Below are 56,000 nucleotides of genomic sequence, written 5' to 3'. Positions count from 1 at the left end.
TTGGGATGGAAACGCTCAGGCGACTCCGCCCCGATGGCCAGCAGGCCCAGCCCCGCAATCGGTACCAGCGCGGCCGAGCCGATGGCGTCATGGGCGTCCGGGAACAGGGTTTCGAGCTTGGCGCGGGTGAGGCGCCCGAACTCGATGCGCTCACTTTCCAGCAGCTGCTCGAACCACCCGGGTACGCCGCGCTCGTGCAAGGCGACCGCCTGGCACTCGGCGAGGTCCGGCTGTGGCGCAAGCAGGTGCAGGCGCACGCTGCGGGCGTCGAAATCATCAGCCAGTCGCCGCGTCAGGCGCTCGACGAACTCGCCGCTGGAGGCCGCTGTCATCACCTCCAGCGTCAGCTGGTGCAGTCGCTGCATGAGCCGCTCGTTCTCGCCAGCGATGTCGGCCAGGGTTTCGAGCTGAGCTTGCAGCTGGTGATTCTCCCGCCGCAGCCGTGCAACCTGTACCTCGATCAGGGAGCTGGCGCCGGTTTCATGCGGCAGCTCGAGTGTGTCGAGCAGCTCCGGATGGCGCGTGAAAAAGTCGGCATGAGCCGCCAGCCACTCGGCGACGCGGTGTTCGTTCAATTGGCCGGGATCGGACATGGGATGACTCCTGCAAACACTTCACGGGCGGGTCCGGCGGTGGTTACCGCCTGCCCCTCTCCGCTCCAATCTATCACAAGCGATCCGCCCGGCTGCAGGATTTCGACCGGGCTGTCGACCTGGCGCAGGCGCAGCAGAATGGCGGCCGCGGCGCCGGCGCCGCTGCCGCAGGCCAGGGTCGGCCCGGCGCCGCGCTCGAACACCTGCAGATGGACGCGCCGCCGCGACTCGACGACCGCCAGGCCGACGTTGGCGCCGTCGGCGAGCGCCGGGTCCTGGCCCAGAGCCCGACCGATGTGCTCGACGCGTTCGGCCGACGGCCGCTCGGGTTCGATGACCAGCAGATGCGGGTTGCCCATCGAGGCGCCGTGCACCGCCAGCGTTTCCGGGCCCACTGAAAAAGTGCGGGGAAAGCCGGCGCTGCCTGACAGCCCCACGGCTGCGGGTGAAAAATCCGGCACCGACAGCGTAGCGGCGATGTCATCGTCGCTGCGGTAGGCGATCGTGACCGTGCCGGCAGGCGTGCTCACCTCGACCTTGCCGGTCGTGCCGTCGGCCTGGTGGAGCCACAGCCCCAGCGCCCGCATGCCGTTGCCGCACTGCTCGGCGGTGCTGCCATCGGCGTTGCGGATCTCCACGCGGCAGTGATGCTCGGGATGTTCGGCGGCGTGCAGAACGAGCAGCTGATCGAATCCCACGCCGCGATGGCGGTCGGCCCACTGCCGCACCAGTTCATCGGGCACCGACAGCGACCGGCGCCGGGCGTCTATCAGCATGAAATCGTTGCCCAGCGCCTCGAGCTTGTGAAAGGCGAGCGCGTCTTTCGAGTCGGCGTTCATCGGCTCAGCCACCCGCGCCGGCAGGCTTCTTCTCGCCGTTGCGTGCGTCATCGTCTTGCGTGGTCGCGGGAGCCGTCGCAGCGTCCGCTGGGTCATCGGGCAGATAGAGATCGTCCTTGAGGCCGCAACCGCTGATCGACAGCGCGACCGTGCCCAACAGGACAACGACAAGGGCGGTTAAACTGGCACGCATGAATGACTCCAGTGACTTGCAACTTGAACGCCTGGTCCTCGAGACCGGCGAGGATCCGGAGCATGCCGTTATCTGGCTGCACGGCCTGGGTGCTGATGGGCATGACTTCGAGCCGATTGTACCGCAGCTCAACTGCGCTGCCCGCCGCCCGGTGCGCTTCATTTTCCCGCACGCCCCGCAAAGACCGGTGACCATCAATGGTGGCATGGCCATGCGCGCCTGGTACGACATTCTGGGCGTGGATATCGATCGCAACCAGGACATGGACGGCATTCGTGCGTCGCTGCGCCAGGTGGATGCCCTGGTCGACGAACAGGTTGCAGCGGGCATTCCATCCGGCAACCTGGTTCTGGCGGGGTTTTCCCAGGGCGGCGCGATTGCGTTGCGCTGCGGGCTGGCCCGGAACGAGCCTCTGGCCGGCGTGGTGGGGTTGTCGACCTACCTGCTCGGCGCCGAGCAGCTGACCGAATGGATGAGCGCGCAGGCACCATCGATGCCGGTTTTCATGGGGCACGGCAGCCAGGACCCGATTGTCCCCGTCGAGCTGGGCCAGGCCGGCGCCCGGCGGCTGGCCGCGGCCGGTCTCGAGGTCGCCTGGCAGACCTGGCCGATGCCGCATGCCGTGTGCGCCGAAGAGGTGCAAGCCATCGACCAGTGGCTGAGTGAGCGCCTGCAATGAGCGCGATGCGCGCCCTTGTCGTCGACGATGAACAGCCGGCGGCTGACCGCCTGGCGCGCCTGCTCGAAGCGCAGGCCGACGTTGCCGTCTGTGCGACCACCAATCGCGCCGACCAGGTGCTGGACCGATGCCACGAGCTGCTGCCCGACGTTGTGTTCCTGGACGTTGAAATGCCGGGCCTGAACGGTATCGAGGTGGCGCGCAGGCTGGGGCGGCTGGAGTCGCCGCCGGCCATCGTGTTCGTGACCGCCTTCGAGCAGTACGCCGTCGACGCCTTCGAGCTGGCGGCCGTCGACTATCTGGTCAAGCCGATTCGCCCTGAACGCCTGGCGCGTGCACTCGACCGGGCGCGCCACCGGCCGGTTGATCCGGCCGCCGTTGTGCGCACGCGGCTGGGAGACCGAGTGCTGACGATTCCCGTGGTCGACATCCGTGCCCTGGTGGCCGAAGACAAGTACACTGTCGTCCACTTCGACACGGGCGAGGCTCTGGTGGAAGACTCCCTGGTCAGCCTGGAGCGGCGTTACGCCCGCCAGTTCGTACGCATTCATCGCAAGGCCCTGGTAGCGCGTCGCTACCTGCGCGGTCTGTTTCGCGACGAGCAGGGGCAAGAACGCGTTGAACTCGACGGCAGCGACTGCTGCCCCCCCGTAAGCCGCCGCAATCTGGCCCAGGTTCGCCAGATTCTCGACGGCCGTGACATCACTGAGGCGTGAACGACATGACAACTCTTAAAATCGCGACTCGCAAGTCCAAGCTGGCGCTCTGGCAGAGCGAACACGTGGCCCAGCAGCTGCGCGCACGTTATCCCGAGATGGACGTCAGCCTGGTGCCGCTGAGCACGCGCGGCGATGAGATACTGGACCGCTCGCTGGCCGAGATCGGCGGCAAGGGGCTGTTTCTCAAGGAGCTGGAGCGCGCCATTCTCGACGGCGAGGCCGATATCGCCGTGCACTCGCTCAAGGACGTGCCGGCGGTACCGCCGCGGGAATTCGAGCTGGCTGCCTTTCTGCCTCGTGAGGACTGGCGCGATTGGTGGATTACCCGCACCGCGGCCCGGCCCGAAGATCTGCCCGCCGGGTCGAAGGTCGGCACGGCCAGCCTGCGCCGACAAAGCCAGCTGCTGGCCCGCTGGCCGCACCTTGAAGTGGTGACGGTGCGTGGCAATGTGCAAACCCGCCTGGCCCGGCTCGACTCGGGTGACGTCGATGCCCTGATTCTCGCCGCGGCCGGGCTGCGGCGCCTCGAAATCGGCCGCGAGCACACGCTGCCCCTGGAGCCGCCGTCGTTTCTGCCTTCAGCCGGGCAGGGCGTGATCGTGGTGCAGTGCCGCGCGGGCGAAAGCGACACCCTGGAAAAGCTCAGTGCGCTCAACTGCGACGACACCTACGACAGAATGCGCGCCGAGCGCGCGGTTGTGGCCGAGCTCGGCGGCGACTGCCGCATGCCGCTGGCGGCCTTCGCTCGCCTGGAGCAGGACCGCATCCGGCTGGATGCACGTCTGGCCAGCCCGGATGGCAGTGAGGTGCTCGATGCCCGGGTCGAAGGTGCTCGTTCCGAAGGTGAAAGTCTCGGCCAGGAAGCCGCCCGATCGCTGCTGGCACAGGGCGGGGAGAGAATCCTGTCACAGATTTGAAAGTCGGTCCGTTATTATCTGACTTTGGCTGGACATTGCCCGATAACTGTGTCAGAGTGTCTCAAAAGGTGGTCACAGGGGCTGATTACGATTTGCTTTCCGGGCGTCACCCACGGTGCAGTTTGCTGAGGTGCGTCCCCCTACTGCCAACGCCAACACGCAAGCCCCCAGCACTTTGGTGAGCTGTGCCAGACGCCCGGAATCCTCTTAAAGAAAAGCCTGCCCGATCGGCAGGCTTTTCTTGTATTCGGCGGCTGAAAAGAGAGAGCCTCGATGTCTGAAAAAACCCTTGTTCTGATCACACGCACGCAGCCGGCGGTCCAGAAGCTCATCGAGCGCGTAACCGAAATGGGCCATGAACCGCTGGAGTGCGCGCCATTTCAACTGCAGCCTCCTGAAAACCCTGAAGAAGTCGCCGATCAGCTGGCGACGGCGCTACCGGCCGATCGCGTCATCCTGACCAGTCATGAAGCCGTTCGTCAGGCGGTGGCGCTGGCGGGCACGGCGCTACTCAACCGCGCTTTGATCATCGTGCCGGGCCAGGGCACCGCGTCGGTTGCGCATGAGCTCGGACTCGACAACGTCGTCTATCCGGAGCACTACGGCACCAGTGAGGCGATGTTGGCCATGCCCGAGCTGCAGGACGTCGACGGGCTCGATATCCTGATCCTGGCCGCCGCGGGCGGGCGCAGCCTGATGGGCGAAGTGCTCGAGCGGCGGGGCGCCCTGATGGAGCGTATCCATGTCTATCGCCGCGTGGCCTGTGAGCTGCCCGAGGGCGCAGCCCGGCGGATCACGGCGGCGCGTTCGCTGGTGACTCTGGGCGCGAGTCTCGAAGCGGTCAGGGGGCTGTTCGAGAATCTGCCTGAGGCCGCTGCCGAGCGTGTTCGCGAGGCGCCCCTGATCGTCCCGTCGCGGCGCGTGGCCGATTACGCCGAGCGCCAGGGTGCCCGAAAGTGCCTGGATGCAAGCGGTGCTTCCGACGACATCATGCTCGAGGTCATGTCCAGGCAACTTCGCTAGTCTCACACCGGATGGCGTTTTTGCGTTAATCTCGACGTTTATCCGCACGCGGCCTGCAGCGCCACCAGCGAGCCAATGAGCGACGACGACCACCGTTCCGAAAAAGAAGAAACCGGCGACAACCAAGCCGGGCGGAAACCCGCTGACGGCGGGTCTGCCGACCAGACACCACGGCGCCACGAGCCGACGGACACCACATCGTCGGACGTGCAGCCCGACCCCGACGCCGCCAAGCAGCGGGAGCAGCGCGCCGGGCCGCGTCGCGGCGGTGGCGCGCTGGCTGCGCTTGCGCTGATCGTAGCGCTGGGAGCGGCCGGGCTGGCAGGCTGGCAATGGTGGCTGGCCGAGAACGACCAGGCCGAAGCCGAGCCGGCGCTGGCCGCGGCTGTGGAAGAGCAGGGCGGGTCGCTGGAGTCACTGCAGGCGCGTACCGACGAGCTCTCGCAGCGACTGCAGGAAGCGCAGTCCCGTCTCGAGGAACTGAGTGAAGCGGTCGCCTCCAGCAGTGAGGAGCCCGAGGCGCTGCGCCGCCAGATCCAGGCCGCTGCCAGCGACCGCGAACAGATTCAGCAACGCCTGTCGACGCTGTCCGAGCAGGTCGATTCGGCACTCTCCGATTTCGAGGCCCGCCTGGAAGAGAGCGGCAACCTGCGCACCGATCGTATCGAGGAGCTGATGGATCAGGCGGGCCGCAAGGCCGCGCTGATGGAAGTGGCCGTGCTGCTGCGACAAGGACGTGCCCGCATCGAATTGGCTGATGATCGCGACGGCGCGCTGGCCGCCTGGCGCAGCGCCAGGGCGCGGCTTGGCAAGATCGACTCCGGCTCGTTCGAGCGGCTTCGCCAACGGCTTGCCCAGGAGCTGGAATCGCTCGAGTCGATGCAGGTAACCGACTGGCCGACGCTGATTGGCCGGCTGGCTGCCATCGAACAAGAGCTGGCCGGCTGGCCGCTGCGCAATGCCGGCGGCGACGGCGTGCAGGATCAGACCGCTGCCGGCGGCGAGCAGGGCGATGCGGGCTGGTGGTCGGGTCTGCGCGAAACCATGAGCGGCCTGGTGCGAGTTACGCCGCGGGAGTCAGCGCCGCTGACGCCGGCGGCTGCGGCAAGCGTTCGCACCCGACTTGCGCTGCATCTGGCAGCGGCCCAGATGGCCGCCGCCCGCCGCAGCGGCGAGGAGCTGCAGCTCCACCTGAAAACGGCTGAAGAGCTTGTGCGTGAACATTTCGACGTGACCAGTCGAGAGGTCGCCAGAGGGCTCGAGGCACTCTCCGAGGTGGCTTCGGCGCCGCAGGCGCCCGCGCTGCCTGAGCTGGGCGGCGCATTGGCGGAAGCCGAACGCCGAATCGCGGACTCGTGAAGCGCCTGCTCATCATCATTGCCGTGGCGTTTGCGCTGGTTGCCACGGCCCTGCTGGCGCCCTTTCTGGTCGAGGACCCGGGGCACGTGCAGCTCGATTTCGGGCGCTGGCGCGTGGAAACCTCCCTGCTGGTTCTGGTCGGGGCGGTACTCGCGTTCTGGATTCTGCTGTCGCTGCTGGTGGGCCTGTTGAGGCTGCCGGCCCGGACCATTCGCCGTGCCCGCGAAAGACGCTCCCGCCGCCAGCTGGAAACCGGCTTCCTGGCGCTGACCGAAGGCGACTGGCAGGGCGCCGAGCGCGCGCTGAAAAAATCCCTGAGTCATCGTGACTCGACCGCCGGTTATCTTGCCGCGGCGCGAGCCGCCCAGGGCCGCGGTGACCACACTGGACGCGATCGCTGGCTCGAGCATGCCGACGGGCGATTCGGGCGGCGGCACTTCGTCACCAATCTGGCCCGCGCGCGGCTGCTGGCTGCCGAAGGCCAGGCCGAGGAAGCCACGGCGGTTCTGGAAAAGCTGCATCTGAAAAAACCGCGTCACTCCGGGGTGTTGCGCCTGCTGCTCGAAAAATACCAGGAGCTGGGTCGCTGGCGTGATCTGCGGCTGCTGGCGCCGGCGTTGCGCCGGGCCGGCGTGGTCGATCGTGAACGCGCGCACGAGCTTGTTGTTCTGTCCGCCGAGCGCGAGCTGGGCGGCAGCCTGGACATTGATCATCTCGAATCGAGCTGGAAGGAGCTGCCGCGCAAGCTGCGTCAGCAGCGCACACTGGTCGCCGCCTACGCCCGTCGGGCCTCCGAGCTGGGACGGACGGCACGCGCATCGGGCCTGCTCGAGCGTCACCTGGCCGCCGAGCCGGACGACGAATTGCTGGCACTCTACGCCGTTGCAGATGAGGGCGAGCGCACGCACCGCATTCGACAATGCCAGAAGTGGCTGGCTTCGCATCCGGAGCACATTGGTCTCCAGGAAACCCTGGGTCTGCTCTACCTGGAAGATCGGCAGTATGAGCGTGCCGGCGAATGCCTGGAGACGGTGGTGAGAGAGCGTCCCAACAGCCGCGCCTATGCCGCCCTTGGCCGCGTGCTTGACCGCGCCGGCAAGCTCGAGGCTGCGGCCCAGTGCTATCGCAACGCACTGCGGCTTCGCAACGGCCGCGGCGCCGAGCCCCTGCCTGCGCCGTCAAAACCCGTCTGAGCGGGTCGAGACCCGCACCGCAAGCCGAACCGCAAGCGACGGCATAGATCAACGCATGTCGGCGCATCGCGCGCCGGGCAACGCATCAGCTCGGGTCAGGCGTCGGCAACGAGCCAGTGCATCGAGAACAGCTCATCCGGGTCAAGCCAGGCCTGTTCGGAGCGCAGTCCCGCTGCGGCCGCCAGCTGCCGGAAGGAAGCGAGCGAGTATTTGTGGCTGCTCTCGGTGTGAATGGACTCGCCGCTGGCAAATTCGAAGCTGTGCTGGCCAATCGCGATGCGGGTCGGCCGTTGCGCGGTCAGGTGCATCTCGATGCGTTTGTGCTCGTCGCTCCAGCGTGCCTGGTGGGCAAAGGCGCTCTTTTCCAGGCGGGCGCCGAGTTCGCGCTGCAGGCGTTCGAGCAGGTTGCGATTGAACTCCGCGGTCATGCCTTCGGCGTCGTCGTAGGCGGCCAGCAGGACCTCGATGGGCTTGATCAGGTCGACACCGATCAGGACAGCGCCCCGGGGCCCCGCCATGTCGCGCAGCCGCGCAAGAAAATCGACGGCCGGCTCGCGCTCGAAATTGCCGATGGTCGAGCCGGGGAAGTAGATGATGCGGCGCTTTGCCGCCGGCTCCAGAGCAAGCGTGGCCGGCGCGATCGTTTGGGTGTAGTCGGCCGCCAGCGGATGCATGGGGATATGTGGAAAGGCTCGTTCGAGCTCGCTTGTAGCCGCAGACAGGGCGGCAGCCGAGATGTCGATCGGCGTATAGGCGCGGGGGTGTTCCAGCGCCTCGAGCAGCAGCCGCGTCTTGACGCCGGCGCCGGAGCCAAGCTCGATCACATGGGCATCCGCTCCGATGCGCGCGGAGATATCGCTGATATGGGCTCGATGCAGGGCGAGATCGGCGCGGGTGACGTAGTATTCCCGCGTTTGGCAGATGCGTTCGAACAGCTCCGAACCCCTGGCATCGTAGAAGTACTTGCAGGGAATCGACGGCGGTCGCCGGGAAAGCCCCGCGATCACGTCTGCGCGGAAGCGTTCGGTTTCGACCCCGGCGGTCATCAGTTGCGCGCCAGCCTGATGCCGCTGAACTGCCAGCGATCGCCCGGATAGAAAAAATTGCGATAGCCGGCGCGGATGTGTCCCGCCGGTGTGGCGCAGCTGCCGCCGCGCAGCACCATCTGGTTGAGCATGAACTTGCCGTTGTATTCACCCACCGCGCCCGGCAGCGTTCTGAAGCCGGGGTAGGGAGCATAGCTCGAGGCGGTCCACTCCCAGACGTTGCCGAACAGGCCGGCCGGGGTGTCGGCGGACTGCTCGTCGGCCGTTGCGGCCGGGTGAAATCGGCCGTCCTCGGCGAACGGCCCGTCAGGCCCGCCGGCGGTGCTGGCGGCGAGTTCCCACTCGGCTTCGGTCGGCAGCCGGGCGCCAGCCCACTGGGCATAGGCGAAGGCTTCGTAGAAGCTCACGTGAGCCAGCGTTTCCTCCGGGTCAAGCTCGCGCAGCCCGCCCAGCGTATACAGCCACCAGCGGCCATCCTGATCCTGCTGCCAGTACAAGGGCGCGCGAATGCCGGTTTCCTGGAGCCAGGTCCAGCCATCGGAAAGCCAGAGGTCGGGGTCGTCGTAGCCGCCAGCCTGCATGAAGGCGAGGTACTCGCCGCAGGTCACCGGTCGCGAGGCCAGCTGAAAGGCTGCGATCACTTCGCGGTGGCGCGGCAGTTCGTTGTCAAAGCAGAAGCGGCCGTCGTCGTGGCTGCCGATTTCCGCGATCCTTTCTGCAAACGCCAGCCAGCGCAGCGGCGCAGCCGAGTGCGTACTGGTGGACGGACGCTCGACCCAGGCCGGATGCAGGGGGTTGTGGGCAAAAGCGTTTTTCAGGTCAGTGACGATCAATTCCTGATGTTGCTGCTCATGATTGAGCCCGAGCCGGACAAGGGCGGCGAGCTCGTTCCACCGGTTTTGCGGGCTGTGCTGGATCAGCTGACAGACGGCCTGGTCTACCGCGCGCCGATACGCGCCCACTTGTGCGACGTCGGGGCGCGTGATCAGGCCGCGCTTCGGTCGCGGGTACTGCTGGCCGATGCCGTTGTAGTAGGAATTGAACAGGTAGTTGAACTGCGGATGAAATTCCCGCCAGTGGTCGTCGAAAGGCTTGAGCAAGAAGGTTTCGAAAAACCAGCTGGTGTGTGCCCGGTGCCACTTGACCGGGCTGGTCGTGGGCATTGGCTGCAGAGTCTGGTCTTCCGCCGAGAGATTTTCGGCCAGCGATTCGGTAGCTGCGCGCACGCGCACAAAGTCCTGCACGAGCGTCGAGCGGCTGACAGACTCGAGCGCAACCCGGTTGCAGACCGGGGGGCGGTCGCTCTCGGTTCCATCGCCCCTGTGTTTGCGGTCGGCGTCGGCAGCCATCAGTCGATATCGTATTTCTTGATCTTGTAGCGCAGGGAGCGAAAGGAGATGCCGAGCTGACGGGCGGCTTCGGTCTTGTTGTATCGGGCGTCCACCAGGGCTTTTTCCAGAATTCGCCTTTCGATGTCTTCCATGTAGTCGTCGAGGCTGCGATCTTCGGGCGGGCTGACGTCAGCACCGCTGTCGTCGAGCATCGGCTGCTCGATGTTGAGATCCTCGACCGTGATTTCGTCATCTTCGCACATCGTGACCGCACGCTGGAGGATGTTGACCAGCTCGCGCACGTTGCCCGCAAACCTGTGGCTCTGGAGGCTGTCCATGGCGGCGGTGCCGAGCTTGCGCGGCGGCTCGCCCCACTGTTCGCCGATCACCCCCAGGAAATGCTCGGCCAGAAGCCGGATATCGCCGCGGCGATCGCGCAGGCTGGGCATGGGCAGGTCGATGACGTTGAGGCGATAGTAGAGGTCGTTGCGGAATTCACCCGACTCCACCAGCGGTCTGAGCGCCTTGTGCGTCGCCGAAAGGATGCGCACGTCGATCTTGAGTTCCTCGCGCCCGCCGATCGGGCGCACGCTTTTCTCCTGGATGGCGCGCAGCAGCTTGACCTGCATGCTGAGCGGCAGGTCAGCCACCTCGTCGAGGAAAAGCGTGCCGCCGTTGGCCGCCTGGAACAGCCCTTCCTTGTCTGCGTCGGCGCCGGTGAAGCTGCCCTTGATGTGGCCGAAGAATTCGCTTTCCATCAGCTCGGAGGGGATGGCTCCGCAGTTGACCGCTACAAACGGGCTTTCGGCGCGCGGGCCGAGGTCGTGAATCAGCTGGGCGGCAAGTTCCTTGCCGGTGCCCGACTCGCCGCTGATGAGAACCGGAGCCTGGCTGCGCGCCAGCTTGGTGATCGTCTGGCGAACCCGATCCATCGCCTGGGAGGTACCGATCAGGCGCTGATGCAACAGGCTTTCGCCCTTGGGCGTGCCCGCAGCCGAGTCGTCCGGCTCGGGCTCCTGCCTGCGTGGCGGTGGTTCCGGGGCGCCGGCGATTTCGGCGTCGTCCTCGCGCATCTTGATGGCGGTTCGCACCATGTTGCGCAGTACTTCCAGGTCAACCGGCTTGGATACGAAGTCGAAGGCCCCGTACTTGAGCGCGGTCACCGCGTCGTCGACCTTGCCGTAGGCGGTGATCATGGCCACCGGCATGTCGGGGTGGTCGCGCGAGATTTCCTTGATCAGGCTCAGCCCGTTGCCGTCGGGCAGGCGCATGTCGGTCAGGCAGAAGGCGTACTCGGTGCCGTTGGCCAGCAGGCGCCGGGCCGTCGACAGGTCTTCGGCGGTGTCGACGTCAAGCCCCATGCGGCTGAGGGTGATATCGAGCAGCTCCCTCAGATCGGGTTCGTCATCCACCACCAATGCGCGCATTTCGCTCATCAGCATCCTCTATTCGGAGATTACGGTCAGTTTCTGCCCACTACGCGCCGGGCGCGGGACTTGCGTTTGGCCTTTTCGTCTTCCTTCTTGCGCATTTCGTCTGTTTCCGGGCGCCGCAGCAGAATGCGGAAACAGGCGCCGCTGTTGGGTACCTGGACGTACTCCAGCGGTGCCTGGTTGGCGTCGCACAGCTGCCGGGCCAGGTAGAGCCCGAGGCCGGATCCCTGTTTATGGGTGGTAAAGAAGGGCTCGAAGACCTGCGAACGCTTTTCCAGCGGTATGCCCGGACCATTGTCGATGATATCGAGCGCAATTTCACGGTGGCCGCGGATCGGGCTGACCCGCAGGGTGATGACCGGCTCCCGGTCCTCCGTGCCGGCGTGCCTGAGCGCGTTTTCCATCAGGTTCCAGACAGCCTGGCTGAGCTGGCTGGTGTCGATCAATACCATGATCGAGGCCGAGGGCAGCTCGACCTTCACTCGGCTGGAATCGAGCTTGTGGTACTGACGGAAATCTCCGGCCAGTTTTCGCAGCCAGCTGATCAGATTGACCGAGTCGATGCGTGCCCGCTCCCGGCGTGAAAGCTTGAGCACGTTTTCGACGATGTCGTTCATGCGGGTGGCGTGGTTGAGAACCATGTCCACCAGCTTGCGGTCGGCCTTGTCGAGCTGCTCGGATTCGCCCAGCAGCTGCCCGGCGTGGCTGAGCGCGCCCAGCGGGTTGCGGATTTCGTGGGCAATACTGGCCGACAGCCGCGCCAGCGAGGCCTGCGCCAGGTCGCGCGCGCGCCGCGTGACCACTGAGGTGTCTTCCAGAAAGATCAGGGTGGCCGCGGAATCGTTGATGCCGGGCATGGTCAGCATGGTCGGTACCACAGCCGACTGGGTGGACTGCAGCAGCAGGCCTTCATCCTCGGTTTTTCCGGTCTTGCGCCAGCGCTCGAGCCGGTCGGCCAGCGGCGGCGCGATGGTCTGCAGGTTGCGCTCGCTCACCGGCGGGTTGCCCAGCAGATACCAGGCGGCTTCGTTCATCTGCCGGATCCGGTCCTGCGCGTCGACCACCAGTACGCCTGAGCGCAGCTTGTGAATGATCAGCTCGTTGATATGCCCCAGATTGGCCAGGTCCAGCCCGCGCCGCTCGGCCAGCAGCTTGTATTCACGCCCCCAGCGCCCGAGCAGGGAGGCGCCAACGGCAATGCCGAAAGCGCCGACGCCGTACAGCCCCGGCTGAAACAGTACGCGGGGTTCCAGCGCGCCATGCCGGCTCAGCCAGGCGTCGGCCAGCAGGCCCAGCGCCACCAGGGAGGCAAACAGCAGCGTGGTTCTGAGGTCCAGGATCAGCCCGGCAATGCCGATATTGAACAGCAGCAGGATGACCAGCGCGCTTTCGATGCCGCCGAAGGCGTGCAGGATCAGGCTGACCAGGATCAGGTCGCTGGCCAGGGAAAACGACGCCAGTTCCGAGACATCGATGGATTTGCGCAGGTGCAGGACAAAGAAGCTGACGGCGCTGGCGGCATAGGTAATGGCTGCCGCCTGGGCCAGGAAGATGCGATAGCCCTCGATCTCGGCCGAGAGCACGCTGAAGACGGCCAGCAGGGCCGCGACCGAGGCCAGCAGCCGGAATGAATTGAGATAATGGAGTGCGCGACCGACGACTTCTTCGTCTGCGACCAGCGTTCCGAAAGTTTTCACCTGAAACGCCCTCTGCTCGAAGTGGTTGGGGTCTTGAGTGCCGCCGTCGTGGACATGTATCTGGTGTGCGCCTGCCGCGGGAACCTCTGTCGGGGAGTATACTATCGCATTCCGGCGGCGGCCTGCCTCCGGTATCGACACGGGGAAAACGCCCCGGAAGCCGGATTGATAATCGGCCCGCCATGTTTCACACTATGCGGCTTTGGTCAAAGTCGGCCTTCTTACACATTCATTACACCAGACAGGTTTTCCAAGCATGAATTTTCACGAGTATCAGGCCAAGGAGCTGTTCGAGCAGTACGGAATCCCCGTGCCGGGCGGCCATCCGGCAACAACTGCCGATGAGGCCGTCGCGGCGGCGGAAAAGCTCGGCGGCAGCGAGTGGGTCGTCAAGGCCCAGGTCCACGCCGGCGGGCGTGGCAAGGCCGGCGGGGTCAAGCTGGTCTCGAGTCTCGAGGAGGTGCGCGAGGCGGCCGACAAGATGCTCGGCATGAGCATCGAGACCTACCAGACGGGTGGTCGCGCGTTGCCGGTCAACTCGGTGCTGGTTGCCGAAGCCACGGATATCAAACAGGAACTCTACCTGGGTGCCCTGGTGGACCGCAGCAGGAAATCGGTGGTGTTCATGGGCTCGGCCGCTGGCGGGGTCGATATCGAACAGGTTGCCGCCGACACGCCCGAAAAGATCATCACCGCGCCGGTGGACACCGCTGCGGGCTTCATGCCCTATCAGGCACGCCATATCGGCTATCGCATGGGGCTCAACGCCAAGCAGATCAAGCAGCTGGTCAAGATCATGGGCAGCCTCTATCGACTGTTCATGGAAAAGGACATCGATCTCATCGAGATCAACCCGCTGATCATCGACGGCAACGGCGATCTGGGCGCGCTCGACGCCAAGCTGACCGCCGACGACAACGCGCTGTTTCGCCACCCCGATATCGCCGAGATGCGCGATGAGTCGCAGGAAGATCCGACCGAGCTGGCCGCCAGCAAGCACGATCTGAACTACGTCACCCTCGACGGCAACATCGCTTGCATGGTCAACGGGGCCGGTCTGGCCATGGCGACCATGGACGTGATCAAACTGGCGGGCGGTGAGCCGGCCAACTTTCTCGACGTCGGTGGCGGCACCAACGCCGAGCGCGTCAAGGAGGCGTTCAAGCTGATTCTCTCCGACGACGAGGTCAAGGCCATTCTGGTCAATATCTTCGGTGGCATCGTGCGCTGCGACGCCATTGCCGAAGGCATCATCAATGCGGTCAAGGATGTCGAGATGAAGGTTCCGCTGGTCGTCCGGCTGGAAGGAACCAACGTGGACAAGGGCAAGGAAATGCTTGCCAACAGCGGCTTCGACATCATCGCTGCCGACGATCTCAATGACGGTGCGCGCAAGGCCGTGGAAGCGGCAGGCGCCTGAAGGAATTTGTAAATGAGTGTACTGATTGACAAGAAAACCAAAGTGATATGCCAGGGCTTTACCGGAAGTCAGGGCACGTTCCACTCCGAACAGGCCATTGAGTACGGCACCCGCATGGTTGGCGGCGTGACCCCGGGCAAGGGCGGTCAGGAGCATCTGGGCCTGCCGGTGTTCAATACCGTTGACGAAGCGGTGGAAGAAACCGGCGCGGAGGCATCGATGATTTTCGTGCCGCCGCCGTTTGCCGCCGATGCCATCCTCGAGGCGGCCGACGCCGGGGTGCGCGTGATCGTGTGCATTACCGAAGGTATCCCGGTGCTTGACATGATGCGTGTCAAGGCCGCGCTCGGCAACTACGATGACGTCACTCTGATCGGCCCGAACTGCCCGGGAATCATTACCCCCGACGAGTGCAAGATCGGCATCATGCCGGGTCCCATCCACAAGAAAGGCAAGATCGGCGTGGTCTCGCGCTCGGGTACGCTGACCTACGAGGCGGTCTATCAGACCACCAAGGTTGGCCTGGGACAGTCGACCTGCATTGGTATCGGTGGTGACCCGATCCAGGGCATGAGCTTTGTCGACTGCCTGTCGCTGTTCGAGCAGGATCCCGAAACCGAAGGCATCATCATGGTCGGCGAGATCGGTGGGTCGGCTGAAGAGGAAGCCGCGGAATACATTGCCGAGCACGTCAGCAAGCCGGTGGCCGCCTACATTGCCGGCGTGACCGCGCCGCCGGGCAAGCGCATGGGCCATGCCGGCGCCATCATCGCCGGTGGTCAGGGTACGGCTGAAGCCAAGTACGAGGCCCTGGAGCAGGCCGGCGTGACCACGGTGCGCTCGCCGACCGAGCTGGGCGACGCGATTGCCGGTCGTCTGAAGTAGCATCCCCGGCCCGGGTCAGCGGGCAAGGGGCCAAGACACGGGACCACCGAATCAACCGAAGACACCGAAACAGCACGACGTTCGGTGTCTTCGGTGAATTCGGTGGTTCCTGCATTTCAGGAGCTGGGTCGAGATGCTTCGAATCGCTTTGGCGCAGGACGATTTCCAGGTCGGCCATATCGCCGGCAACCGGGCACGCATGCTCGAATACCTTGTGCATGCACGCGATGAGCTCGGTGCGCAACTGCTCGTCTTTCCCGAACTGGCGCTGACGGGCTATCCACCCGAGGATCTGCTGCTGCGCCCGGCGTTCATGGACTCAGCCGCTGCTGCCCTGCGCGAGCTGGCAGCGCAAGTGCACGGCATCGACGTGGTCGTTGGTCACCCCCGTGTCGACGGCGACCAGCGCTTCAACTCCGTCTCCTGGCTGCGTGATGGCGAGATCATCGCCACCTACGACAAGTGGGAGCTGCCGAATCAGGGCGTGTTCGACGAGCGTCGCTGGTTCCGAGCGGGCCATGCGCCGCTGGTCGTCGATGTGGCCGGAGTCCCGGTGGGCGTGGTCATCTGCGAGGATCTCTGGAGCAGCGCCGCGGTTGAAGCTTCCAAACAGGCCGGAGCCCGGCTCGTCGTTTCGGTCAATGCCTCTCCTTTCCACGAGGGCAGGCAGCGCGAGCGCGCCGAGCTGCTTGCAGTGCGCCAGCGCGAGACCGGTCTGCCGCTGGTTTATCTCAACTGCATCGGCGGGCAGGACGAGCTGGTGTTTGACGGTCACTCGCTGGCAATTGACGGCCACGGCAAGCTATCCGATCCGGCCCCGTTGTGCGAAGAGGCTTTGCTGTGCCTGGACTTCGATCCCGACAGTCAGCGCTTTGACTATCGCCACTGGCCCGTCGGTGTCACCGAGAGACTGCCGCTTTTGTGGGAGGTGCTCAAGCGCGGGCTGAGGGACTATGCCCACAAGAACGGCTTTCAGTCGGTGGTGCTCGGTCTGTCGGGAGGAATCGATTCGGCGCTGGCCATGGCGCTGGCCGTTGACGCCCTGGGAGCCGAACACGTGCTGCCGGTCATGATGCCTTCGCGCCACACCGCCGAACTGTCGCTGATCCTGGCCAGTGAGCAGGTCTCGATGATGGGAACGCGTTTCGAGAATATTTCCATCGAGCCGATCTATCAGGCCCAGCTGAAGCAATTGACCGAAGTTTTCGCCGGCACGCGCGAGAACTTCACCGAAGAGAATCTGCAGGCCCGTGCGCGTGGCAACGTGGTCATGGCGCTGTCCAACAAGTTTGGCTACCTGCCGCTGGCAACCGGCAACAAGAGCGAGCTGGCGGTCGGGTATTCAACCATCTACGGCGACATGTCCGGCGGTTACAGCCCGCTGAAGGACGTTCTCAAGACCCTGGTCTATGATTTGGCGCGCTGGCGCAACGGTCTTTCGCCGGCGATTCCCGAAGGCGTGATCGAGCGCCCACCTTCAGCTGAGCTGGCGCCCGGCCAGCTTGACCAGGACAAGCTGCCGCCCTACGCGGTACTTGACGACATCATTGTCCGCTACGTGGAGCTCGACCAGTCCGTTGCCGAGATCGCTGCGGCCAACCCTGATGTCGGTGAAGCCGCAGTCAGGCGGATTGCCCGCATGGTGCTCGGAGCGGAGTTCAAGCGCCGGCAGGGCGCGCCGGGGCCGCGCATCACCTGCAAGGCGTTCGGGCGTGATCGGCGCTACCCGATAACCTCGGGATGGCGCGACAGCGGCTGAACGCGCACCTGCCACATGCGCGCCCGCTCAGAGCTTGACTGCGACTGCCGCGAGCGCGGTCGTGGCCTTGCCTCGGGCGTCGGCGATGCTCTCGCCGAGGGCCAGGGTCACGCCCATGCGCCGGCGGCCGCTCACTTCCGGCTTGCCGAACAAGCGCAGGGCGGTGTCGGGTTCGCTCAGCGCCGGGTTTAGGTTTTCGAAGACCACCTGCCTTGATTCGCCCTCGACCAGCAGGGCGGCCGAAGCGGCGGGGCCGCGCTGTACCACTCGTGGAATCGGCAGCCCGAGGATGGCGCGGGCGTGCAGCGCAAACTCGGAAAGGTCCTGCGAAATCAGGGTGACCAGACCGGTATCGTGCGGTCGCGGCGAGACTTCGCTGAACCAGACCTGGTCTCCCTTGATGAAGAATTCGACGCCGAACACGCCGTAGCCACCCAGTGCCTCGGTGACGACCCCGGCCATGTATTCGGCCCTTGACCGCGCCGTTGTGCTCATGGGCTGCGGCTGCCAGGATTCGCGGTAATCGCCGTCTTCCTGGGTGTGCCCGATGGGCTCGCAGAACAGCGTGCCTCCCGCGTGACGAACCGTCAGCAGGGTGATTTCGTAATCGAAATCGACGAGTCCCTCGACGATGACCTTGCCCGCACCGCTGCGCCGCCCCGTCCGGGCGTACTGCCAGGCGCGCTCGATATCGGCCTCGTCGCTGATCAGGCTTTGCCCCTTGCCCGAGGAGGACATGACGGGCTTGACCAGACAGGGCAGGCCGATCTCGGCCACGGCCTGCTCGAAGCCCGCGCGTGTTTCGGCAAATCGGTAGCTGGAAACCGGCAGTTCCAGCTGCTCGGCAGCGAGGCGGCGAATGCCCTCGCGGTCCATGGTCAGATGCGCACCGCGTGCGGTGGGGATGACGTTGTATCCCTGCTCTTCGAGCAGCAGCAGGGCATCGGTTGCGATGGCCTCGATCTCGGGCACGATATGGTGCGGCTGGTCCTGTTCGACGATGTCGAGCACGGCCTGGCGGTCAAGCATGTCGATGACATGGTGCTTGTGGGCGACGGCCATGGCGGGGGCGTTCTGATAGCGGTCCACCGCAATCACTTCGCAGCCGAGGCGCTGCAGCTCGATGGCGACTTCCTTGCCCAGCTCGCCGCTGCCAAGCAGCATCACGCGCGTGGCACCGGGCGAATGTGGCGTGCCGATGCGGGTCATTGCTTTCCCGGAAAGGTATAGCCCCGGCCAAGATCCTGCAGGGCGCGCCGGAAAGCTCCCGGCGGGTCGGCGATTTCAAGGCCAACGCCGTAGAGATCGGGGTTGGCCTCCTGGCGACACCAGCGGGTTTCAGCGTCGAACTCGACCGCGCGGTTGCCGCTTTCCACCGGTTCGGGCAGCTGCAGTCGCAGCGCAAATTGGCGACCGCGCTCCACTGGCTGGCTGGTGATCATCATCAGCCCCTTGTCGGACAGGTCGACCGCGTGCCCCAGCAGCTTGCCGGTATGTCGGTCAAAGATCTCCAGATAGAAGATCGAGTCGTGGCGATCGTATTTGCGTTGTTCGGACATGTCGGACTCCGGATCAATGCCCACCGAGCTTGCGGTCGAAGAAATCGGTGATGGTTCGGTACACGTGCAGGCGCGGGCCTTCGCCGGCAATGGCGTGCTTCTCGCCCGGATAGGTCATCAGCTCGAAGGGAAAGGCGCGTGCCTGCAGCTGGTGCATCAACCGGGTCGAGTGGGTGAACAGGACGTTGTCGTCGGCCATGCCGTGGACCAGCAGAAGCGAATCGACGATGGCGTCGGAGTAGGTCAGCACATCGCCGCGCTCATAAGCCTGCGATTGCTCCTGCGGCCGGCCCATGTAGCGTTCGGTGTAGTGGGTGTCGTAGAGCGACCAGTCGGTGACCGGAGCCACCGCCGCGCCGGCGGCGAACTCACCGGGGTACTGTGCCAGGGCCATCAGGCTCATGTAGCCGCCGTAGCTCCAGCCGAAAATGCCGATGCGATCGGGGTCGACGAAGTTCTGTGAACGCAGCCAGTCGATGCCCACCATCTGATCCGGCATCTCCACCTGGCCGAGCTTGAGGTGGGCGGCTTCCTGGAAGGCCTTGCCCTGTCGCTCCACACCGCGGTTGTCGAGCGAGAAGACGACATACCCACGCCGCGCCATGTACTGGTCGATGAGCAGTCGCCGCGACCAGCTGTCGGTGACCATGCGGTGCGTCGGTCCGCCGTAGACGTGAACGAATACCGGATAGCGCTTGTCGGCATCGAAGTCGGCCGGCCGGATCAGGCGGTAATGGAGTTCATGACCCTGTGGCGCAATGATGGTGCCGAACTCGGTCGGTCGGTGGCCGCGGAGATAGGGTGCGTAGGGATGCTGGTCGTCGAGCCGGTTTTCGACCAGCCAGGCCAGGCGCGCCCCGTCGACATCATGCAGCGACAGTTGCGGCGGCTGGCGGCTGCTGGAATAGGTGTCGACGTAGACTCGCGCCGCCGCATCCATGCTCACCTCATGCCAGCCTGAGCGCCGCGAGATTCGGTTGACCACCTCCGGCGATCGCGTGATCAGCGACTGACGATACAGCTGCTTTTCGCTTGGCGAGACTTGTGCGGCGGTGAAGTAGATCATGCCCAGTTCCTCATCGACGCCGGTCAATGCATCGACCTGCCACTGGCCGGCGGTCAGCCGCCGAATGATCTCGCCGTCGAGATCGTAGAGGTAGAGGTGCCGGAACCCATCGCGCTCGGATGACCAGATGAATGCTGGCATTTGCCTGAGAAAGTGCAGATCGTCATGCAGGTTGACCCAGGTGTCGCTGGTTTCGCTCAGCAGGGTGCGGGCCCTGCCGCTGTCGCTGTCGGCCAGCAGCAGCTCGAGACGCTGCTGATCGCGGCTTTGGCGCTGAAAGCTCAGCCGCTGTGAGTCGGGCAGCCACTGCACCCGCGGAATGTAGATGTCGTGTTCGTCGCCCAGGTTCATCCAGCGCGTTTCGCCGGTGGCAATGTCGATCACGCCCAGTCGATAGTGGACGTTGTCGGTGCCGGCACGGGGATAGCGTTGCTCGACCATCTCGATGCGCTCGGCCTCGACCTCGTAGCGGCGAGTGACCGCAACCGGCGCCTCGTCGATCTGCAGAAACGCCAGTTTCCGGCCGTCGGGTGACCACCAGAAACCCGTCGAACGGCCCATTTCTTCCTGGGCGATGAATTCGGCCACGCCGTTGGCAACGGTATCGCTGGCGCTGTCGGTCAGCGCCCGGTCCTGGCCGGATTCGAGCTCGACCAGCCACAGGTCACGCTCGCGCACAAAAGCCACGTGCCGGCCGTCGGGAGCGATCTGCGGGTCGGTATCGAAGGCCGTGGTGTCGGTGAGCTGCCTTACCTCGGCGTTGTCGGCGTGCATGTCGAGTACAAACAGGTCGCCGCCGATGGGAAACAGCAGGAAGCGTCCGTCGGCCGACCAGCGATAGTCGACGATGCCGCGCAGATCGGCGATGCGTTCGCGCTCGCGGCGAGCCTCTTCGGCGGCGGACAGCGCGCGCTGTTCGGGCATCACCGCATCGGCGCTGACCAGCACGCGCATGCTGCGCTCTTCGATGTGGAACTCCCACAAGTCCAGCAGCTGACGATCGTCCTCGCGGCCTCGCAGAAACGTGACTCGGTCGCCCGCCGGCGAGAGTTCGGCGCGACGCAGCGTGGGTCCGGCCAGATTCGGGCTGGCGAAAATGCGTTCGAGGTCAAGCGTCTCGCCCCGGGCCGAAGCCAGCGGCGTGGCAGACAGCAGCAGGAAGAGCAGTGCGGGCAGGGCGCGGTTGAGCATGGTCGGGTCGGGGGCTGCGTTAAAATTCCCTATTGTCGGGCGCTGCCGGCCGGAAGGCAAATCGTCGGCGGCTGGAAAATAGGCCTTGCCGATCCCATTTCACAGTGCCGAAGGTTTAACATGCACACGGCTTGAATGATCAAAGTGGTTCAATCATGAGTTCAGTCATGCACAGCAACTATCCCGAGTCTCCCGCGCAGCTGCCCTACGACGACGCCGTTCGTGCGCGAACCGACGGCCTCCATGAGCGCATCAGCGATGTCGTGCCCGAGGCGGAATGGCCACTGCACGCTCCGCTGATTGACGCCATCAACCGCCTGAAGGCCGAGCGCAATGCCGTGATCCTGGCGCACAATTACATGACGCCGGAGATTTTCAACTGCGTGGGCGACATCACCGGTGATTCGCTCAGGCTGGCGCAGGTAGCTGCCGAGGCCGAGCAGGACATCATCGTTCAGGCCGGGGTGCACTTCATGGCCGAAACGGCAAAGATCCTGTCGCCCGAAAAGACCGTGCTGATTCCCGACCTGGAAGCCGGCTGCTCGCTGGCATCGTCGATCACGGGTGAAGACGTCAGGCGTATCCGGGCGGCTTATCCGGACTATCCGATCGTGACCTACGTGAACACGTCCGCCGAGGTCAAGGCCGAGTCCGATATCTGCTGCACCTCATCCAACGCCGTGGCGGTGGTCGAGGCGGCTGCGGCGCAGTGGGGCAGCGATACAGTCATCATGATTCCCGACGAGTACCTGGCGAAAAACGTGGCCAGCCAGACCGAAGTGCGCATTCTCACCTGGCGTGGGGACTGCGAAGTGCACGAGAAATTCACCCGCAGTGAAATCGAGAACCTGCGTAACGAGCATCCGGACGCAATGATCATCACCCATCCGGAATGCCCGCCGGACGTGCTTCGGGCCGCCGACTTCGCCGGCTCCACCGGCGCCATGGCCAATTTCGTTGCCGAGCATCGACCGAAGAAGGCGATTCTGATTACCGAGTGCTCGATGAGCGACAACGTGGCCGTGGCCAACCCCGGCACACAGTTCATTCGCCCGTGCAATCTCTGCCCCTACATGAAGCGCATCACGCTGGAAAACATCTATCGCTCGCTGCGCGACATGCGCTTCGAGATCCATGTCTCTGCTGACGTTGCCGAGCGCGCGCGGGCCAGCCTCCAGGCCATGCTCGATCTGCCCGGCAGCGGCAAGCCGCCGGCGTTCGATACCGCCGGACCCGAGCGCGGCGCTGACTACGTCAGCGTGTGATGCCTTGGGCTCGTCGCCGATCATCGTGGTCGGCTCCGGCATTGCCGGCCTGTGGACAGCGCTGAATGCCGCTCCGCGGCCGGTGATGGTCGTCACGGCCGGCGCCCTGGGCCGTCAATCCTCGAGTGAGTGGGCCCAGGGCGGGATTGCCGCCGCCCTTGATGGCGACGACACGCCCGACCAGCATGCCGCCGATACGGTTGCAGCGGGTGCCGGGCTGGTTGATCCGGGCGTGGCCGCTGCGCTGACTTGCCGCGTTGTCGAACAGATCGAGGCGCTCTTGCGCCTGGGCGTGCCGTTCGAACAGCAGAGCAATGGTCGCTGGGCGCTGTCGCGCGAGGCCGCGCACTCGCGCGCCCGGGTCGCGCGAATAGGCGGGGATCGCGCTGGCGCGACCATTGTGGGGGTCCTCGTTGCCGCCGCAAGGCGAGCCGCGCACATCACGCTCTGTGAACACGCTTCGGTGATCGGGCTGCTCGCCGGCCAGAACGGCGAGTGTGGCGGTGTGGTTGTTGCCACCGGCAGTGGTCGGCTGCAGGCGCTGGCCGGCCATGCCACGGTGCTTGCTACCGGCGGGGTCGGAGGACTTTATGCATTGACCACCAACCCGCTGGGCAGCCAGGGCCAGGCGCTGGCCTGGGCCGCGCGACTGGGAGCGACCGTCCGCGACGCCGAATTCGTCCAGTTTCATCCCACCGCGATTGATATCGGCCATGATCCGGCGCCGCTGGCGACCGAGGCGTTACGCGGTGAAGGCGCTGTCCTGGTTGACCGCTTCGGCGAACGCTTCATGCCGGCGCTGCATCCTCGGGCCGAACTGGCCCCGCGTGATGTCGTGGCGCGTGCGGTTCATCGCCAGGTGCAGTCGGGCGCGGGCGCTTTTCTGGACGCGCGCCAGGCGATTGGCGACGACTTTCCCCAGCGTTTCCAGCGGGTCTTTCGCGCCTGTCGTTGCGCCGGGATCGATCCTCGCCGTGAGCCGATTCCGGTGGCGCCCGCAGCGCATTATCATATGGGCGGCATTGCCGCCGGGCTGGACGGCTGTACTGATGTTGCTGGCCTGTATGCCGTCGGTGAGGCTGCCTGTACCGGTGCGCACGGCGCCAATCGCCTGGCCTCCAACTCTCTGGCCGAAGCGCTGGTCATGGGGGCACTGGCGGGTAAGGGGCTGGCTGCTGCGGGTCCGGCGGCGTCATCGTCCGCCGTGCCCGGTTACGCACCGGTGTTGCCGTCGCAGTCGCTGGAGCGACTGCGGCGAGGCATGGCCGCGCATGCCGGCGTGGAACGCAGCGGCGCCGGGCTGAACCAGCTGCTTGCGCTCATCGACGAACTCGAGCATGCGCGGGGCTCTGCCGATGCGCTGGTGACCAGCCGGCTGATCGTCAGCGCCGCCTTGAGCCGATGTCAAAGCCGCGGCGCGCATTTTCGCAGTGACAGCCCCGAGCAGACTGCGGCGGGTGAATCGAGTCGCCGGGCACTCGCATCGACCCCGCCGGTGGACCGCCCCCATTTTCCCGGTTGACCGTCCTCATTTCCAAGGAATCGAAACGCATGACTGACCGACGCCCGCGAAACCCGTACACCGACATCGTTGCGACCGCCCTGGCCGAAGATCTGGGGGGCCGCGGGGATGTCACGACCCTGGCTACGGTGCCGGCCGATGCGGTGGGACGTTTCCGCCTTGCCGCGCGCCAGGCCGGCGTTCTTGCCGGCACCGCCGCGGCTGCAGAAACCTTTGCCCGCGTCGACCCCGGCATTGAGCTGAACTGGCGCCAGGCGGATGGCGATGCGCTTGCCCCGGGAAGTGTGGTCGCCGACCTGCACGGCCCGGCCGGGGCCATTCTGACCGCCGAGCGTACGGCGCTGAATTTTCTCGGTCGGCTCAGCGGCATCGCCACGCTGACGCGAAAATTCGTTGATGCGGTTTCCGGGACGCGGGCGGGCATTGCCCACACGCGCAAGACCACCCCGGGCCTGCGCGCGCTGGAACTGGAGGCGGTCATCGCCGGTGGCGGCGTGCGTCATCGCTTCGGGCTCGATGACGCCATTCTCATCAAGGACAATCACGTGGCCGTCGCCGGCGGCGTTGATACCGCGGTAGCGCGCGCCCGCGCCTGGGCCGGCCACATGCTGCGCGTGGCCGTCGAGATCGACGCACTCGATCAACTCGACGACGCACTCGCGGCCGGTGCCGACAGCATTCTGCTGGACAACTTCAGCAACGCCGACCTGAAGCGGGCAGTGGCGCGCTGCCAGGGGCAGGGCGTGACGCTGGAGGCGTCAGGCAATGTGCGCATCGATACCGTCGCTGCAATCGCGCAAACCGGCGTGGATGTCATCTCCATCGGCGCGTTGACGCACTCTGCGCCCTGCCTGGATCTGGGGCTGGACGATCACGGTTCCTGAGTGCTCAGTGCTCCGCAGAGAAAGATGCCCGAGAGCGACTGCGCGGCCGGGCATCAGGTCCAGCGGTCGGAGCGGGCGCTCTGCCAGGCCTCACTGAACGCGCCGTGGCCGTTGCTGCTGTCGAGTAGCTGCCCGGGCTCGAGAAAGGTATAGAGGTCGGCGAAGCTGACTGCCCGAAGGTCGCGTTCGCGGCGATAGATGTGGTGGGGCTTGACTTCGTCGGGGTGTTTGAGCCCCATGGCCGAGAGCATCTTGACCAGCGCCTCGATGGTGCGCTGATGATAGCGCTTGACCCGCGGCAGCTTGTCTTCGACCACCAGTCCGCGCTTGAGCGCCGGATCCTGGGTGGTGATTCCGGTCGGGCAGGTATTGCTGTTGCATCGCAGCGACTGGATGCAACCCAGGGCAAACATCATTGCCCGCGCGCTGTTGCAGCCGTCGGCGCCCAGCGCCAGCGAGCGGATCAGGTGAAAGGCGCTGAGAATCTTGCCGCTGCTGATGACACGGATATCCTCGCGCAGGCCGGTGCCGGTGAGGATGTCGTGCACCAGCACGATGGCGTCGCGCTTGGGCATGCCCAGTGAATTGGAAAACTCCAGCGGCGCGGCGCCGGTGCCGCCCTCGCCACCATCGACGGTGATGAAGTCGGGTCGGATGCCGGTGTCGAGCATGGCTCGGCAGATGGCAAGAAAGTCGTTGATGCGGCCCATGCAGAACTTCATGCCTACGGGCTTGCCGTCGGCCAGCTCGCGCATTCGGCCAATGAACTCCATCAGCTCGGCCGGCGTGGAAAAAGCGCTGTGCGCCGGCGGCGAGATACAGGGCTCTCCCATCGGCACGCCGCGGGCTTCGGCGATTTCGCGGCTCACCTTGGGGGCCGGCAGAATCCCGCCCGCGCCGGGTTTGGCGCCCTGCGAGAGCTTGAGCTCGATCATGCGGATGCTTTCTCCGGCCGCGACCTGCTCGAACCGCTCCGGGTCGAACCGACCCTCTGGAGTGCGGCAGCCGAAGTAGCCGCTGCCGATCTGCCAGATCAGATCGCCACCATGCTCCAGATGGTAGCGCGAGACCCCGCCTTCGCCGGTGTTGTGAGCAAAGCCGCCGGCTTTCGCGCCGCCGTTGAGTGCCAGTATCGCGTTGGAGGACAGCGCGCCGAAGCTCATCGCCGAGATGTTGAGCAGTGAAGATGAATAGGGCTGGCGGCAGTCCTTGCCGCCGATGTCAATGCGCGGCTCGTGTTCGAGCGGCGGCACCGGCACCGTGCAGTGCGCCGCCCACTCGTAGCCGGGGCTGTAGACATCGCGATGGGTGCCGAACGGCCGGGTTTCGAGATCGCCCTTGGCGCGCTGGTAGATGAGCGAGCGGTACTCGCGCTCGACCGGGTAGGCGTCCAGGTTGCTCTCGACCAGGTACTGCTGGATTTCGGGCCGGATATGCTCGATCAGGTAACGAAAGTGGCCAATGATGGGGAAGTTGCGCAGCACCGTGTGCTCGGTCTGCATGGCGTCGTGAATGCCCAGCGCCAACAGCGGTGCAATCACGAGCAGGGTCCACCAGACGGGTGGCCACATCAGCCCGAGCAAACCGATGAATGCCGCTGCAATGAGCAGGATGACGAAGGTGTATTGTCGTGCCATGCGGCAAGTCTAGCGTACCCAGCCGTGGATTCCGTGACTTTCAACGAGTCGGGAAAACGCCTGGCTGCGGGGCGATGCTCGCCGGGAATGCTGATGGCTTCGCCAGCGGCGGGAGCGCGCGCGGCAGCCTTCGGGTTTCAGCCGAGTGACGGCGCATGACGATACCGGATCAGCGGCTTCTTGCCCGGCTGTAGCGTCACCACCCGATTGCGGCCCATGTCCTTGGCTTCGTAGACGGCCTGATCGGCGGTACGGATGACGTCTTCGAGGCTGGCGTTGTCGCCGGGCTCGGCCGCGGTCACGCCCAGGCTTGCGGTGATGCTCAGGCCAGCGGGCTGCAGCGATTCCAGCGCGCTTCGCAGCTGCTCGGCCCGGCGTGTTGCGACCTCCAGCGGGCAGCCGGGCAGCACCAGCAGCAGCTCTTCGCCGCCAAAGCGCACGGCAAAGTCTTCGTTGCGACACGAGCGGGTCAACAGATCGCCCACCTGGCTGAGTACCTCGTCTCCCATCAAGTGGCCGTGCTGGTCATTGACCCGCTTGAAATGATCGATATCGATGAGGATCAGACTCAGCCCGGCCTTGTCCTGGCCCTCACGCCGGTCCAGTTGCCGGGTGAAGTCGCTCAGGGCATTGCGGTTGTGCAGGCCGGTCAGCGGGTCGGTCATGGCCATGTCATAGAGCTGCAGGCCCTGCTGCTGTACCTGCTCGAACAGCTGCTTGTTGACGATCAGGTTGCTGATCCGCGCGCGCGCCTCTTCCATGATGACCGGCTTGTTGATGAAGTCGTTGACGCCCAGCCGGAACAGCTCGACTCGCCGCACCGGATCTTCCAGGCCCGACATCGCCAGGATAGGCAGACGGGTCTTGTCGGGGTAGTGCTCTCTGAGCCGGCTGACCAGCGCGACGCCGCTCATGTCGCCCTCGACCAGGATGTCGCTGATGACCATGTCGTGGCGATCCGCATCAAAAGCCTCCCAGGCGCTGGCCGCGCTGCGAAAGTGGTCGACTTTCAGGTTCATCTTGCCGAGCAGATGAATCATGATGCGGCTGACTGTGGGGCTGTCCTCGACATACAGCACCCGGCCCGACGTGGGATCGGCCAAAGACTGGCCGCCGCGGCTGAAACGGCGGGCCCGGTTGAAAAGCTGCTGAATATCGGTCTTGGCGTGAATATCGGTGACGCCGGCTTCGAAAGCGCGTCGCCGCGCCTCCTTGTCTTCGATCGAGGTGAGGAGGATCACCGGCAGATCGCGTCCGTTGGGAAGTTTGCGCGCCTGGCGGGTGAATTCGATGCCGTCGGTATCGGGCAGGGAGAGGGAAACGCAGACCATGTCCACACGCCGGGCCCGGATTCGCTCGAGGCCGGCTTCGCCGTCTTCGCAGAGCAGGGCCTCGTGCCCGGCGCGCTGCATCAGACGCTGCCAGATGGCACGAAACACCTTGGAATGATCGACGACCAGTATTTTCAACGCCTGTCCTTGGCCGAAGCAGCACAACTTCGTCGGCTGTCAAACATAGCACAGCCGGCGGCGCTGCGATTTGCCGGGCAGCCAGGAGATTTTGCATTCAGCCGCGCCGGACACGGCAGCAGCCGGGCCGCGGAACGCCGCTGCGACAATCTTGCGGCAGGCCTTGCTTGTCAAGGATTGTCTTTTCCCGACAGGCGGCAGATGCAGTATGCTTTGCCGTCTTTGTAAACAGTTCGGAGCACAAATGCCCAGAGTCAGTGAAATCAAGCGTGGCCAGGTTGTTGAATACGAAGACGCGGTTTACACAGTGCTCAGCATCGATCGCTCGGCGCCCACGGCGCGCGGTGGCGGAACGCTGTATCGGTTCAAGCTGCAAGCCATTCCCGGTGGCGGGCGCAAGGACGTCACCCTCAAGGGTGATGACGTACTCAAGGAAGCCGATCTGGTGCGTCGCCAGAGTGAGTTCTCTTATCGCGATGGCGATCAGTTCGTGTTCATGGACAGCGAGGATTTCAGCCAGTATCTGATTTCACAAGAGGCGGTGGGGGATGCCCTCGACTTCATTACTGACGGCCTTCAGGGGATTTTTGTGCTGCTCATCGACGACGCGCCGGTCGCCATTCAACTGCCGCAGTCAGTGGTGCTGGAGGTGACCGACACCGCGCCGGTGATGAAAGGGGCTACCGCGGCCAAGTCGAACAAGCCGGCGACGCTGGAGACTGGCCTGGAGCTGCAGGTTCCCGACTACATCACGCCCGGTGAAAAGGTGCGCGTCAACACCGAAACCCGCGAGTTCATGAGCCGGGTCTGAATCATGGGTGACAACGACCTGCAGTCCAGACTCGATGCGCTGCGAGGCGAGCTCGATGGTGTTGACGAAAAGTTGATCGAGCTGGCCTCACGGCGCCAGCAGCTGGTTGCCGACATCGGCCGGCTCAAGAAAAGTCACGGGCGGCAGCTGCGCGATTTCCAGCGTGAGCGTCAGGTGCTCGATGGCGTGCGCCAGGCGGCTCAGGCCCGGGGCCTGGATCCGGCGCTGGCCGAAGACCTCTTCCAGCGCCTGATCGAAGCCTCTTTGACTCGCCAGGAGCAGGACCGGCTGCGCCTGGCGCAGCACGGGCGCGGCCGGCGCGCGCTGCTGATCGGCGGCGCCGGGCGCATGGGGCGCTGGCTGGCGGATTTTCTCGACGGCCAGGGGTTTGACGTGCTCGTCGCCGATCCGGCGGCCGAGCCCGGCGATCGCGCGCACTTTGCGGACTGGCGTGATGCGCCAGCCGATGTGGCGATCATCGTCATTGCTGCACCGCTGCGGGCCTCGGCCCGGATTCTCGAAGAGCTGGGGCAACGTGAAACCGATGCCCTGGTGTTCGATATTGGCTCCCTCAAGTCGCCGCTGATCCCGGCGCTCAGAGCCACTGCCGAAGCCGGGCTCAGGATCTGCTCGGTCCATCCCATGTTCGGGCCCGACACCCATCTGCTGTCGGAAAAGCATGTGCTGCTCATGGACGTGGGCAACCGTGAGGCCGTTGATGCCGCCGCCGCGCTGTTTGCCGACACGCTCGCAGAGGTGGTCGAGATCGATGTCGACGAACACGATCGGCTGATGGCGCCGGTGCTGGGCTTGTCGCACGCGCTGAGCGTCGTGTTCTTCACGGCCCTGGCCGATAGCGGCCTGCCGGCTGAACGTCTGGCCGGCCTGTCGAGCACCACTTTCGACCGTCAGCTGGCCATCGCGCGTGATGTCGTGGGCGAGAACCCCGACCTCTATTTCGAGATCCAGGCGCTCAATCGCTACGGTGATCAGGTGCGCGGGCAGCTCAAGCAGGCTGTCGAGCGGTTTGTCGAAGCGGTGGCAGACGAGGACGCCGACGCATTCCGCGACCTCATGACGCGCGGCCGGGATTATCTTTCCGATCTGTAAAGGACCGCTGCCAGAGCTGTGTGCCAGCGACATCAGCCGGCGCGAAGCCGGATCGCGTTCAGCCGTACTCGTGCCGGCTCAAGCGGTGAAGTGCTCGTCGAGGTAGCGATTGATCTGTTTCTCGACGGCCGGCTGCAGGTAGGCGAACAGGAAGGCAAGCCGGGCGCGTACGTGGATGCACCGGTCGTCGACGTCGATTCGACCGTTGACCCCGGGGCGATCGAACACGATGGTGTCGCCGTCCCAGCCGTAGTTGACGCTGAACCTTGCAGCAAGCTCGCGGGCCAGCTCATCGGCAGTGTGTTGCGCATCTTCCAGGCTCATGGAGTGCGGCTTGCGAATGTCGATACTCATGGTTGTTGGTTGTGCGCAGCAACCCAGCGGGCGAATTCTTCGGCCGGCAACGCCTTGCTGTAGAGAAACCCCTGGACGAGATCGCAACCGGCCCGGGAAAGATAGTCGCGCTGGTTTGCGGTTTCGACACCCTCGGCGACCGTGCTCAGCCCGAGGCTGTGGGCGAGGTGGATGATGGCCATGACAATGGCTTCGCTTTCGCTGTGTTGCTCCAGATCATGGATGAAGGAACGGTCGATCTTGAACTGATCGATCGGAAAACGTCGCAGGCAGGCAAGTGAAGAATAGCCGGTGCCGAAGTCGTCGATGGAAATGCCCAGGCCAAGCGCCTTGAGCCGGCCGAGGATGCCCGCCGCTTCGGCGACGTTGTCCATCACCACCGACTCGGTGATTTCCAGACGCATCCAGGTGGCCGGCACGCTGGCGCGCTCCAGCGCCGAGACGATGTGCTCGCCCAGGCGCGGGTCACGAAACTGTCGCGCTGACAGGTTGACGGCAATGTGCAACTTGGCGCCGTTGGCATGCCACTTGCCGACCTGCCTTGCCGCCTGCTCGAGCACCCATTGGCCCAGCGGAATGATCAGGCCGTTATCTTCGGCTATCGGAATGAACTCGTCGGGCGCAACCCAGCGCTCGCCATCGTACCAGCGCAGCAGCGCTTCAGCACCGATGACCCGGCCGCTTGCAAGGGCAATCACGGGCTGATAGTGGAGCTGTATCTCGAGCCCGTCGACGGCGCGTCTGAGCCTGGATTCCAGGTCGACTCGCTGCAGCGCCAGGGCATTCATGTCATTGGTATAGAAGCGAAACTGATTGGTGCCGAATTGCTTGGCTCGGTACATTGCGATGTCGGCGTTGCGCAGCAGGGTGTTGTAGTCCTCGCCGTTGCCGGGGGAGATGCTGATGCCAACGCTGGCCGTGATGTTCATCTCGCGGCCGTCCACCCGGAACGGCGGCTCGAATGCCGTAAGCACCGCAGTCGCGTGGCCCGGCAGCTCGTCCGGGTTGTCGATATCGGTCAGCAGGATGACGAATTCATCGCTGGTCAGCCGGGCCACGGTGTTGCGGGACTCGACCTGCTGTCGCAAACGCCGCGAGACCTCGCGCAGCACGGAGTCGCCGGCAGAACGGCCCAGGCTGTCATTGATGCGTTTGAACTGGTCGAGATCGACGAACAGCAGCGCAATATGGTGGTGGTTGTGCCGGGCCGAAGCCAGTGCCCGTTCGACCCGATCCTGCAGCAGATTGCGGCTGGCCAGGCCGGTGAGCGCGTCCTGGCTGTACTGGCGCTCGAGCTGTTCCTGATACTGCTTGCGCTCGGTAACGTCGTTGATGATGCCGACAAAGTGGCTGACCCTGCCCTTGCTGTCGAAGACCGGAGCCACCGTGAGCTCATTCCAGAAGGGCGTGCCGTCCTTGCGGTAGTTGCGCAGCAGCGCTTTGCCCTCCTGGTGGCGACGAATCGCCTGGCGGAGTTCGAACAGCTCACGCTGGTTCGTGTCTTCACCCTTGAGGAAGTTGGGGTCGCGGCCCATCACCTCCTCGCGCGTGTAGCCGGTGATCTGCTCGAAGGCGCTGTTGACATACACCAGCGGCGTGCCCGAGTGGCCCGCCGAGGTGATCATCACGCCGTTGGGAGAGGCCTCGATGGCCCGTCGACTGAGGCGATTGAATTCTTCGGCCGATTTCAGGTTGGCTTCGGCTGCCTGCCTGAGCGACTCGCGATGGTAGCTTTCGAGCGCGTACGACAGGTCGGCGGCGACCTCTTCCACCAGGCGGCTCATGGCCGAGTCGAAGAAGTCCGTATCCGAGGAGAACAGGCTGATGGCGCCGACGATTTCGCCGTTCGCGCGCAGCGGGCAGGCAGCCGCCGAACGCAGGCCCAGCTCACCGAACAGTTCGTGGTTGTCAGCCAGCCGGGCCTCGGCTGCAAGGTCGTTGCTGAGGAAGTTGCGGCCTTCGCCGATGGCAATTTCGACGGGCTTGTCGAGCGGCTGTTCGATCACGATCGACGTCACGTCCTTGAACAAATCCGGATGGTCGCCATCATGGGCGGCCACCCGGACCGTCTTGCCGTCGTCGCCCAGCAGACCGATCCAGGCCAGCGAAAGACCGCCGCGCTCGACGACAATGCGGCAAGCTCCTTCGAGCAAAGCCTGGCGGGAATGACCTTGCACGATCAGCTTGTTGATTGCGCTCAGCGCCGAGTACAGGCGGTTGAGCCGCTTAACCTGCGACTTCGCCGACTGCAGCTCGGTCACCCGCTGCGCCAGCTCGGCGCTGCGCGCTTCCAGCTTGCGCACCAGCGCCTGGTTGTAACGACGCTCGGCCTCCACGCCTCCGGTTTCCGGTCGACGCGGCATCTCTGATCGGTTGCTGGCACCGTCGAGCACCGTCTGGAGTCGTTTGATGAACACCTGCGGTTCGGTCGGCTTGATCAGGAAGGCATCGGCGCCAAGGTCGCGTGCCAGGCGCTCGTCTTCGGTCTGTGTATAGGTTGCCGTATAGACCAGGAAGGGAACGTCGGCCAGGCGTCGATCGGCTTTCCACTCGCGCAGCAGCGTGTAGCCGTCCATGATGGGCATGAGCAGATCACTGATGACCACATCGGGTCGGCGGCGCCGCGCCTGTTCGAGCGCCATGGCGCCGTTTTCAGCCTCGCTGACCTCAAAGCCGTTGGCGCTCAGCAGCGAGCGCAGCAGGTAACGGTTCTGTTCGTGGTCGTCGACAATCAGCGCGTGGCTCATCCGCTTTTCTCCGCGTACCGTTCCACCTGCTCGACAAAAGTGTCCGGGTCGATCGGTTTCTCCACATAGCCCGTGCAGCCGGCGGCCAGGCAGTCCTCACGATCGCCGGGCATGGCATAGGAGGTGACGGCAATGATCGGCGTGGCTTGCAGATCGCCGCAGGCTCTGAGCCGGCGAGCCACTTCGTAGCCGTCCATTCCGGGCAGCTGGATATCGAGCAGGATCAGATCCGGGTTTTCTTCAGCGGCAAGCTGCAGGCCGGATGGGCCGTCGTGGGCCGGAATCACCTGCCACTGCCGGGCCCTGAGCAGATAGCTCACCAGGTAGGCATTCTGTTCATTGTCCTCGATCAGCAGGACCTTGCCTTTCACGTCGTCGCTCCGTGGGCGGCCTGCGGGAGCGGAAGCCGCAGCGTGATGCTTGTGCCAACGCCCCAGCGGCTCGAGACTTCGATAGTGCCGTTCATCATTTCCGTCAGCCGACTGCAGATGGCCAGGCCCAGACCGGTGCCTTCGTGTCTGCGAGACAGCGTGGAGTCGATCTGTCGGAAGGGCTTGAACAGATTCTGCATGTCTTCTTCCCGAATGCCACTGCCGGAATCACGAATGGTGATCACCAGTGGGTTGTGCGCCGGTTGGGCCTGTGTGTCGACTGCAGTTTTCACCTCGACGTCCACCGATCCCGAGTCGGTGAACTTGATCGCGTTTTCGACCAGATTGATCAGGATCTGCTCGAAGCGCCGCTCATCGCCGACGCGAACGCCGGGGTCATCCAGGTGCTCAACGCTCAGTGCGATGCCCTTGCGCTCGGCCAGCGGGCGCAAGGGGTTGATCACCCTGTCAATCGACAGGGATACGGCGAATGCCTTTTCGGAGAGCGTCATTTCGTCAGCCTCGATGCGCGAGATATCGAGAATGTCGTTGATCAGCATCAGCAGGTGCTGTGAGCTGTCGCGCACCATGGTCAGCTGCCGGGCCTGCTCAGCGTTCAGGGGGCCGGCCAGCTGCTGCAGCAGAATGCCGGTAAATCCGATGATGGAATTCAGCGGGGTGCGCAGCTCGTGGCTCATGGTGGCCAGAAACGCGGTCTTGACGCGATCGGCCGCCTGGGCGCGATCGCGGGCAATGCCCAGTTCGTTCTCGACGCGCTTCTGTTCCTTGATGTCGACCAATAGACCGACGATGCCCAGATATTGCCCGCTTGGCCCCTGGATGGGTGCTGCCGAATACAGCATCGGGCCCTGACTGCCGTCGGCGAAGGTCAGTGCGATCTCCTGCTTCACCGAACCACCCTGTTCCAGCAGCCGGCGCTGCTCTTCCTCGAAGGCCTCACGCTGACTGTGCGGCAGGTAATCCAGTTCGGAGATGCACTTGCCGCTGATGTCGCTGCGCTTGAGTCCGAAGGCGCTTTCATAGGCTTTGTTGCAGCCGGTAAAGCGCAGCTGCGTGTCCTTGTAGTAGATCAGACTCGGGATATGATCGATCAGCGACTGGAAGAAAGCGGAGGTCTCGCGCAGCTCCCGGGTACGTGCATCCACCCGGCGCTCAAGCTCTAGGGTGTGCCGTCGCGACTGCGCTTGGATCTCGCGGTTGCGTGCCCGCAGACGGCTGCTCATGATCAGCACGGTGGCCAGTCCGGCAATCAGCAGCAGCGCTACTGCCACGGCAACCCAGGGCAGCCAGGACAGTACCTGATGGCCGGATACCTGCTCCAGCGGCGTCGGCCAGGCGGGCCAGGCCGCAGTGGCTGCCAACAGCAGCACACCAGGAGCGCTGAAGACTCTCCTGCAATGTTGCCGGGCTGCGGTCTGTCCGGCCTGGAGCCGGCCGCGTGTAGAAGCCACCTGTTCTGCCACTGAGGCCCTCCCGCACCAGAGTGTAAGCTGGTGACCAGCATACGGAAAACCGCCAGAGTTTGCCATTGAGGCGCCAGGCCAGCGTTGTGTTATCCGTCAGAGCACGCTGCGCGGCGGCAGCAGCACGCTGGCAAGGATCATGCCCGTGGTCAGCGCGATTGCGGTGACGCCGGCGAGAACGCCGGTTTCCAGCCCGGCGACCACGTCGTCTTGCAGCAGCGTGGCCAGGCTCCTCAGGCCGATGCTTCCGGGCACCAGCAGAATCAGGCCCGGAATATGAAGAATCGAGGAGGGGCGCCCCGAGAACTGTACGTAGAGATTGCCGGCCAGACCAACGGCAATGCCACCGAAAAAAGCGCCGATGATGGGGGCTTCCAGCCAGCCGCCAAGGCTGGCGCCGATCCAGGCGATGAACGACACCAGAAGAATCCAGATCCAGTCGCGCGTGTGAGCCTGGATCAGCATCATCAGCCCGCCAGCCGCGCAGACCAGGCCGGGCAGCGGCATCCAGGCAGGCCGGAACGATGATTCCGTCAGCGGAACGGCTCCGACAATGGCCTGCCCGGCCATGCCGCCCAGCACCAGACCGAAGGCCAGCAGGGCGAAGATGGTGACCGCAAACGACAGCCGCGACGATCCCGAAACCAGGTGGCCGGTGGAAAGCTCACGCGCCGCGGTGGTCAGATCCATGCCGGGCAGCAGGGGAATGATGGCCGCGAGGACGGCGGGCATCAGCGCCGTGCTGCCGTCGAACCCGCACCACAGGGAGCCGAGAAAGGCAATCAGCGCCGAGACCATGGGCATGATCAGGCGTGCGCGCTCGACATGCTGACGCATCCACCAGATGCTCAGGCCGGCCACCGCGCCCAGGGGTGCTGCCAGCAGCGTTTCGCGCCAGCCGCCGCCAAGGATTGGAGTCACGCCGCCGCCGATGAGCACGAAGGCCAGCACTTCCAGCCAGGCACCATAGAGCGGCGGCGCGCTGTCTATGGCGTGAACACGCTCATCGGCCTGCTGCGGGGTGGTGCGGCCGCTGTCGAGGTCGTCCATGACCTCGGCCAGATCGGCCAGCTTGGAGAGGTTGGCCGATCCCGGCTCGCAGCGCGCCAGAAAGGTTTCCTGCCGGTCGCCGTCCTTCAGGGAAATGATCAACGCCGTGGGCGTGGAGAAGAACTCGGCCTGCAGGCCAAGACGCTCGGCCATGATCTTCATGGCCGACTCCAGCCGATGAGCCGGCGAGCCCACGTTCAGCAGGGCGCGCCCGAGGTTGAGCACCAGCCGAACGTGGCGACTGGACAGGTCGGAAGGCTCCGTGCCGGTGGGGTCTTCAAGCGCTTTGTTCACCGATGTCTCCGAGGAATCTCAGCGAGTTCCCCGGAAGTGTCGCACAATTCAGCGCCGGTGCCGCGCAAGCTGCGTTACATGTGGCGTGCCCGGCTGAGTGCGTACCGGCGCAGAGCTGTCGCCGGTGTGGCCGTGGATCACTGGCGAAGCAACGATTCGGCGCGAGGATTGTTGACCCGGCACGAATGCGATCTGCATTCGTGCCGGGTCGGCAGGGGTGGGTTAGCGGCGGGTCTCGCTGACGCGCTCGCCTTCGATGACGGTGCCGATTGCATGGGTGGTGAATTCGAACGGATCGCCGTCGAACAGGGCAACGTCGCCGTCCTTGCCCACTTCCAGCGAACCGACGCGGTCGGCCAGGTTGAGAATGCGTGCCGGCGCCATGGTGACCATCTCCAGCGCCTGCTCAAAGGTAGCGCCGTGGGGCAGGGTCATGGCGGCTTCCAGCAGCACCACGCGGGTCTTGGGTACATAACCCTCGAAACCCGACTGCATGGCAACCTCGATGCCCGCGTCCATCAGCTGTGCGGCGGTGGTGAAAGCCATGTTGCGGGTGTCGCCGCCGGCCTGGGCTCGCGCCATGGTGGGGTGAATGATCACCGGCACGTCGGCGGCCTTGATCTCGTCGATCAGCAGATGCGCGTCGCTGGCGCCGGACAGGATCAGCCGGAAGCCGAATTCGTCGGCCAGCCGGAGGGCATTCATGATGTCGCTGTGGCGATGGGCCTGGATGATCAGCGGCACCTCGCCGGAGAGGACATCGACCACGGCATCCAGACCCAGGTCACGCGCCGGGGCCTTGTCGTTGTCGGCTGATTCGCGCTTGTCGCGGTAGTCCTGCGCGGCATAGAACTGTTCGCGCAGCATGGCCACCGCCTTGGAGCGGTTGCCCGGCGAAGAGCGCTCGTGGCGTGTCGCACCTGCGCCCAGCGTTGCTGCCAGGGCCGAGTACGGTCGCACGACGGCGTCATCAATGGTGCGGCCGGCGCTTTTGGCAATCAGCATCTGCCCGGAGACCACCTCACCCGGGCCGTGGCCGGTGTGCAGGGTGGTCACGCCGTGCTCGCGCTGCCATTCAACCAGCTTTTCCAGCGGGTTGTAGGCGTCGATGGCGCGCAGCTCCGGCTGGATGGCCGCCGAGCGTTCGAGCTGGTCCTGGTCGTCGGGCTGATTGAGATAGCCTGACAGGCCCACGGTGGCGCGCGCGTCGATCAGGCCGGGCGTGGCCACGGCCGATTCCAGCACCATGAGCCCGTCGGGGATTGCCGTCGAGCCGGCGGGGCCAACGGCGCTGATCTTGCCGTCGGTGATGACGACGACGCCGTTTTCGATCATCTTGCCCGGCGCGGTGTAGAGCTTGTCGGCGCGCACGGCAATGTCCTGCGCCAGAACGGGCAGGCTGACGAGCGCCAGCAGTGCCAGTATGGCCGTGTTGCGAATCATCTGGTTCATTCCGTGCCTCCGTGACCGTGAATGTGGCCCTTGCCGTCGTCGTCCGACAGCGCGTTGACGCCGCCTTCGGCAACCAGGCGGTCGTCAGGGTCGTTCAGGTTGAAGCGGCGCTTGCCCTCCACCCAGGTTTCGAGCACGCGGGTATAGACACTGAACGGGTCGCCGGAAAGGATCACGAAGTCGGCATCCTTGCCGGGCGTGAGCGAACCTGCGCGGTCGGCGATGTCGAGCATTTCCGCGCCGTTGATCGTGAGTGCTTCCAGTGCGGTCTCGCGTGACAGGCCGGCGCGGATGCCCATGGCGGCCATGCGCAGGAAATAGCGCGAGTCGGTCACCCAGTCGTCGGTGTGCACGGCGATCTTGGCGCCGGCCTTCTCCATGGCCGGGGCCGAGCGGGTCAGCATGTTCTTTGCCTCGAGCTTGCCGCCGGGGCTGTCGATCAGAATCAGCGACGCCGGAACGCCGGCAGCAGCGATCTCATCGGCCACGCGCCACGCCTCGGAGGTGTGGTGCAGCACCATGCGGAAGCCGAATTCCTCTTTCAGGCGGATCGCGGTCATCAGGTCGTCGTGACGATGGCTGTGAAAGTGCACCATGCGCTTGCCGCTGAGAATCTCGCTGAGGGCATCGAGCCCCAGATCACGCGCCGGCGCTTCGCCCGCCTTGGCGTTCTTTCTCTTGTCGGCGTATTCCTGTGCCTCGATGTAGGCTGCGCGCACCAGCGCTGCAGACTTGGCGCGCGTGCCCGGGAAGGGCGGCTTGCGCATCGGGTTGGTGCCGTTGGCCATTTTCATGCCGCCGGCAATGCCGCCGTCGTCGAAGCGGTAAGCCAGGTCGGTGATGGTGCGACCGTCGCGCAGCTTGAGGTAGACCGTCTGCCCGCTGATCAGGTAGCCCGAGCCGGGCATGATATTGACGCTGGTGATGCCGCCCGACAGTGCCCGCTTGAGGCCTGAGCTGAGAACGTTGACCGAATCCATTGCCCGGGTCTCGGGCTGAATCGGGCCGGAGCTGTCGGCGCCGGAAACCTCGCCGATGTGGCTGTGGGTGTCGACAATGCCGGGCATGATGACCGTGCCCGAGTCGAGTTCGGTGACTTCGGCGCCGGCAGGAATGTCGACTTGGTCGCGACTGCCGACGGCCTTGATCTTGCCGTCGACCACGATCAACGCGCCGTTTTCTACCGGATCACCGTCGACGGGAATGACCCTGGCCCCCACGAAGGCGTGGGTATCCGCCAGCGCAGCGGGTGAGATTGCGACCAGCAGCAGGCTTGCTGCCAGCCAGTGTGAAAGCTGTCTCAAGAGGCTCTCCTTGGGATTGACTGACAAGCTCAACAACATGTCAGGAGCAAAGGCGCAATGCAACCGGAAATGTTGCAGCGTGTGATCGGCATGGACTGAAACGACGGCAAATTGTGAGCTGGTTGCCGGCCTGGTTGACGTTCATCCACGGGCGCCGGGTCTGCCCAGCCCGACCGCAGTGCGATCGGGCCGGGCAGGCTGGCCCTGGCGGCCCTGTCAGGCGGCTTGCTGACGCATCTGCCGGGAGGCGGCCACCATGTTTTCCAGCGAGGCCCGGGTTTCTTCCCAGTCGCGGGTCTTGAGGCCGCAGTCGGGGTTGACCCACAGCCGATCGGGGTCGATCCGGCGGGCCGCCTTGTCCAGCAGCTCGGTGATCTCGGCTGCTGAAGGGACGCGCGGCGAGTGAATATCCCAGACGCCGGGGCCGATTTCATTGGGGTAGCGAAAATCGACAAAGCTGTCGAGCAGCTCCATGCGCGAGCGCGAGCTTTCTATGGAGATGACATCTGCATCCAGCGCGGCGATGGAGTCCATGATGTCGTTGAACTCGGAGTAGCACATGTGGGTATGGATCTGAGTGGCATCATCGACCACCGTTGACGCCAGGCGAAAGCAGTCGATGGCCCAGGACAGGTAGTCGGGCCAGTCGCGGCGGCGCAGTGGCAGCCCCTCGCGCAGGGCCGGCTCGTCGATCTGAATCACGCCGATGCCGGCGGCCTCCAGGTCCTTGACCTCATCGCGAATCGCCAGCGCGACCTGGCGGCAGGTTTCGCTGCGCGGCTGATCGTCGCGCACGAACGACCATTCCACGATGGTGACCGGGCCGGTCAGCATGCCCTTGACCGGGCGATCGGTCAGGCTTTGCGCATGGGTCGACCATTCGACCGTCATCGGCTCGGGTCGCTGTACGTCACCGAAGATGATCGGCGGCTTCACGTAGCGCGAGCCGTACGACTGCACCCATGCGTGCCTGGAAAAGGCGAAGCCATCGAGTTTTTCGCCAAAGTACTCGACCATGTCGTTGCGCTCGAATTCTCCGTGCACCAGCACGTCCAGCCCCAGTTCTTCTTGTGTGCGGATGGTTTTCTCGATTTCCTTGCGCAGGGCCTGGCGGTAGGAGTCGGCGTCGAGATCGCCGCGCCGATGCGCTGCCCGCAGCTTGCGGATCTCGGCGGTCTGGGGAAACGACCCGATGGAAGTCGTGGGGTATTTCGGCAGGTCGAGCCGTTGCCGCTGAATGGCCTGCCGTGTCGCATAGGGGTTGTTGCGCCGCAGGTCGTCATCGCTGATGGCCGAAACTCGGGAACGCACGGCCTGGTTGGTGGTCGCGCTTGACTTGCGGCGCGAGGCAATCGCCCGACGACTGGCCTCGAAACGCTCGCTGACTTGCTCACCTTGCCCGGCCAGCGCCTTGCTCAAGGCGTCGAGCTCATCCAGTTTCTGCCTGGAGAAGGCCAGCCACGATTTCAGTTCCCCGTCCAGCCCGGTTTCCAGCTCGAGGTCGATGGGACAGTGCAGCAGCGAGCACGACGGCGCAACCTGCAGGGAGCGGCTGCCCAGCACCTGCTGCGCCTGTTCGAGCATCTTCAGGCGCTGGTCGAGATCGGCGCGCCAGACGTTGCGGCCGTCAATCACGCCCAGCGAAACCAGCCAGTCCTGCGGGAGCTTGTCGGCAAGCCTGTCCAGCGTTTCCGGTGCGCGCACCAGGTCGAGATGTACGCCGTCGATATCCAGACCCGCCAGGGTCTCCAGGTTGCCGCCCGGGCCGGCAAAATAGCTTGCCACCAGCAACTTCGGGTCGGATGTTCCCAGCACCTCGTAGGCGCGCTGCATGGCCAAACGCCGGGCAGCGGTCGAATCAAGGCCGAGAACGGGCTCGTCGAGCTGCACCCAGGTGGCACCGGCAGCGGCCAGTTGCTCAAGCAGTTGTGTGTAGACCGGCAGGAGCGATTCGAGCAGCTCCAGCGGGTCGAAGGCTGCATCGCGACCCTTGCCCAGGCTCAGGAAACTGACCGGGCCGATCAGCACCGGTCGGGTGTCGATGCCCAGGGCCTGCGCCTCTTCGAATTCCTCGACCGCTTTGCTGGAAGACAGCGCAAAGGTCTGCCCAGCCTCGAATTCCGGCACGATGTAGTGATAGTTGGTATCAAACCATTTGGTCATCTCCATGGCCGTGGCGTCCTGTCTGCCACGCGCCATGGCGAAACAGGTGTCCAGATCGACCTCCGAACCGACCGACCCGAAACGCTCCGGCACGGCGCCGACCGTTGCCGCCATGTCGAGCACCTGGTCGTAGAGAGAGAAGTCATTGCAGGGAATCACGTCGATTCCTGCCTCGTGCTGCATCTTCCAATGGCTGCGGCGCAGCTCCGAGGCGACCTGCAGCAGTTCGGCCTGGTCGATGTCCCCGCGCCAGTACTTTTCGGTTGCCTTCTTGAGCTGTCGCTTCGCGCCGATGCGTGGAAAACCAAGATTAGCGGACTGGATCTTCATCTTTCCTTCCTTTGTTGGCGTTCGGAAAAGCTTCTTCCTTCGCGACTGCGGCGTCATTTGCCGCTGCCGGGACAGAAGCCGAGATCGACTCCAGAAGATCGAGCAGCCGTTGTTGTGCGGCCGTTGGGCAGGGGGTGGGCGCGGGGAGCTCGGTCAGAACCTGCCGTGCGGCGTCTGCGCGTGAGCGCCGCCGGGGCAACACGAACAGCCACGCCAGGATCACATCTTCAGGATCGACGTCGCGACCGTCCGAATACAGTGCTTTACGCAGCAGGCCACCGGGGTCGTCCGATTCTGGATCGAAACGCGTGGCGGCATGGTTGTGAAGTGAACGGCTGGCGTGCGCTTCGGTTCTGTCATTTCGGGAGTTTCCCGCTGGCTTGTAGCGCGCCATCAGGACCGCCCCGAAATCGAGCGGGGTGCTGTTGCAGCAAACATGTCGATACCTCCACCGGTCCACCCCGACCGGTTCTTCCGGATGTCATGGTGATGGCAGGTCTCCTGGCTTGCGGCATCAAACACTTCGCCTTCCCGGCCCGGCGGGGTTGCTCGGACCAGTGGCATCAGGAAGTGTCCTGACCGCCTACAGTTGCGGGGGCAGCTTCGGATTCAACGGCATGAGATCACCGCCTGACCGAATTCCCTGTTAGTCCCTTGCGGGAACCATCGATTTCATCCTAACGCAAATGCGAAGCCGTTGTGCATGAATGCCGGCGGACGGTTGCTCGAGCCGTTGATCAGTAATCGTCCAGGCGCGGTGTTCTGCGCGCCCGCTTGATCTCCTTGCGCCGCTGCTTTTTCTTCTTCCAACGCCTTTTTGCCGATCGGCTCGGCCGGGTGGGGATGCGCTTTTTCGGCCGCTGATGAGCGCGCTCGATCAGCGCGGCCAGACGTTCACGCGCTTCCTCGCGATTGCGGTGCTGGCTGCGATGGGTTTTCGCCTCGATCGTGATCACGCCGTCGGTACCGGCGCGCCTTCCGGCCAGATCCAGCAGGCGAATCTTTACCGGCTGCGCCAGAAAACCTGAATTGAGCACGTCGTAGCGCAGCTGTACTCCGGTTTCGGTGCGGTTGACATGTTGCCCACCCGGGCCACCGGCCAGGATGAATTGTTCATCCAGCTCGTTTTCAGGCGGCAGGAAACGTCGGGAAACGGCAGGCATCGGTAGCCACCATTGAACGCCGTGGGGCGCAATAAAGCAAGCCCGCCGCTGCCGGCCGGCGCGTGCTCGAGGCGCGCCGGCGGCCGCAGCAAAGGGCAGCGGCCGCCTGGCTGATCGGAGCGGGTGCAGTGGCATGATCCAGCTCCCGGTTTCGTAAGTGTGGTTTCAGGGCCAGGCCCTGAGAACCGCAGTAATCAACCATCGGGAGGAATTTCATGCAAGATCAACAACACAACGCACCGGTCAGCCTCGGGAACTGGATGCTGACGCTGCTCATCACCTTCATTCCGCTGCTCAACCTGATCATGCTGCTGGTGTGGGCGTTTTCCGGCTCCACGCCGCCAAGCAAGGCCAACTGGGCCAAGGCAGCGCTGCTGTGGATGGTGATCTTCATCGCTCTGAGCATCGTGTTCGGTCTGATGGGCGGGGCGCTCGCCAACCTCTGACGCCTTGTCGCCCGGCGGCCCGTCATTTCGGGGCAGTTGGGCGCGGCCTCCCGCCTTCCTGCTCGTCGGCACCAGCGGCCTCGGCACAGGCTGAGCAGTCGGTGTCGACTGCCTGCGATTCGAAGTAGACTGTCAGCTCCTGCCGCGAAAGAGGAGGTCTGCCATGCTCGAACAGATCGGGTTCGTGCTGACTACGGTTCTGGGGCTGGACGACAATGACCTGACGGTCTGGCAGATGGCGGCGCGCGCCATCGTCGCCTATCCTGTCGGCATCGCTTTTGTTCGTATCGGCAAGAAACGCTTCATGGGCGATTTCACCGCCTTCGACGTGATCATGGGCATCATCATCGGGTCGATTCTCGCGCGGGCAATCACCGGCAACAGTCCGTTCTTCGAGAGCCTCGGTGCAGGGTTCGTGCTGGTCTTGCTCCACTACCTGCTGGCCCTGCTTTCCTACAACATCGAGTGGCTCGGAGGCATCGTCAAGGGATCGGGCAGCACGCTGGTCGTCGACGGCGAGATTCAGTGGAAGGCCATGCGCACAAGCCACATCAGCGAGCGTGATCTGATGGGTGCGCTGCGCGAGAAGGGCGGCCTCGACAGCCTCGAGCAGGTGAAGCTGGCGCGGCTGGAGCGCAGCGGCAACATCAGCGTGGTGGCCGCCGGCAAGTTGGAGTGGAGTTAATGGCAAAAGTCGGCCGAAATGAACCCTGCCGTGCGGCAGCGGCAAGAAATACAAGCAGTGCCGCGGCCGCCCGGGTGCATCGGCATCGAACGACGATCATTCCGGCAGCGACCCGGAGATCCCGCCGGAGGCGATGAGTGAACTCTTCACCGAGCACATCCGGCGCCACTACGCCAACTGGGCTGATGAACCGATCCCCGCGCTGGGCGACAAGACGCCGCGGGAGGCCATGGCCACGCCGGCCGGTCTGGAGCGGGTGAAAGGGCTGCTGCGCAGCGACGAAGCCCGTGAGCGGGAAATGGCGAATGAGGATGGCAGGGAACCGATTTCCTACCAATTCCTGTGGGATGCGCTGGGAATTGAGCGCGACCACTGAAGCATGAAAAGTTCTGTCGGGGGATGAGCAGTTGCGAGCGTATTGACGTACGTACGAGATAGCGTACAATGCCATTGTCAACTGACTCATGCGGTGCACACCATGGCCGGCATTACAGCCACCGAGGCAAGAAGCAATCTCTATCGACTGATCGACGAAACGGCCGAATCCCATCAGCCGATCGTGATCACCGGCAAGCGCAACAAGGCGGTTCTCGTCGCCGAGGAGGATTGGGCGGCCATCCAGGAGACGTTGTTTCTGCTCTCCGTACCCGGAATGCGCGAATCCATTCGGGAGGGCATGACCAGTTCCGTCGATGAATGCGATGAGGAACTGGACTGGTGAACTGGAAGCTTGTCTACACCAGACAGGCCCAGAAAGACGCCAGGAAGCTCGCATCCAGCGGGCTGAAGCCCAACGCCCGGGAACTGCTGGCCGTTATCGCCGAAGATCCATTCCAGCGACCGCCGCCGTTCGAGAAACTCGTGGGCGACCTGGCCGGCGCCTGTTCGCGCCGCATCAACATCCAGCACCGCCTGGTCTACCAGGTGCTCGAGGATCGGAAAGTCGTCAAAGTGCTGCGATTATGGAGCCACTACGAGTAGCTGTTCCCAAGCCGCGCGTTCATCCGTGGACGACTTCATCACGCTCGCTGCTCTGAGCGATTGCGTGGGATCGTGCGCTTGAGAAGGGGCTCCAGGCGCGGCGGAGCGATGCCGGCGTGCGTTTACCGCAGGATCAGCGCTGCCCCGGTGACGATCAGCAGCACGTAGACCACCTGCCGGAACCTGTGCTCATCGAGCCGGTGGTGCAGGAATTCACCCAGAAAATAGCCCGTCGCGAGCACGGGCAGGTACGCTGTCACCTGCGGCAGGGCGGGGATCAGCGTGCCGTCGAGTGCGAATGCGACGGTCAGGCCGACATTGAGGCTGAACCAGACCGTGACCAGCGAGGCACGCATGCTGCCCTTGTGCAGCTGCCTGCCGGCCATGGCATAGACCAGCAGCGGCCCGCCGGAAGCGAACAGACCGTGGGTGATGCCGGCGGCGAAGGTGAGGCTGCGGCTCAGCCAGGGCGGGTGCGGCGGCGTGGTCACGTTGCGCAGCAGGCGCCAGAACTCGCGAGCGGCGAACCAGATGATCAGAACGCCGAGCAGGGTCTTGAGCAGGCTCTCGCCCAGCCACGGTCGCAGCAAGTAGCCGGCCAGTGTGCCGGCGGCCATCAGCGGCAGGATGAGCTTGAGCAGCAGCGCCTTGTCGATGTGATGGCGGTTTTTCCAGGCGATGGTTCCGGTCATGAAGATGTTGAGCGGCACCAGCACCGGCAGCATGCTCGCAATCGGCAGCAGCAGGGCGCCCAGCGACAGGGCGATGACGATCGAGCCGAAACCGGTGACGGCCTCGATGGTTGACGACAGCAGAATACAGGCGCCCAGCCACAGCCAGGGAAGCATCACTGATCCTCTTGACTGAAGCGGTTTTTGTCGAGATGGGCGGCAAAGTAGTCGAAGGCCTCGGCCGAGCTCTTTTGCGGCCGGTAGCCGAACTCTTCTTTCAGGCGGCGGTTGGAGAGCACGGGGCGATAGCGCAGGAAGTCGATCTGCTCCGGCCCGGTCGGCTTGCCCCGCCAGCGGCCGATGCGCAGCCACAGGCGCACCAGGCCGACGGGCACGATGAGCGCTGGTTTGCCCAGGCGGCGGGCGATCTCGCGCATCGTCAGCGCTCCGTCGCCGGCCAGGTTGTAGATGCCTTCGGCGTCCTCGCGAATGCCCTTTTCCAGGATCGCGAGCACGTCTTCGTCCCAGATGAACACGAACGGCGTGTCGTGGCCCTTGAGCACCAGAATGCGCCGGGCGGTGAACAGGTCGGTGATCTGGTTGCGGGTTTCTGCGCCCAGCACCGTGCCGGGGCGCAGTATGAGCTGCTTGAGCTCGGGCCTGAGCTTGCGGTAGCGCGCCAGCATTTCCTCGATGCGGCGCTTGTGGTCGGCGTAAGCGAAGTTTTCGTTGCCCCTCAGGGGCGCATCCTCGTCGATCCAGTCGGGGTTGTCGGCGTGGTAGCCGTAGACCGCGCCCGAACTGCTTACCGTGAGGTGCTGCACTCCGGCTTCCAGGCAGGCCTGGACGACGTTGCGCGTGCCGCCGACGTCGATATCGAAGTCGCGATTGATGTCGCCGGAGGCCTTGAGCACGGAGGCCAGGTGCACGACGTGGGTAATGTCGCGGCTGCGCATGACCTCGACCAGGTCTCTTGATCTGATATCAAGCACTTGCAGCGGAAAGCTCAGGTTGTCTCGTTTGCGGATGTCGGTACCGAAAACCTCGAAATCGTGGGCCAGGCGGTTGCCCAGCTTGTGGCCGATATAGCCGGCCGCGCCGGTGATCAGGATGCGCTTGCTCATGTCGGGTCTCCGGGGGGTTCGGCCGCCGGCGCCACGGGCGGCCTTCGCGCCCAGAACTGCGAGAGCGTGATGCCGGCGATCAGGTGCCACACGCCCCAGAAGCCGGCGATGAGCAGCATGCCGCCGGCGGTCGGGAAGAAGGTGAACAGGATGACCAGCGCCAGGCCGGAGTTCTGGATGCCGACTTCCATGGTCACCGCGCGCCGGTCGGCGGCCGGCAGGCGGAAGGCGCCGGCCATGCCCAGCCCCAGGCAGAAGGCGAGCAGGTTGTGGCCGATCACGAGCCAGGCGAACGTCCGGAACTTCGCCAGGAAAGTATCGAAGTTCATGGCCAGCGCGATACCGGCAAAGGCCAGCAGCACCAGCAGGGAGAAGATGCGCAGCGGCTTCTCGCTCCTGGCCGCCAGCCCGGGCCAGTGGCGGCCGGTGAGCATGCCCAGCACCAGCGGGGCGCCGAGCACCAGCACCACCAGTATCAGGATGTTGCCCGGATCGAGGCTGATCTCGGTCAGGTAGCTGCGGGTGTGGGGATTGAGCCAGCCGTAGAAGGCAAAGTTCAGCGGCGTCAAGACAATAGCGGCAAGACTCGAGACCGCGGTCATCGACACCGACACGGCCACCGAGCCGCGGGCCATGAAGGTCATGATGTTGGAGAAATTGCCGCCGGGGCAGGCCGCGATGAGGATCATGCCCAGAGCGATTTCCGCATCGAGCGCCAGCAGCCAGGTGACCAGGCAGGTTGCCGCGGGCAGCAGCAGAAACTGTGCCACCAGCCCCACCGCGGGAGCGACCGGCATCCTGATCACGCGGACGAAGTCGGCCGGGCGCAGCGTCAGCGCCACGCCGAACATCATCAGCGCCAGGATGGCGTTGAGCAGAATCAGACTTTCCGGATTGAAGTGCACTGTGATGCCGCCCCTTTGTTTTAGCCTTTAGGTTCCTCGTGCATCTTCTTGAAATGCATCAGCCCCGGTGCCCACATGTGCTTGACCGGATCGACATCGACGTGAATGACCGCGCAGCCGCCGTGCTCGAGCGCGCGTTCGAGCGCGGGCTTGAGCTCGGCGGCATCGGAAACCCGCTCGCCGTGGGCGCCCATCGCCTCGGCGACCTTGTCGAAGGCGATTTCGCCGAGATCGGCCTTGATGGTTTCCTCGGACTTGAGCGACTTGAACATGAGTGTTTTCAGTGGCTTGAGAGAGAATTGCTGATTCATTTTTACCATGCCCCACTGCTTGTCGCACAGCACCAGGTAGATGACCCGGAGCTTGTTGCGTACGGCCGTTTCGATCTCCTGCGGGTGAAAGCCGAAGGCGCCGTCGCCGATGATGCAGCACACCGGATGATCGGGACGGGCCACGGCTGCGCCGATGGCCTGGGCGACGCCGGCGCCGAGCATGCCGAACTTGAAGGTCGACAGCACGCGATTGGGCACGCGGGCGTGGTGGTAGAACATCGCCCAGATGGCGGTGTTGCCGCCGTCGGCCACCATCGGTGAATCGGGGTCGAAAACCTGGTTGCACACGGCAGCGACGTGGGCGGGGTGCATCGGCACCGAATCGTCTTCCAGCGCCTTGTCGAAGTCGGCCCGATCGCTCTCGATCTGCTTGCCGTATTCACCAATCCGGTTGCGGCGGGCGTCGAGCGGCCCGACCTCGCGCTCGGCCAGCGCCCGGGCCAGGGCATCCAGAAATTTGCCGATATCGGCCTGAATGGCCAGGTTGGCCGGTTTGTTGAGCCCCAGCATGCCGGCGTCGATATCGACCTGAATGGTGGTCTGCTCGGATGCCTTGCGCCAGTACGGCGGCTTGCCCCACCAGTCGGTCTCGCCCACGCGCGAGCCCAGAATCAGCACCGCATCGGCGTCGTTTCGCACTTTGTTGTTGAGCTTCACGTGGGGCATGGGAATGGCCAGCGGCGAGTCTTCGGCCAGCACGCCCCGGGCGGCCCAGCTTGTGGTGACCGGCGCCTGAAGCTGCTCGGCCACGCGCTCGAGCGCGTCGAAGGCCTGTGCGTGGATGACGCCGCTGCCGGCGTGAATCATCGGAAACCTGGCCAGCGAGAGCAGCTTGGCGGCCTGCTCGACCTGCTCCGGGGCCGGGGTGATCGTTGCGGTGCTGCGGTAGTGCCCTGGTTCCCACAGGGCGGGCAGCGACTTGAACTTGCCGTTGAGGATGGTTTCGGGAATATCAACGTGAACGACCCCCGGCCGGCCGTCGAAGCAGGCGCGAAAGGCCTTGCGCATCAGCTCAGGTACACGCTCCCACGACGAGACCGCCTGCGAGAACTTGCTGGTGTGGCCGATCATGCCGACCTGATCGAAGCACTGATAGGCGCCGCCGCGATCCGGGTACATGATTTCGGGCCGGCGCGCGCTGGTGATGGCCAAAACGCGGTTGCCTTCGGCGTGTTCCACCACCAGGCCGGGCAGCAGGTTGGCCACACCGGGGCCGTTGGAGGCCATGCACACCCCCAGCCGGCCGGTCAGCCTGGCGTAGGCGGCGGCCATGTGCGCCGCCGAAGTCTCGTGACGCGGCGTGATGATCTTGATGCCCAGCCGGTGCAGCGCCGAGTATAAGCCGAAGTAAGTGCCGTCGATGATGCCAAAGATTTTTTCGACGCCCTCGGCCTGGAGCATGCGGGCGATCAGCTCGCCGCCGGGATGATCTGCCATCACCGCCTCGCTTGAATGGGTTGGCCGCACTGCTTTTGCAGTGAGAGTGCAGCCCAGTGTAGGTGAATATCATCCGGCGCGCGGGCGTGATCCAGGGGCGTCGGGCCGTCAGCCCGGCTTGTCGGCAGGGTGATGGGTTTCACATATTGGATGGCGTTTGCGCGGTTTTCGTGAAAGTCTTCGCGTTATCAGTCTATATTGTTGGAGTCGACGAATAGGGGGCGTCGGCATTCATGAACTTCCAGAACGGGAGGAAACAATGAAAAAAGTACTGACACTCGGGCTGTTGCCCGCCCTGGCGCTGCTGCTGGTGGCCTGCGCTTCCCGACCACCGGTTCCTGACGACCAGATGGCCGTGGCGCGAAACGCGATCGAGTATGCCGTTGAAATGGGCGCCCGCGATCATGCAACCCAAGAGCTGGAGGATGCGCGCCAGCACCTGGCCGAAGCTGAAAAGGCGATCGAACAGGATGAGAACGTGATCGCGCGCCAGCTCGCACTCGAGGCCGAAAAGATTGCGCGCCTGGCGGATTTGAAGGCGCGTTCGGCGCGCAGCCGCAGCCAGGTCGAGGCGCTCGATGAAACGGTCGAGGCGCTGCAGGAAGAAATTGCCGGAGAAACGGGAGGTGGTTCATGAAACGCATAGACCTCAGAATTCTTTTTGCGGCAGCTGCCGCCGCCGCGCTGCTGGCCGCCTGCGCCACCACTCCAGAGCCGCTGCCGGAGCTTGAGCGGGCCGAGGCTGCCGTGGATGCCCTGGTGTCCGATTCTCAGGTTCGCAAGTATGCCCCGGCACAGCTGCGGGAGGCCGAGTCCCTCCTCGATCGTGCCCAGAAGCGCTGGCAGGAAGGCGCGCCCAGAGCCGAGCTGTTGCATCTGTCGCAGTTGACTCAGACACAGGTCGGCATCGCGCGTGAGACCACCGAGCTGAATCGCCTGGAGGCGCGCGTGGACGAGCTCAGCGCTCGACGCGATGTGCTGCGGCTGGAGGCACGGGCTGCCCGTGCCGAACGCCAGGCAGAGCGTATTGCCGCCGAGCGCACCCGGGCAGAAGCCGAAGCGGCGCAGGCCGAAGCCGAACGTCTGGCCGAGCGCGCTCGACGTGCACGCGCCGAAGAAGCCGCATCGGAAGCTGAAAGAGAACGGGCCATGGCCCAGCGTGAAGCGCAGGAAGAGCGTGAGCAGCGCATGCTGGCTGAGCACCGCGCCCAGGAGCTGGAGCAAGAGGCGCAGCGCATGCGCGAGCAGGCCGACCGGCTTCAGGAGCAGATTGCCGAACTCGAGGCCCGGCCCACCGAGCGCGGGCTGGTGCTGACGCTTGGCAGTGACGTGCTGTTCGATCTCGACAAATCCGAGTTGCGCGAAGGTGCGCAGCGCACCATCGAGCGCATTGCAGACTTCCTCATGGAGTATGAGGAACGACAGGTGCTGGTTGAGGGCTTTACCGACTCGACCGGTGCGCGCGACTACAACATGGATCTGTCTGATCGCCGCGCAGCCTCGGTCCGCGATGCGCTGGTCGAGCGCGGCGTCGACGAGGCACGCGTTCGCACGCGCGGTTATGGGCCGGACTATCCGGTGGCCACCAATGAAACCCAGGCCGGCCGCCAGCTCAATCGCCGCGTCGAGGTCATCATTTCCGATGATGACGAGGACGTGCCGGCACGTACCGACTGAGTCGGCATCCACCTGCTTCCCCGCCGGCCAGGCGGTCGGCGGGGAGCAATTCGCGGCCCCTTTGTCCGGGGTGACGCGTTAACATATCCTTCATGAGTCGTCGCCTGACACCGATGCTCCCGGCAGGAGCCGTGCTCCTGCTTTTCCTGGGGCGGCATGTGTTGTCGTCCGCATGAATACCGTTTAATCTTGAATTGACTCGCGACTGCGCGGTTGCTGAAGAGGAGCTCGGATGATGAATCCTCGAGCGTGGGGACGACCATGGGTGCGATGGTTCGGTCGGGGTTTTGCGGGCCGAAAGAGGTTCTCCAGAAAGCGCCTGAACCGGACATGCCGCCGGTGACTTCTCTCAAGCGCAATCTCAACTGGTTTTTTGTGGTGATTTTCGTCATCGGCAGCGTGGTGCTCGCCTGGGGCCTGCACACGCAATGGCGCGGCATTGTCGAGCGCCATGAAATCCGCCAGGCCAGCCAGATCACGACCATCAGCAATGCCACCGAGGCGGTGCTTCACAGCCAGGAGATTCTGCTCAGCCTGATCGGCGGGCAGCTGGTCTTGCACTGGCGGATGGACCAGCTCGACGCCGTTGAGGTCACGCTCGACAGCATGCTCGAGACCAACCAGGCGGCAGTCGGCTATGCGCTGCTGGACCCGGCGCAGAACCCGATCATCGCGCGCTGGCGAGAACCGCGGCCTGAAGAACAACAACAGCCGTTTCGCCCGGCCGGCCCCGACACCTGCGGGGCGGCCGAATCAGCCCGGGTCATGGTCGTCGGCCGGGCCTACCGGGTCGAGTCGATGGGCCGCTGGCTGATTCCGGTGTGCCAGGCCATACACGGCGCTTCCGGTAACGTCACGGGCTTCGTCTCGGCCGCGCTGGTGCTGGGCGGCCCGGATTCGTTCTTTGCCGAGCAGGCGACGCTGGGGCGCTCCAACATCGTTCAGATCGTGCGCGAGTCCGACCTCAGCTCGCTGCTCTGGGCCACGGCCCTCGACTTGCCGGCTGAATATCTGGCGCGCCCGATTTCACGCCAGGTCTACGAGCAGGCCATCGCTTCTGCAATGCGGCTGAGCGGGCAGTCCTTCGAAACTATCCGATCCAGCGGCGAGCCGTATCCCTATCGCCTGAAGACCACGCTTGGGCCGCAGATGGGCATGGCGTTGCACGAACAAAGGTACGGCTTGTGGGTGCTCACGCAGACCAACCGCGACGAGCTGATCGGCGAGTTTCTGAGCGCCGCGTGGGTCTATGTCGCCATTTTTCTTGCCGCGCTGTTGAGCATTCTGGCGGTTTTGCTTGCCATTGGTCGGGCCGAGCGTCGGCGCCGCGCTGATCTGGTCTATCAGGCGCACCATGACATGCTGACCGGCCTGCCCAACCGGCAGTCCGTGCGCGCCAGATTTGAAATCATGCAGCGTCGTTTCGACGATCAATTCACGCTGATGTTCGTCGACATGGACAACTTCAAGGCCGTCAACGATGGCTTCGGGCATATGCAGGGCGACGCTGTGTTGAGGTCGCTGGGCCGTCGGCTCGATGAGTTCGCGCAGGCCCATGAGCACGTCGCCCGGGTCGGCGGTGACGAGTTCGTGGTGATGACGCCGGAAACCGATTCGCAGCAGCTGCTTGCGCGCGGCGAAGCGCTGGTCGAACGCCTGTCCGAGCGCTACAAGGTCGACGGTGTCACTTTCGAGCTGGGCTGCAGTGTCGGCATTGCCCGCCTGGCCGATGCCGGGTCGTCGCTCAATGATCTGCTCAGAGCCGCGGATGTCGCAATGTATTCGGCCAAGCGTCATCACAACGCAGCCAGCCTGTATGAGCCGACCATGGGCCGTGTCTATCTTGAAAACATTCAGATAGAGCAGCGCCTGCGGCTGGCTCTTGACGGCGATCTGATCCACATGGCCTATCAGCCGCAGGTGGACTGGCAGGGACGGATCGTTGGCATCGAGGCGCTGGCGCGCTGGCATGATCCGGAGCTGGGCGAGGTCGGGCCGGCGCGTTTCATTGCCATCGCCGAGACATCCGGTCTGATCGAAAAGCTGGGTGATCATCTGATGGCGCGCTGCCTTGAAGACGCCCACCGGATTGTCGCGCAGCAAAGAACGCCGCTGCGGCTATCAATCAATGTCTCGGTCAGGCAGTTCCTGCAGCCGGACTTTCCGCGGCAGGTCATCAAGAGGCTGGGCGAGCTCGATCATTCGAAGATAACCCCCATTCTCGAAATTACCGAAAACCTGTTCGCTGAGGATTATGCTTCCCTGGCGGCAGGCATCAAGACGCTGCATCGGGCTGGAATTCGCATTGCGCTGGACGACTTCGGCACCGGGTTTTCATCGCTTGCCATGCTGCGCAACCTGCCCATCGACGAGCTCAAGATCGACAAGAGCTTCGTCGACGATCTCGAAGCCGAAGAGACTTCACGCACGCTCGTTCAAAGCATCCTGGCCATCGGCCGCAACCACGACATGCGCGTGGTTGCCGAAGGCGTCGAGACGCAGCGTCAGTTCGAGATCCTGCGCGCCGACGGCTGCGAAGTATTCCAGGGCTTCCTGTTTTCAAAGCCGCTGTCGCTGGAGCGCCTGCTCGACGAGCTTGCCGACAAGACATCCGGATAAACCTGAAGGAGGAAGGATCATGCATCTGGAAGGCTCATGTCATTGCCAGCGGGTGCGATTCAGCGTCGAGTCGCCGCATCCCTATCCCTTCAACCACTGCTACTGCTCGATCTGTCGCAAGACAGCGGGCGGCAGCGGCTGTGCCATCAACCTCGGCGCGCTGGCCGAAACGCTTCAGGTCGAGGGCCGTGAACACGTTCGCATCTATTGCGCCGAGATCGACGGCGAGACCAGCCCCGGCCAGCGCAACTTCTGCGGCCATTGCGCCAGCGCGCTGTGGGTGTTCGACCCGCGCTGGCCGGACCTGATCCATCCCTTTGCCTCGGCCATCGACACCGACTTGCCCAAGCCGCCCGAACGCAACCACTTGATGCTGGGCAGCAAGGCCAACTGGGTCGAGGTGCCGGAAGGGCGCGACGAGCATCACTTCGAGCAATACCCGAACGAGAGTCTGGCCCAGTGGCACGAGCGGCTCGGCTTGAGCCGCTGACGCCCAGGCGCCGCGTGATCTGCTGATCCCTACCAGCCGCGACAGCGCTCCAGCTGCCGGATGGAAGCGTTCTGCGCATCCACCATCCAGAAATGCTCGAACTGGCCGCCGGTGGCGCAGGCGTGGTTGGGCAGAACGCGCAAGCGCCGGCCGATGGGAAAGTCGCCCAGATCCAGCGGCTCACCGTCGCGGCGGGCCAGAATGCCGTGCTCCTGGCTGGTGGCGCGCACGATGACCTCGGGCGACAGGGCGTGGCCGGCCTCGTCGCGGACCACGCCATAGCCCCGGTCGATGGCCTGCTCGGCCGTGCCGCGATCGCGCGAAAGCGACATCCAGCCGGCATCGACAATGGCCTGCCCGTGCTCGCCGCGGTGGCCGATCACCTCGCACAACACCGACAGGGCAATGTCGTCGATCGCGCACACGCCGATACCGGCCATCACCAGATCCATGAACGCGTAAACGCCGGCGCGCACTTCGCTCACGCCGGCAAGGTCGCGGGCGAACAGCGCCGTGGGCGTCGAACCCACGCTGACCGTGGGCGACTCGAAGCCGGCCCGGCGCAGGGAATCAGCCGCGGCAACCGCCGCATCGCGCTCGGTATCCGCCATCGCGTGCAGGCAGCCGTGATCGCGACAGGCATACGAGCCGCCGGCGTGCACCATCACCCCGGCCGGCGTAGCGCCGCCCTCATGCAGCGTCATTGCCGCGCCCAGCAGAGCCGGATCGTCCGGCCGAAAGCCGGCGCGCTGGCCGTCGGCGTCGACTTCCAGCAGCACCTTGAAATCCACCCCGAACCGCCCGGCGGCAGCGGCCACGGCCCCGGCGGCATCGGGATGATCGAGCACCAGCGTCAGCTTCATGCCCGCGGCAACGCGCCGCGAAACCTCGCCCAGTTTGCCCGGCGCAATGCCCACGGCATAGAGCAGATCGTCGATACCCGCAGCAAAGAAATGATCCGCCTCGGCCAGCGTCGAAACCGCCGCACCCCCCGGATGCCCCCGCAACATCCGCTCGGCCAGCTCGATATTCTTGACCGTCTTCAGATGCGGCCGAAGCGGCACGCCCAGCCGCTCAAGCTGGTCATCCATACGCGCCAGGTTGCGCGCCAAACGACCCTCATCGACCAGCAGGGCAGGGGTAGTCAGCTCAGCCAGATTCATCATCACCCATCCTTCCGATCTCCCGACACTTCAGTACCCTGATCCCAACCCGACTGCCATCCTGCCTTAAAACCACCCTTGAACCAACCCGCCGCCTGTTGCATGATTGATCGTGACGGCTTGGCAGCCGAAACAAGGGGGCGGAACACTCGCCATGCAACACCACATCCCGAATCCCGATTCGCACACGGAGCGAGGCCGGCCTCGCATCCTTTCGCCGGAAAGCCGGGCCAACAGCCGCGTGCTAAATGGCAGAAGTGCCGGATTCGATGCTCGCTGTGATGATCGGCTGCATGCTAAGCGTAAGAATTGCCATCTAGTTGTTAGTTATGAGGCAGGAAATCGTTAATGGCTGATCCAATAACCATTTCTCTTATGGTGGCGGCTGGCATCGCTACCTCTTGGTACGTCCAGACGAAGCGAAAACCTAACGAGTCGAGTGCCTCAACACCGCCACCTCAGGAACAGCCCCGTACGGATTTGGATTGGGACGGCCTCGAATGTGCCCTTGCTAGCTCGATAGCATCGCAGATTGCGCAATTTGAAAGGGCTCACCCTACGGAAACCTTCTATGGGTTCGCTCTGGACTGTAATGCGACCTACGCCGACATTCTGTTCTGCCTGAATACTCCCGAATCGCTTGAGGCTACCGTTCGTGAGTACGCGGAGAGCGACAAACCGGAAGATATCCAAAGGGAAAGAGAGGAGCTTAAGTGGGGGCTTGGAGACTGGCGATATCAGGGTTTCAATTTTGAGTCAGCCTCTTGGCGCAGCGAAGTCCCAATGATGGGTGATGTTTCTGAACTGCCCAACCCGGAGGATGCTGAGAAGTTTCTTCTCACCTGCTGCCGCGCACTCGTGCGCGCTGAGAAAACCGGCGCGTTCCACGGCCTTAGAAAGACGCCGGATTTCAGAGTTGCCTGCATCGACCATGATGAGGATCTAGTGTCGGGAGACGAGCGCCTTGAGAGTGTCCGCGAATCCTCATAACAAGTCGCTCAAGTACGTTCCGGCCCTCGGAACGTGTCAACATATTCCCAACACATCGGCGACGATTTCTATGTAACAACCTCGGGCAGCTCGGCGCTGACCGGTGTTGGTGAGACTTCGAACGCACCTGGTGTGCCGAGTAACTCCGTTGCGGTCTGACCATCGTCG

52 protein-coding genes and 1 riboswitch (1 of these 53 running past the window's edge) are annotated in these 56,000 nt (G+C 64.5%); of the genes, 25 read left to right on the top strand and 27 right to left on the bottom strand.

Going from position 1 to position 56,000, the window contains the following annotated elements:
* The 3 genes in view from ACEWQ0_RS01680 to lptM are tightly spaced (at most 4 nt apart) and all read right to left on the bottom strand, a layout consistent with a single transcriptional unit that may run on beyond the window.
* Positions 1-593, bottom strand: partial view of a DUF484 family protein gene (locus ACEWQ0_RS01680; protein ID WP_476481600.1) — the 5' portion only. Its footprint begins 88 nt before the window's first position; the window shows 593 of its 681 coding nt (coding positions 1-593); the start codon lies at positions 591-593; its stop codon lies beyond the left edge, outside the window.
* Positions 572-1,432, bottom strand: a complete 861-nt coding sequence (gene dapF / locus ACEWQ0_RS01675; RefSeq protein WP_476484304.1) for a diaminopimelate epimerase — start codon at positions 1,430-1,432, stop codon at positions 572-574. The genes ACEWQ0_RS01680 and dapF overlap by 22 nt, the downstream gene beginning before the upstream one ends.
* Before the next feature lie 4 nt (positions 1,433-1,436).
* Positions 1,437-1,625 carry an LPS translocon maturation chaperone LptM gene (gene lptM, locus ACEWQ0_RS01670; RefSeq protein WP_476481598.1) on the bottom strand — a complete coding sequence of 63 codons (189 nt, stop codon included), beginning with the start codon at positions 1,623-1,625 and terminating at the stop codon, positions 1,437-1,439.
* Between lptM and ACEWQ0_RS01665 the strand changes: the two genes are divergently transcribed.
* From ACEWQ0_RS01665 to ACEWQ0_RS01640, 6 genes are all read left to right on the top strand, one after another.
* Entirely contained in the window at positions 1,624-2,304 is a 681-nt protein-coding gene (locus ACEWQ0_RS01665; RefSeq protein WP_476484303.1) for an alpha/beta hydrolase, read from the top strand. The two genes, lptM and ACEWQ0_RS01665, sit on opposite strands and share 2 nt — an antisense overlap.
* On the top strand, positions 2,301-3,020 hold the full coding sequence (locus ACEWQ0_RS01660) for a LytR/AlgR family response regulator transcription factor (protein WP_476481596.1): 720 nt from the start codon (positions 2,301-2,303) through the stop codon (positions 3,018-3,020). Before ACEWQ0_RS01665 ends, ACEWQ0_RS01660 begins: the two co-directional genes overlap by 4 nt.
* A 5-nt stretch (positions 3,021-3,025) precedes the next feature.
* Positions 3,026-3,940 carry a hydroxymethylbilane synthase gene (gene hemC, locus ACEWQ0_RS01655; RefSeq protein WP_476481595.1) on the top strand — a complete coding sequence of 305 codons (915 nt, stop codon included), beginning with the start codon at positions 3,026-3,028 and terminating at the stop codon, positions 3,938-3,940.
* A gap of 273 nt (positions 3,941-4,213) precedes the next feature.
* Complete coding sequence (locus ACEWQ0_RS01650) at positions 4,214-4,963, top strand: uroporphyrinogen-III synthase (RefSeq protein ID WP_476481594.1); 750 nt, start codon at positions 4,214-4,216, stop codon at positions 4,961-4,963.
* Between the two features lie 75 nt (positions 4,964-5,038).
* Positions 5,039-6,322: a uroporphyrinogen-III C-methyltransferase gene (locus ACEWQ0_RS01645; protein ID WP_476484302.1), complete on the top strand. Its 1,284-nt coding sequence runs from the start codon at positions 5,039-5,041 to the stop codon at positions 6,320-6,322.
* Positions 6,319-7,515 carry a heme biosynthesis HemY N-terminal domain-containing protein gene (locus tag ACEWQ0_RS01640; protein WP_476484301.1) on the top strand — a complete coding sequence of 399 codons (1,197 nt, stop codon included), beginning with the start codon at positions 6,319-6,321 and terminating at the stop codon, positions 7,513-7,515. Before ACEWQ0_RS01645 ends, ACEWQ0_RS01640 begins: the two co-directional genes overlap by 4 nt.
* Positions 7,516-7,610: 95 nt before the next feature.
* Here the strand turns inward: ACEWQ0_RS01640 and egtD are convergent, their stop codons facing one another.
* Genes egtD through ACEWQ0_RS01620 form a run of 4 tightly spaced genes read right to left on the bottom strand, consistent with a single transcriptional unit; the run spans position 7,611 to position 13,022 of the window.
* Complete coding sequence (gene egtD, locus ACEWQ0_RS01635; protein ID WP_476481591.1) at positions 7,611-8,561, bottom strand: L-histidine N(alpha)-methyltransferase; 951 nt, start codon at positions 8,559-8,561, stop codon at positions 7,611-7,613.
* Positions 8,561-9,910 carry an ergothioneine biosynthesis protein EgtB gene (egtB, locus tag ACEWQ0_RS01630; protein WP_476484300.1) on the bottom strand — a complete coding sequence of 450 codons (1,350 nt, stop codon included), beginning with the start codon at positions 9,908-9,910 and terminating at the stop codon, positions 8,561-8,563. Before egtB ends, egtD begins: the two co-directional genes overlap by 1 nt.
* Complete coding sequence (locus ACEWQ0_RS01625) at positions 9,910-11,328, bottom strand: sigma-54-dependent transcriptional regulator (protein ID WP_476481589.1); 1,419 nt, start codon at positions 11,326-11,328, stop codon at positions 9,910-9,912. The genes egtB and ACEWQ0_RS01625 overlap by 1 nt, the downstream gene beginning before the upstream one ends.
* Before the next feature lie 26 nt (positions 11,329-11,354).
* A complete protein-coding gene (locus ACEWQ0_RS01620) occupies positions 11,355-13,022 on the bottom strand; it encodes a two-component system sensor histidine kinase NtrB (protein WP_476484299.1) in 1,668 nt (555 codons plus the stop codon).
* Between the two features lie 256 nt (positions 13,023-13,278).
* On the opposite strand from ACEWQ0_RS01620, the gene sucC reads away from it, so the two are divergent.
* From sucC to ACEWQ0_RS01605, 3 genes are all read left to right on the top strand, one after another.
* Complete coding sequence (sucC, locus tag ACEWQ0_RS01615; RefSeq protein ID WP_476481587.1) at positions 13,279-14,442, top strand: ADP-forming succinate--CoA ligase subunit beta; 1,164 nt, start codon at positions 13,279-13,281, stop codon at positions 14,440-14,442.
* A 12-nt stretch (positions 14,443-14,454) separates the two neighbouring features.
* Positions 14,455-15,327 carry a succinate--CoA ligase subunit alpha gene (gene sucD, locus ACEWQ0_RS01610; RefSeq protein ID WP_476481586.1) on the top strand — a complete coding sequence of 291 codons (873 nt, stop codon included), beginning with the start codon at positions 14,455-14,457 and terminating at the stop codon, positions 15,325-15,327.
* A 133-nt stretch (positions 15,328-15,460) separates the two neighbouring features.
* Complete coding sequence (locus tag ACEWQ0_RS01605; RefSeq protein WP_476484298.1) at positions 15,461-17,086, top strand: NAD+ synthase; 1,626 nt, start codon at positions 15,461-15,463, stop codon at positions 17,084-17,086.
* Between the two features lie 27 nt (positions 17,087-17,113).
* Here the strand turns inward: ACEWQ0_RS01605 and purT are convergent, their stop codons facing one another.
* From purT to ACEWQ0_RS01590, 3 genes are read right to left on the bottom strand one after another with little or no spacing between them, the layout of a single operon-like run.
* The gene (gene purT, locus ACEWQ0_RS01600) at positions 17,114-18,295 is read right to left on the bottom strand and encodes a formate-dependent phosphoribosylglycinamide formyltransferase (protein WP_476484297.1); all 1,182 of its coding nucleotides are present in this window, start codon (positions 18,293-18,295) and stop codon (positions 17,114-17,116) included.
* Positions 18,292-18,645, bottom strand: a complete 354-nt coding sequence (locus ACEWQ0_RS01595) for a PilZ domain-containing protein (RefSeq protein WP_476484296.1) — start codon at positions 18,643-18,645, stop codon at positions 18,292-18,294. Before ACEWQ0_RS01595 ends, purT begins: the two co-directional genes overlap by 4 nt.
* A 13-nt stretch (positions 18,646-18,658) precedes the next feature.
* Complete coding sequence (locus ACEWQ0_RS01590; protein ID WP_476481582.1) at positions 18,659-20,902, bottom strand: S9 family peptidase; 2,244 nt, start codon at positions 20,900-20,902, stop codon at positions 18,659-18,661.
* A 167-nt stretch (positions 20,903-21,069) separates the two neighbouring features.
* On the opposite strand from ACEWQ0_RS01590, the gene nadA reads away from it, so the two are divergent.
* From nadA to nadC, 3 genes are read left to right on the top strand one after another with little or no spacing between them, the layout of a single operon-like run.
* A complete protein-coding gene (gene nadA / locus ACEWQ0_RS01585; protein ID WP_476481581.1) occupies positions 21,070-22,167 on the top strand; it encodes a quinolinate synthase NadA in 1,098 nt (365 codons plus the stop codon).
* A 4-nt stretch (positions 22,168-22,171) separates the two neighbouring features.
* Positions 22,172-23,689, top strand: a complete 1,518-nt coding sequence (locus ACEWQ0_RS01580; RefSeq protein ID WP_476484295.1) for an L-aspartate oxidase — start codon at positions 22,172-22,174, stop codon at positions 23,687-23,689.
* A gap of 29 nt (positions 23,690-23,718) precedes the next feature.
* Positions 23,719-24,573 carry a carboxylating nicotinate-nucleotide diphosphorylase gene (gene nadC, locus ACEWQ0_RS01575; RefSeq protein ID WP_476481579.1) on the top strand — a complete coding sequence of 285 codons (855 nt, stop codon included), beginning with the start codon at positions 23,719-23,721 and terminating at the stop codon, positions 24,571-24,573.
* 53 nt (positions 24,574-24,626) lie between these two features.
* Here nadC and ACEWQ0_RS01570 read toward each other — a convergent pair whose 3' ends face one another.
* On the bottom strand, positions 24,627-26,210 hold the full coding sequence (locus tag ACEWQ0_RS01570; RefSeq protein ID WP_476484294.1) for an FMN-binding glutamate synthase family protein: 1,584 nt from the start codon (positions 26,208-26,210) through the stop codon (positions 24,627-24,629).
* 137 nt (positions 26,211-26,347) lie between these two features.
* Complete coding sequence (locus tag ACEWQ0_RS01565; protein ID WP_476481577.1) at positions 26,348-27,679, bottom strand: diguanylate cyclase; 1,332 nt, start codon at positions 27,677-27,679, stop codon at positions 26,348-26,350.
* On the opposite strand from ACEWQ0_RS01565, the gene ACEWQ0_RS01560 reads away from it, so the two are divergent.
* From ACEWQ0_RS01560 to ACEWQ0_RS01550, 3 genes are read left to right on the top strand one after another with little or no spacing between them, the layout of a single operon-like run.
* Complete coding sequence (locus ACEWQ0_RS01560) at positions 27,656-27,907, top strand: hypothetical protein (protein WP_476481576.1); 252 nt, start codon at positions 27,656-27,658, stop codon at positions 27,905-27,907. The genes ACEWQ0_RS01565 and ACEWQ0_RS01560 overlap by 24 nt on opposite strands.
* Positions 27,908-27,923: 16 nt before the next feature.
* Positions 27,924-28,490: an elongation factor P-like protein EfpL gene (gene efpL, locus ACEWQ0_RS01555; RefSeq protein WP_476481575.1), complete on the top strand. Its 567-nt coding sequence runs from the start codon at positions 27,924-27,926 to the stop codon at positions 28,488-28,490.
* A gap of 3 nt (positions 28,491-28,493) precedes the next feature.
* Positions 28,494-29,600 (top strand): prephenate dehydrogenase/arogenate dehydrogenase family protein, encoded by a 1,107-nt coding sequence (locus tag ACEWQ0_RS01550; RefSeq protein ID WP_476484293.1) that lies wholly within the window; start codon positions 28,494-28,496, stop codon positions 29,598-29,600.
* A 78-nt stretch (positions 29,601-29,678) separates the two neighbouring features.
* On the opposite strand, the gene ACEWQ0_RS01545 is transcribed toward ACEWQ0_RS01550, so the two are convergent.
* From ACEWQ0_RS01545 to arfB, 10 genes are all read right to left on the bottom strand, one after another.
* On the bottom strand, positions 29,679-29,954 hold the full coding sequence (locus tag ACEWQ0_RS01545; RefSeq protein WP_476484292.1) for a polyhydroxyalkanoic acid system family protein: 276 nt from the start codon (positions 29,952-29,954) through the stop codon (positions 29,679-29,681).
* Positions 29,951-32,701, bottom strand: a complete 2,751-nt coding sequence (locus tag ACEWQ0_RS01540; RefSeq protein WP_476484291.1) for a two-component system response regulator — start codon at positions 32,699-32,701, stop codon at positions 29,951-29,953. The genes ACEWQ0_RS01545 and ACEWQ0_RS01540 overlap by 4 nt, the downstream gene beginning before the upstream one ends.
* Entirely contained in the window at positions 32,698-33,072 is a 375-nt protein-coding gene (locus ACEWQ0_RS01535; protein WP_476484290.1) for a response regulator, read from the bottom strand. Before ACEWQ0_RS01535 ends, ACEWQ0_RS01540 begins: the two co-directional genes overlap by 4 nt.
* The gene (locus ACEWQ0_RS01530; protein ID WP_476484289.1) at positions 33,069-34,454 is read right to left on the bottom strand and encodes a PAS domain-containing sensor histidine kinase; all 1,386 of its coding nucleotides are present in this window, start codon (positions 34,452-34,454) and stop codon (positions 33,069-33,071) included. The genes ACEWQ0_RS01535 and ACEWQ0_RS01530 overlap by 4 nt, the downstream gene beginning before the upstream one ends.
* 198 nt (positions 34,455-34,652) lie before the next feature.
* Entirely contained in the window at positions 34,653-35,900 is a 1,248-nt protein-coding gene (locus ACEWQ0_RS01525; protein ID WP_476484288.1) for a threonine/serine exporter family protein, read from the bottom strand.
* A gap of 222 nt (positions 35,901-36,122) precedes the next feature.
* Positions 36,123-37,352, bottom strand: coding sequence for an amidohydrolase family protein (locus ACEWQ0_RS01520; protein WP_476484287.1), 1,230 nt, complete (start codon positions 37,350-37,352; stop codon positions 36,123-36,125).
* Entirely contained in the window at positions 37,349-38,656 is a 1,308-nt protein-coding gene (locus ACEWQ0_RS01515) for an amidohydrolase family protein (protein WP_476481569.1), read from the bottom strand. Before ACEWQ0_RS01515 ends, ACEWQ0_RS01520 begins: the two co-directional genes overlap by 4 nt.
* Positions 38,657-38,872: 216 nt before the next feature.
* Entirely contained in the window at positions 38,873-41,149 is a 2,277-nt protein-coding gene (gene metE / locus ACEWQ0_RS01510) for a 5-methyltetrahydropteroyltriglutamate--homocysteine S-methyltransferase (protein ID WP_476484286.1), read from the bottom strand.
* A complete protein-coding gene (locus ACEWQ0_RS01505; protein WP_476484285.1) occupies positions 41,130-41,543 on the bottom strand; it encodes a hypothetical protein in 414 nt (137 codons plus the stop codon). The genes metE and ACEWQ0_RS01505 overlap by 20 nt, the downstream gene beginning before the upstream one ends.
* A gap of 80 nt (positions 41,544-41,623) precedes the next feature.
* Positions 41,624-41,832, bottom strand: a riboswitch (cobalamin riboswitch).
* A gap of 54 nt (positions 41,833-41,886) precedes the next feature.
* Positions 41,887-42,312, bottom strand: a complete 426-nt coding sequence (gene arfB / locus ACEWQ0_RS01500; protein ID WP_476481566.1) for an alternative ribosome rescue aminoacyl-tRNA hydrolase ArfB — start codon at positions 42,310-42,312, stop codon at positions 41,887-41,889.
* Between the two features lie 215 nt (positions 42,313-42,527).
* Between arfB and ACEWQ0_RS01495 the strand changes: the two genes are divergently transcribed.
* The 5 genes from ACEWQ0_RS01495 to ACEWQ0_RS01475 all read left to right on the top strand — a co-directional run bounded on the left by ACEWQ0_RS01495 (position 42,528) and on the right by ACEWQ0_RS01475 (position 44,424).
* Positions 42,528-42,758 carry a hypothetical protein gene (locus ACEWQ0_RS01495; protein ID WP_476481565.1) on the top strand — a complete coding sequence of 77 codons (231 nt, stop codon included), beginning with the start codon at positions 42,528-42,530 and terminating at the stop codon, positions 42,756-42,758.
* A 163-nt stretch (positions 42,759-42,921) separates the two neighbouring features.
* Entirely contained in the window at positions 42,922-43,443 is a 522-nt protein-coding gene (locus tag ACEWQ0_RS01490; RefSeq protein ID WP_476484284.1) for a DUF421 domain-containing protein, read from the top strand.
* Between the two features lie 133 nt (positions 43,444-43,576).
* On the top strand, positions 43,577-43,819 hold the full coding sequence (locus tag ACEWQ0_RS01485; RefSeq protein WP_476484283.1) for an antitoxin Xre/MbcA/ParS toxin-binding domain-containing protein: 243 nt from the start codon (positions 43,577-43,579) through the stop codon (positions 43,817-43,819).
* Positions 43,820-43,921: 102 nt separating this feature from the next.
* A complete protein-coding gene (locus ACEWQ0_RS01480) occupies positions 43,922-44,164 on the top strand; it encodes a type II toxin-antitoxin system Phd/YefM family antitoxin (RefSeq protein ID WP_476484282.1) in 243 nt (80 codons plus the stop codon).
* Positions 44,161-44,424: a Txe/YoeB family addiction module toxin gene (locus ACEWQ0_RS01475; protein WP_476484281.1), complete on the top strand. Its 264-nt coding sequence runs from the start codon at positions 44,161-44,163 to the stop codon at positions 44,422-44,424. The genes ACEWQ0_RS01480 and ACEWQ0_RS01475 overlap by 4 nt, the downstream gene beginning before the upstream one ends.
* A 122-nt stretch (positions 44,425-44,546) precedes the next feature.
* Here ACEWQ0_RS01475 and ACEWQ0_RS01470 read toward each other — a convergent pair whose 3' ends face one another.
* From ACEWQ0_RS01470 to ACEWQ0_RS01455, 4 genes are read right to left on the bottom strand one after another with little or no spacing between them, the layout of a single operon-like run.
* Positions 44,547-45,272 (bottom strand): sulfite exporter TauE/SafE family protein, encoded by a 726-nt coding sequence (locus tag ACEWQ0_RS01470; protein ID WP_476484280.1) that lies wholly within the window; start codon positions 45,270-45,272, stop codon positions 44,547-44,549.
* The gene (locus tag ACEWQ0_RS01465) at positions 45,272-46,219 is read right to left on the bottom strand and encodes an SDR family oxidoreductase (RefSeq protein ID WP_476484279.1); all 948 of its coding nucleotides are present in this window, start codon (positions 46,217-46,219) and stop codon (positions 45,272-45,274) included. Before ACEWQ0_RS01465 ends, ACEWQ0_RS01470 begins: the two co-directional genes overlap by 1 nt.
* Positions 46,216-47,124 (bottom strand): bile acid:sodium symporter family protein, encoded by a 909-nt coding sequence (locus tag ACEWQ0_RS01460; protein WP_476484278.1) that lies wholly within the window; start codon positions 47,122-47,124, stop codon positions 46,216-46,218. The genes ACEWQ0_RS01465 and ACEWQ0_RS01460 overlap by 4 nt, the downstream gene beginning before the upstream one ends.
* Before the next feature lie 20 nt (positions 47,125-47,144).
* Complete coding sequence (locus tag ACEWQ0_RS01455; protein ID WP_476484277.1) at positions 47,145-48,893, bottom strand: thiamine pyrophosphate-binding protein; 1,749 nt, start codon at positions 48,891-48,893, stop codon at positions 47,145-47,147.
* Positions 48,894-49,152: 259 nt separating this feature from the next.
* Here ACEWQ0_RS01455 and ACEWQ0_RS01450 point away from each other — a divergent pair, with 259 nt between their 5' ends.
* The 4 genes from ACEWQ0_RS01450 (at position 49,153) to ACEWQ0_RS01435 (ending at position 53,679) form a co-directional block, all read left to right on the top strand.
* The gene (locus ACEWQ0_RS01450; RefSeq protein WP_476481553.1) at positions 49,153-49,530 is read left to right on the top strand and encodes a DUF4398 domain-containing protein; all 378 of its coding nucleotides are present in this window, start codon (positions 49,153-49,155) and stop codon (positions 49,528-49,530) included.
* A complete protein-coding gene (locus tag ACEWQ0_RS01445) occupies positions 49,527-50,570 on the top strand; it encodes an OmpA family protein (protein ID WP_476484276.1) in 1,044 nt (347 codons plus the stop codon). Before ACEWQ0_RS01450 ends, ACEWQ0_RS01445 begins: the two co-directional genes overlap by 4 nt.
* A 339-nt stretch (positions 50,571-50,909) precedes the next feature.
* The gene (locus tag ACEWQ0_RS01440) at positions 50,910-53,189 is read left to right on the top strand and encodes a putative bifunctional diguanylate cyclase/phosphodiesterase (RefSeq protein WP_476484275.1); all 2,280 of its coding nucleotides are present in this window, start codon (positions 50,910-50,912) and stop codon (positions 53,187-53,189) included.
* Between the two features lie 19 nt (positions 53,190-53,208).
* On the top strand, positions 53,209-53,679 hold the full coding sequence (locus ACEWQ0_RS01435) for a GFA family protein (RefSeq protein WP_476481550.1): 471 nt from the start codon (positions 53,209-53,211) through the stop codon (positions 53,677-53,679).
* 29 nt (positions 53,680-53,708) lie between these two features.
* On the opposite strand, the gene ACEWQ0_RS01430 is transcribed toward ACEWQ0_RS01435, so the two are convergent.
* Positions 53,709-54,845 (bottom strand): alanine racemase, encoded by a 1,137-nt coding sequence (locus tag ACEWQ0_RS01430; RefSeq protein WP_476484274.1) that lies wholly within the window; start codon positions 54,843-54,845, stop codon positions 53,709-53,711.
* A gap of 345 nt (positions 54,846-55,190) precedes the next feature.
* On the opposite strand from ACEWQ0_RS01430, the gene ACEWQ0_RS01425 reads away from it, so the two are divergent.
* Positions 55,191-55,832: a DUF4303 domain-containing protein gene (locus tag ACEWQ0_RS01425; protein WP_476481548.1), complete on the top strand. Its 642-nt coding sequence runs from the start codon at positions 55,191-55,193 to the stop codon at positions 55,830-55,832.
* Positions 55,833-56,000 lie beyond the last annotated feature (168 nt).

It is taken from the genome of Wenzhouxiangella sp. YN9, from assembly GCF_056324165.1.
This window is presented reverse-complemented; position numbering and strand designations above follow the sequence as displayed.

What these genes read in the sequence shown, in the direction of transcription:
- dapF (WP_476484304.1), bottom strand. Translation starts at nt 1,432, where the DNA reads ATGAACGCCGACTCGAAAGACGCGCTCGCCTTTCACAAGCTCGAGGCG.
- ACEWQ0_RS01665 (WP_476484303.1), top strand. Translation starts at nt 1,624, where the DNA reads ATGAATGACTCCAGTGACTTGCAACTTGAACGCCTGGTCCTCGAGACC.
- lptM (WP_476481598.1), bottom strand. Translation starts at nt 1,625, where the DNA reads ATGCGTGCCAGTTTAACCGCCCTTGTCGTTGTCCTGTTGGGCACGGTC.
- ACEWQ0_RS01660 (WP_476481596.1), top strand. Translation starts at nt 2,301, where the DNA reads ATGAGCGCGATGCGCGCCCTTGTCGTCGACGATGAACAGCCGGCGGCT.
- hemC (WP_476481595.1), top strand. Translation starts at nt 3,026, where the DNA reads ATGACAACTCTTAAAATCGCGACTCGCAAGTCCAAGCTGGCGCTCTGG.
- ACEWQ0_RS01650 (WP_476481594.1), top strand. Translation starts at nt 4,214, where the DNA reads ATGTCTGAAAAAACCCTTGTTCTGATCACACGCACGCAGCCGGCGGTC.
- ACEWQ0_RS01645 (WP_476484302.1), top strand. Translation starts at nt 5,039, where the DNA reads ATGAGCGACGACGACCACCGTTCCGAAAAAGAAGAAACCGGCGACAAC.
- egtD (WP_476481591.1), bottom strand. Translation starts at nt 8,561, where the DNA reads ATGACCGCCGGGGTCGAAACCGAACGCTTCCGCGCAGACGTGATCGCG.
- egtB (WP_476484300.1), bottom strand. Translation starts at nt 9,910, where the DNA reads ATGGCTGCCGACGCCGACCGCAAACACAGGGGCGATGGAACCGAGAGC.
- ACEWQ0_RS01625 (WP_476481589.1), bottom strand. Translation starts at nt 11,328, where the DNA reads ATGAGCGAAATGCGCGCATTGGTGGTGGATGACGAACCCGATCTGAGG.
- sucC (WP_476481587.1), top strand. Translation starts at nt 13,279, where the DNA reads ATGAATTTTCACGAGTATCAGGCCAAGGAGCTGTTCGAGCAGTACGGA.
- sucD (WP_476481586.1), top strand. Translation starts at nt 14,455, where the DNA reads ATGAGTGTACTGATTGACAAGAAAACCAAAGTGATATGCCAGGGCTTT.
- ACEWQ0_RS01605 (WP_476484298.1), top strand. Translation starts at nt 15,461, where the DNA reads ATGCTTCGAATCGCTTTGGCGCAGGACGATTTCCAGGTCGGCCATATC.
- purT (WP_476484297.1), bottom strand. Translation starts at nt 18,295, where the DNA reads ATGACCCGCATCGGCACGCCACATTCGCCCGGTGCCACGCGCGTGATG.
- ACEWQ0_RS01595 (WP_476484296.1), bottom strand. Translation starts at nt 18,645, where the DNA reads ATGTCCGAACAACGCAAATACGATCGCCACGACTCGATCTTCTATCTG.
- ACEWQ0_RS01590 (WP_476481582.1), bottom strand. Translation starts at nt 20,902, where the DNA reads ATGCTCAACCGCGCCCTGCCCGCACTGCTCTTCCTGCTGCTGTCTGCC.
- nadA (WP_476481581.1), top strand. Translation starts at nt 21,070, where the DNA reads ATGCACAGCAACTATCCCGAGTCTCCCGCGCAGCTGCCCTACGACGAC.
- nadC (WP_476481579.1), top strand. Translation starts at nt 23,719, where the DNA reads ATGACTGACCGACGCCCGCGAAACCCGTACACCGACATCGTTGCGACC.
- ACEWQ0_RS01570 (WP_476484294.1), bottom strand. Translation starts at nt 26,210, where the DNA reads ATGGCACGACAATACACCTTCGTCATCCTGCTCATTGCAGCGGCATTC.
- ACEWQ0_RS01560 (WP_476481576.1), top strand. Translation starts at nt 27,656, where the DNA reads ATGATCGACGACCAGTATTTTCAACGCCTGTCCTTGGCCGAAGCAGCA.
- efpL (WP_476481575.1), top strand. Translation starts at nt 27,924, where the DNA reads ATGCCCAGAGTCAGTGAAATCAAGCGTGGCCAGGTTGTTGAATACGAA.
- ACEWQ0_RS01550 (WP_476484293.1), top strand. Translation starts at nt 28,494, where the DNA reads ATGGGTGACAACGACCTGCAGTCCAGACTCGATGCGCTGCGAGGCGAG.
- ACEWQ0_RS01545 (WP_476484292.1), bottom strand. Translation starts at nt 29,954, where the DNA reads ATGAGTATCGACATTCGCAAGCCGCACTCCATGAGCCTGGAAGATGCG.
- ACEWQ0_RS01540 (WP_476484291.1), bottom strand. Translation starts at nt 32,701, where the DNA reads ATGAGCCACGCGCTGATTGTCGACGACCACGAACAGAACCGTTACCTG.
- ACEWQ0_RS01520 (WP_476484287.1), bottom strand. Translation starts at nt 37,352, where the DNA reads ATGAACCAGATGATTCGCAACACGGCCATACTGGCACTGCTGGCGCTC.
- metE (WP_476484286.1), bottom strand. Translation starts at nt 41,149, where the DNA reads ATGAAGATCCAGTCCGCTAATCTTGGTTTTCCACGCATCGGCGCGAAG.
- ACEWQ0_RS01505 (WP_476484285.1), bottom strand. Translation starts at nt 41,543, where the DNA reads ATGGCGCGCTACAAGCCAGCGGGAAACTCCCGAAATGACAGAACCGAA.
- arfB (WP_476481566.1), bottom strand. Translation starts at nt 42,312, where the DNA reads ATGCCTGCCGTTTCCCGACGTTTCCTGCCGCCTGAAAACGAGCTGGAT.
- ACEWQ0_RS01495 (WP_476481565.1), top strand. Translation starts at nt 42,528, where the DNA reads ATGCAAGATCAACAACACAACGCACCGGTCAGCCTCGGGAACTGGATG.
- ACEWQ0_RS01490 (WP_476484284.1), top strand. Translation starts at nt 42,922, where the DNA reads ATGCTCGAACAGATCGGGTTCGTGCTGACTACGGTTCTGGGGCTGGAC.
- ACEWQ0_RS01485 (WP_476484283.1), top strand. Translation starts at nt 43,577, where the DNA reads ATGAGTGAACTCTTCACCGAGCACATCCGGCGCCACTACGCCAACTGG.
- ACEWQ0_RS01480 (WP_476484282.1), top strand. Translation starts at nt 43,922, where the DNA reads ATGGCCGGCATTACAGCCACCGAGGCAAGAAGCAATCTCTATCGACTG.
- ACEWQ0_RS01470 (WP_476484280.1), bottom strand. Translation starts at nt 45,272, where the DNA reads ATGCTTCCCTGGCTGTGGCTGGGCGCCTGTATTCTGCTGTCGTCAACC.
- ACEWQ0_RS01465 (WP_476484279.1), bottom strand. Translation starts at nt 46,219, where the DNA reads ATGAGCAAGCGCATCCTGATCACCGGCGCGGCCGGCTATATCGGCCAC.
- ACEWQ0_RS01455 (WP_476484277.1), bottom strand. Translation starts at nt 48,893, where the DNA reads ATGGCAGATCATCCCGGCGGCGAGCTGATCGCCCGCATGCTCCAGGCC.
- ACEWQ0_RS01450 (WP_476481553.1), top strand. Translation starts at nt 49,153, where the DNA reads ATGAAAAAAGTACTGACACTCGGGCTGTTGCCCGCCCTGGCGCTGCTG.
- ACEWQ0_RS01445 (WP_476484276.1), top strand. Translation starts at nt 49,527, where the DNA reads ATGAAACGCATAGACCTCAGAATTCTTTTTGCGGCAGCTGCCGCCGCC.
- ACEWQ0_RS01435 (WP_476481550.1), top strand. Translation starts at nt 53,209, where the DNA reads ATGCATCTGGAAGGCTCATGTCATTGCCAGCGGGTGCGATTCAGCGTC.
- ACEWQ0_RS01430 (WP_476484274.1), bottom strand. Translation starts at nt 54,845, where the DNA reads ATGATGAATCTGGCTGAGCTGACTACCCCTGCCCTGCTGGTCGATGAG.
- ACEWQ0_RS01425 (WP_476481548.1), top strand. Translation starts at nt 55,191, where the DNA reads ATGGCTGATCCAATAACCATTTCTCTTATGGTGGCGGCTGGCATCGCT.